The 54,143-nt window shown below is 34.0% G+C and carries 55 protein-coding genes, 2 rRNA genes, 1 pseudogene and 1 other annotated feature (2 of these 59 only partly in view); of the genes and pseudogenes, 43 read left to right on the top strand and 15 right to left on the bottom strand.

Translation table 11 applies throughout. The features are described from left to right. From Q2T46_RS08185 to Q2T46_RS08135, 11 genes are all read left to right on the top strand, one after another. Nucleotides 1–954: ribosomal RNA gene (locus Q2T46_RS08185) — 23S ribosomal RNA — on the top strand; it begins 1,921 nt to the left of the window's first position. Between the two features lie 292 nt (nucleotides 955–1,246). Beyond that, nucleotides 1,247–1,355: ribosomal RNA gene (gene rrf, locus Q2T46_RS08180) — 5S ribosomal RNA — on the top strand. 173 nt (nucleotides 1,356–1,528) lie between these two features. Continuing rightward, nucleotides 1,529–2,476, top strand: a complete 948-nt coding sequence (locus tag Q2T46_RS08175) for an ROK family protein (RefSeq protein WP_303263407.1) — start codon at nucleotides 1,529–1,531, stop codon at nucleotides 2,474–2,476. Between the two features lie 10 nt (nucleotides 2,477–2,486). Then, entirely contained in the window at nucleotides 2,487–3,047 is a 561-nt protein-coding gene (locus tag Q2T46_RS08170; RefSeq protein WP_303263408.1) for a DNA-3-methyladenine glycosylase I, read from the top strand. Nucleotides 3,048–3,215: 168 nt separating this feature from the next. After that, nucleotides 3,216–3,422, top strand: coding sequence for a sigma factor G inhibitor Gin (locus Q2T46_RS08165; RefSeq protein WP_303263409.1), 207 nt, complete (start codon nucleotides 3,216–3,218; stop codon nucleotides 3,420–3,422). Nucleotides 3,423–3,503: 81 nt separating this feature from the next. Further along, nucleotides 3,504–4,925 (top strand): aminotransferase class I/II-fold pyridoxal phosphate-dependent enzyme, encoded by a 1,422-nt coding sequence (locus Q2T46_RS08160; RefSeq protein ID WP_303263410.1) that lies wholly within the window; start codon nucleotides 3,504–3,506, stop codon nucleotides 4,923–4,925. Next, entirely contained in the window at nucleotides 4,925–5,542 is a 618-nt protein-coding gene (tmk, locus tag Q2T46_RS08155) for a dTMP kinase (protein WP_303263411.1), read from the top strand. The genes Q2T46_RS08160 and tmk overlap by 1 nt, the downstream gene beginning before the upstream one ends. A gap of 12 nt (nucleotides 5,543–5,554) precedes the next feature. Then, complete coding sequence (locus Q2T46_RS08150) at nucleotides 5,555–5,884, top strand: cyclic-di-AMP receptor (RefSeq protein WP_209453954.1); 330 nt, start codon at nucleotides 5,555–5,557, stop codon at nucleotides 5,882–5,884. 9 nt (nucleotides 5,885–5,893) lie between these two features. Beyond that, the gene (locus Q2T46_RS08145) at nucleotides 5,894–6,337 is read left to right on the top strand and encodes a YaaR family protein (RefSeq protein ID WP_303263413.1); all 444 of its coding nucleotides are present in this window, start codon (nucleotides 5,894–5,896) and stop codon (nucleotides 6,335–6,337) included. Nucleotides 6,338–6,347: 10 nt separating this feature from the next. Beyond that, nucleotides 6,348–7,310, top strand: coding sequence for a DNA polymerase III subunit delta' (gene holB, locus Q2T46_RS08140; RefSeq protein WP_303263414.1), 963 nt, complete (start codon nucleotides 6,348–6,350; stop codon nucleotides 7,308–7,310). 12 nt (nucleotides 7,311–7,322) lie between these two features. Continuing rightward, on the top strand, nucleotides 7,323–8,207 hold the full coding sequence (locus tag Q2T46_RS08135) for a stage 0 sporulation family protein (RefSeq protein WP_303263415.1): 885 nt from the start codon (nucleotides 7,323–7,325) through the stop codon (nucleotides 8,205–8,207). 23 nt (nucleotides 8,208–8,230) lie between these two features. Here the strand turns inward: Q2T46_RS08135 and Q2T46_RS08130 are convergent, their stop codons facing one another. The 4 genes from Q2T46_RS08130 to Q2T46_RS08115 form a co-directional block, all read right to left on the bottom strand. Beyond that, nucleotides 8,231–8,566, bottom strand: a complete 336-nt coding sequence (locus Q2T46_RS08130; protein WP_399388578.1) for a DUF1634 domain-containing protein — start codon at nucleotides 8,564–8,566, stop codon at nucleotides 8,231–8,233. A gap of 41 nt (nucleotides 8,567–8,607) precedes the next feature. Beyond that, entirely contained in the window at nucleotides 8,608–9,441 is an 834-nt protein-coding gene (locus Q2T46_RS08125; RefSeq protein WP_303263417.1) for a sulfite exporter TauE/SafE family protein, read from the bottom strand. Nucleotides 9,442–9,452: 11 nt separating this feature from the next. Beyond that, entirely contained in the window at nucleotides 9,453–11,597 is a 2,145-nt protein-coding gene (locus Q2T46_RS08120; RefSeq protein WP_399388576.1) for a hypothetical protein, read from the bottom strand. 119 nt (nucleotides 11,598–11,716) lie between these two features. Then, nucleotides 11,717–12,937, bottom strand: coding sequence for an arginine deiminase (locus Q2T46_RS08115; RefSeq protein ID WP_303263419.1), 1,221 nt, complete (start codon nucleotides 12,935–12,937; stop codon nucleotides 11,717–11,719). Nucleotides 12,938–13,056: 119 nt separating this feature from the next. On the opposite strand from Q2T46_RS08115, the gene Q2T46_RS08110 reads away from it, so the two are divergent. The 3 genes from Q2T46_RS08110 (at nucleotide 13,057) to Q2T46_RS08100 (ending at nucleotide 15,644) form a co-directional block, all read left to right on the top strand. Next, entirely contained in the window at nucleotides 13,057–13,803 is a 747-nt protein-coding gene (locus Q2T46_RS08110; protein WP_303263420.1) for a tRNA1(Val) (adenine(37)-N6)-methyltransferase, read from the top strand. Nucleotide 13,804: 1 nt separating this feature from the next. After that, on the top strand, nucleotides 13,805–14,620 hold the full coding sequence (gene rsmI, locus Q2T46_RS08105; RefSeq protein ID WP_303263421.1) for a 16S rRNA (cytidine(1402)-2'-O)-methyltransferase: 816 nt from the start codon (nucleotides 13,805–13,807) through the stop codon (nucleotides 14,618–14,620). Nucleotides 14,621–14,768: 148 nt separating this feature from the next. Continuing rightward, the gene (locus Q2T46_RS08100; RefSeq protein ID WP_311062219.1) at nucleotides 14,769–15,644 is read left to right on the top strand and encodes a cation diffusion facilitator family transporter; all 876 of its coding nucleotides are present in this window, start codon (nucleotides 14,769–14,771) and stop codon (nucleotides 15,642–15,644) included. 39 nt (nucleotides 15,645–15,683) lie between these two features. On the opposite strand, the gene Q2T46_RS08095 is transcribed toward Q2T46_RS08100, so the two are convergent. Further along, complete coding sequence (locus Q2T46_RS08095) at nucleotides 15,684–15,932, bottom strand: AbrB/MazE/SpoVT family DNA-binding domain-containing protein (RefSeq protein WP_013296657.1); 249 nt, start codon at nucleotides 15,930–15,932, stop codon at nucleotides 15,684–15,686. A 140-nt stretch (nucleotides 15,933–16,072) separates the two neighbouring features. Between Q2T46_RS08095 and Q2T46_RS08090 the strand changes: the two genes are divergently transcribed. The 4 genes from Q2T46_RS08090 (at nucleotide 16,073) to metG (ending at nucleotide 20,918) form a co-directional block, all read left to right on the top strand. Next, entirely contained in the window at nucleotides 16,073–16,657 is a 585-nt protein-coding gene (locus Q2T46_RS08090) for a nucleoside recognition domain-containing protein (RefSeq protein WP_303263424.1), read from the top strand. A 7-nt stretch (nucleotides 16,658–16,664) separates the two neighbouring features. Next, the gene (locus tag Q2T46_RS08085; protein WP_303263425.1) at nucleotides 16,665–17,186 is read left to right on the top strand and encodes a spore maturation protein; all 522 of its coding nucleotides are present in this window, start codon (nucleotides 16,665–16,667) and stop codon (nucleotides 17,184–17,186) included. A gap of 70 nt (nucleotides 17,187–17,256) precedes the next feature. Beyond that, the gene (locus tag Q2T46_RS08080; RefSeq protein ID WP_303263426.1) at nucleotides 17,257–18,660 is read left to right on the top strand and encodes a CCA tRNA nucleotidyltransferase; all 1,404 of its coding nucleotides are present in this window, start codon (nucleotides 17,257–17,259) and stop codon (nucleotides 18,658–18,660) included. Between the two features lie 56 nt (nucleotides 18,661–18,716). Beyond that, nucleotides 18,717–18,950, top strand: a binding site (T-box leader). A gap of 57 nt (nucleotides 18,951–19,007) precedes the next feature. Then, the gene (gene metG, locus Q2T46_RS08075) at nucleotides 19,008–20,918 is read left to right on the top strand and encodes a methionine--tRNA ligase (RefSeq protein ID WP_303263427.1); all 1,911 of its coding nucleotides are present in this window, start codon (nucleotides 19,008–19,010) and stop codon (nucleotides 20,916–20,918) included. A 131-nt stretch (nucleotides 20,919–21,049) separates the two neighbouring features. On the opposite strand, the gene Q2T46_RS08070 is transcribed toward metG, so the two are convergent. The 5 genes from Q2T46_RS08070 to Q2T46_RS08050 all read right to left on the bottom strand — a co-directional run bounded on the left by Q2T46_RS08070 (nucleotide 21,050) and on the right by Q2T46_RS08050 (nucleotide 24,370). Next, complete coding sequence (locus Q2T46_RS08070) at nucleotides 21,050–21,787, bottom strand: hypothetical protein (RefSeq protein WP_303263428.1); 738 nt, start codon at nucleotides 21,785–21,787, stop codon at nucleotides 21,050–21,052. 104 nt (nucleotides 21,788–21,891) lie between these two features. Next, on the bottom strand, nucleotides 21,892–22,617 hold the full coding sequence (locus Q2T46_RS08065) for a hypothetical protein (protein WP_303263429.1): 726 nt from the start codon (nucleotides 22,615–22,617) through the stop codon (nucleotides 21,892–21,894). 808 nt (nucleotides 22,618–23,425) lie between these two features. Beyond that, nucleotides 23,426–23,563: a hypothetical protein gene (locus tag Q2T46_RS08060; RefSeq protein ID WP_311062217.1), complete on the bottom strand. Its 138-nt coding sequence runs from the start codon at nucleotides 23,561–23,563 to the stop codon at nucleotides 23,426–23,428. Nucleotides 23,564–23,718: 155 nt separating this feature from the next. Next, a complete protein-coding gene (locus Q2T46_RS08055) occupies nucleotides 23,719–23,910 on the bottom strand; it encodes a hypothetical protein (RefSeq protein ID WP_303263432.1) in 192 nt (63 codons plus the stop codon). Between the two features lie 61 nt (nucleotides 23,911–23,971). Beyond that, on the bottom strand, nucleotides 23,972–24,370 hold the full coding sequence (locus Q2T46_RS08050; protein WP_303263433.1) for a helix-turn-helix transcriptional regulator: 399 nt from the start codon (nucleotides 24,368–24,370) through the stop codon (nucleotides 23,972–23,974). A 283-nt stretch (nucleotides 24,371–24,653) separates the two neighbouring features. Between Q2T46_RS08050 and Q2T46_RS08045 the strand changes: the two genes are divergently transcribed. The 7 genes from Q2T46_RS08045 (at nucleotide 24,654) to Q2T46_RS08015 (ending at nucleotide 30,903) form a co-directional block, all read left to right on the top strand. Further along, nucleotides 24,654–25,076 (top strand): EamA family transporter, encoded by a 423-nt coding sequence (locus Q2T46_RS08045; RefSeq protein ID WP_311062216.1) that lies wholly within the window; start codon nucleotides 24,654–24,656, stop codon nucleotides 25,074–25,076. A gap of 18 nt (nucleotides 25,077–25,094) precedes the next feature. Next, a complete protein-coding gene (locus tag Q2T46_RS08040) occupies nucleotides 25,095–26,378 on the top strand; it encodes an MFS transporter (RefSeq protein WP_303263436.1) in 1,284 nt (427 codons plus the stop codon). 163 nt (nucleotides 26,379–26,541) lie between these two features. Beyond that, a complete protein-coding gene (locus tag Q2T46_RS08035; RefSeq protein ID WP_303263438.1) occupies nucleotides 26,542–27,309 on the top strand; it encodes a TatD family hydrolase in 768 nt (255 codons plus the stop codon). Between the two features lie 77 nt (nucleotides 27,310–27,386). Further along, complete coding sequence (locus tag Q2T46_RS08030) at nucleotides 27,387–27,656, top strand: hypothetical protein (protein WP_303263439.1); 270 nt, start codon at nucleotides 27,387–27,389, stop codon at nucleotides 27,654–27,656. Nucleotides 27,657–27,841: 185 nt separating this feature from the next. Next, nucleotides 27,842–28,849, top strand: coding sequence for a G5 domain-containing protein (locus tag Q2T46_RS08025; RefSeq protein ID WP_303263440.1), 1,008 nt, complete (start codon nucleotides 27,842–27,844; stop codon nucleotides 28,847–28,849). 53 nt (nucleotides 28,850–28,902) lie between these two features. Next, nucleotides 28,903–29,721 (top strand): 16S rRNA (adenine(1518)-N(6)/adenine(1519)-N(6))-dimethyltransferase RsmA, encoded by an 819-nt coding sequence (gene rsmA, locus Q2T46_RS08020; protein ID WP_303263441.1) that lies wholly within the window; start codon nucleotides 28,903–28,905, stop codon nucleotides 29,719–29,721. Between the two features lie 66 nt (nucleotides 29,722–29,787). Next, on the top strand, nucleotides 29,788–30,903 hold the full coding sequence (locus Q2T46_RS08015; protein WP_303263443.1) for a hypothetical protein: 1,116 nt from the start codon (nucleotides 29,788–29,790) through the stop codon (nucleotides 30,901–30,903). Nucleotides 30,904–30,954: 51 nt separating this feature from the next. Here Q2T46_RS08015 and Q2T46_RS08010 read toward each other — a convergent pair whose 3' ends face one another. Beyond that, nucleotides 30,955–31,191: an HPr family phosphocarrier protein gene (locus Q2T46_RS08010; RefSeq protein ID WP_013296679.1), complete on the bottom strand. Its 237-nt coding sequence runs from the start codon at nucleotides 31,189–31,191 to the stop codon at nucleotides 30,955–30,957. Between the two features lie 105 nt (nucleotides 31,192–31,296). After that, nucleotides 31,297–31,689, bottom strand: coding sequence for a protease complex subunit PrcB family protein (locus Q2T46_RS08005; RefSeq protein WP_311062215.1), 393 nt, complete (start codon nucleotides 31,687–31,689; stop codon nucleotides 31,297–31,299). Between the two features lie 177 nt (nucleotides 31,690–31,866). Here Q2T46_RS08005 and Q2T46_RS08000 point away from each other — a divergent pair, with 177 nt between their 5' ends. Beyond that, entirely contained in the window at nucleotides 31,867–32,922 is a 1,056-nt protein-coding gene (locus Q2T46_RS08000) for an Mrp/NBP35 family ATP-binding protein (RefSeq protein ID WP_303263445.1), read from the top strand. Nucleotides 32,923–32,980: 58 nt separating this feature from the next. Here the strand turns inward: Q2T46_RS08000 and Q2T46_RS07995 are convergent, their stop codons facing one another. Beyond that, nucleotides 32,981–33,343, bottom strand: coding sequence for a hypothetical protein (locus Q2T46_RS07995; RefSeq protein WP_303263446.1), 363 nt, complete (start codon nucleotides 33,341–33,343; stop codon nucleotides 32,981–32,983). 237 nt (nucleotides 33,344–33,580) lie between these two features. Here Q2T46_RS07995 and Q2T46_RS07990 point away from each other — a divergent pair, with 237 nt between their 5' ends. The 14 genes from Q2T46_RS07990 to hypE all read left to right on the top strand — a co-directional run bounded on the left by Q2T46_RS07990 (nucleotide 33,581) and on the right by hypE (nucleotide 46,397). Then, nucleotides 33,581–34,093 carry a hypothetical protein gene (locus Q2T46_RS07990; RefSeq protein ID WP_311062214.1) on the top strand — a complete coding sequence of 171 codons (513 nt, stop codon included), beginning with the start codon at nucleotides 33,581–33,583 and terminating at the stop codon, nucleotides 34,091–34,093. A 4-nt stretch (nucleotides 34,094–34,097) separates the two neighbouring features. Beyond that, entirely contained in the window at nucleotides 34,098–35,582 is a 1,485-nt protein-coding gene (locus Q2T46_RS07985; RefSeq protein ID WP_303263448.1) for an AAA family ATPase, read from the top strand. Between the two features lie 205 nt (nucleotides 35,583–35,787). After that, nucleotides 35,788–37,671 (top strand): NADH-quinone oxidoreductase subunit L, encoded by a 1,884-nt coding sequence (locus Q2T46_RS07980; RefSeq protein ID WP_303263449.1) that lies wholly within the window; start codon nucleotides 35,788–35,790, stop codon nucleotides 37,669–37,671. Beyond that, nucleotides 37,668–38,525, top strand: coding sequence for a respiratory chain complex I subunit 1 family protein (locus tag Q2T46_RS07975; RefSeq protein ID WP_303263451.1), 858 nt, complete (start codon nucleotides 37,668–37,670; stop codon nucleotides 38,523–38,525). Before Q2T46_RS07980 ends, Q2T46_RS07975 begins: the two co-directional genes overlap by 4 nt. 6 nt (nucleotides 38,526–38,531) lie before the next feature. Beyond that, nucleotides 38,532–39,005, top strand: coding sequence for an NADH-quinone oxidoreductase subunit B family protein (locus Q2T46_RS07970; protein ID WP_013296687.1), 474 nt, complete (start codon nucleotides 38,532–38,534; stop codon nucleotides 39,003–39,005). Nucleotides 39,006–39,016: 11 nt separating this feature from the next. Further along, nucleotides 39,017–39,394 (top strand): NADH-quinone oxidoreductase subunit C, encoded by a 378-nt coding sequence (locus tag Q2T46_RS07965; RefSeq protein ID WP_150201120.1) that lies wholly within the window; start codon nucleotides 39,017–39,019, stop codon nucleotides 39,392–39,394. After that, nucleotides 39,387–40,469, top strand: a complete 1,083-nt coding sequence (locus Q2T46_RS07960; RefSeq protein WP_303263455.1) for a nickel-dependent hydrogenase large subunit — start codon at nucleotides 39,387–39,389, stop codon at nucleotides 40,467–40,469. Before Q2T46_RS07965 ends, Q2T46_RS07960 begins: the two co-directional genes overlap by 8 nt. A gap of 28 nt (nucleotides 40,470–40,497) precedes the next feature. Beyond that, nucleotides 40,498–40,854 carry a 4Fe-4S binding protein gene (locus Q2T46_RS07955; RefSeq protein WP_303263456.1) on the top strand — a complete coding sequence of 119 codons (357 nt, stop codon included), beginning with the start codon at nucleotides 40,498–40,500 and terminating at the stop codon, nucleotides 40,852–40,854. Then, complete coding sequence (hypA, locus tag Q2T46_RS07950; protein ID WP_303263457.1) at nucleotides 40,855–41,196, top strand: hydrogenase maturation nickel metallochaperone HypA; 342 nt, start codon at nucleotides 40,855–40,857, stop codon at nucleotides 41,194–41,196. A 14-nt stretch (nucleotides 41,197–41,210) separates the two neighbouring features. After that, nucleotides 41,211–41,864 carry a hydrogenase nickel incorporation protein HypB gene (gene hypB, locus Q2T46_RS07945; protein WP_303263458.1) on the top strand — a complete coding sequence of 218 codons (654 nt, stop codon included), beginning with the start codon at nucleotides 41,211–41,213 and terminating at the stop codon, nucleotides 41,862–41,864. Further along, entirely contained in the window at nucleotides 41,822–44,068 is a 2,247-nt protein-coding gene (gene hypF / locus Q2T46_RS07940; protein WP_303263459.1) for a carbamoyltransferase HypF, read from the top strand. The genes hypB and hypF overlap by 43 nt, the downstream gene beginning before the upstream one ends. Nucleotides 44,069–44,070: 2 nt before the next feature. Next, nucleotides 44,071–44,304 carry a HypC/HybG/HupF family hydrogenase formation chaperone gene (locus Q2T46_RS07935; protein WP_303263460.1) on the top strand — a complete coding sequence of 78 codons (234 nt, stop codon included), beginning with the start codon at nucleotides 44,071–44,073 and terminating at the stop codon, nucleotides 44,302–44,304. Between the two features lie 31 nt (nucleotides 44,305–44,335). Beyond that, entirely contained in the window at nucleotides 44,336–45,388 is a 1,053-nt protein-coding gene (gene hypD, locus Q2T46_RS07930) for a hydrogenase formation protein HypD (RefSeq protein WP_303263461.1), read from the top strand. A gap of 19 nt (nucleotides 45,389–45,407) precedes the next feature. Then, on the top strand, nucleotides 45,408–46,397 hold the full coding sequence (hypE, locus tag Q2T46_RS07925) for a hydrogenase expression/formation protein HypE (protein WP_303263462.1): 990 nt from the start codon (nucleotides 45,408–45,410) through the stop codon (nucleotides 46,395–46,397). 32 nt (nucleotides 46,398–46,429) lie between these two features. Here the strand turns inward: hypE and Q2T46_RS15570 are convergent. Further along, nucleotides 46,430–46,729: pseudogene (locus Q2T46_RS15570) on the bottom strand (cell wall hydrolase). A 235-nt stretch (nucleotides 46,730–46,964) separates the two neighbouring features. Here Q2T46_RS15570 and Q2T46_RS07915 point away from each other — a divergent pair. Together Q2T46_RS07915 and Q2T46_RS07910 are read left to right on the top strand one after the other, a co-directional pair. Further along, the gene (locus Q2T46_RS07915; RefSeq protein ID WP_303263463.1) at nucleotides 46,965–47,450 is read left to right on the top strand and encodes a GNAT family N-acetyltransferase; all 486 of its coding nucleotides are present in this window, start codon (nucleotides 46,965–46,967) and stop codon (nucleotides 47,448–47,450) included. A gap of 45 nt (nucleotides 47,451–47,495) precedes the next feature. Next, complete coding sequence (locus tag Q2T46_RS07910; protein WP_303263464.1) at nucleotides 47,496–49,040, top strand: DEAD/DEAH box helicase; 1,545 nt, start codon at nucleotides 47,496–47,498, stop codon at nucleotides 49,038–49,040. Between the two features lie 65 nt (nucleotides 49,041–49,105). Here Q2T46_RS07910 and Q2T46_RS07905 read toward each other — a convergent pair whose 3' ends face one another. Then, nucleotides 49,106–50,191: an NAD(P)H-dependent flavin oxidoreductase gene (locus Q2T46_RS07905; RefSeq protein ID WP_399388573.1), complete on the bottom strand. Its 1,086-nt coding sequence runs from the start codon at nucleotides 50,189–50,191 to the stop codon at nucleotides 49,106–49,108. A 597-nt stretch (nucleotides 50,192–50,788) separates the two neighbouring features. Between Q2T46_RS07905 and Q2T46_RS07900 the strand changes: the two genes are divergently transcribed. Continuing rightward, nucleotides 50,789–54,143 carry the 5' portion of a glycosyl hydrolase gene (locus tag Q2T46_RS07900; protein WP_303263466.1) on the top strand. 875 nt of this gene lie beyond the right edge of the window, so 3,355 of the gene's 4,230 nt are visible here — the first part of the coding sequence; its start codon is at nucleotides 50,789–50,791; its stop codon lies off the right edge, out of view.

Raw genomic sequence — 54,143 nt, 5'->3', positions numbered from 1 at the left:
TCGGGTAAGTTCCGACCTGCACGAAAGGCGTAACGACTTGGGCGCTGTCTAGATGAGGGACCCGGTGAAATTGTAGTACTCGTGAAGATGCGAGTTACCCGCGACAGGACAGAAAGACCCCATGGAGCTTTACTGCAGCTTGTCACTGAATTTTAGTAATATCTGTACAGGATAGGTGGGAGGCAGAGAAATATGGGCGCCAGCCTATATGGAGCCGATGTTGGGATACCACCCTGATATTACCGAAATTCTAACATAGGAGCCGTAAGCCGGCATATGGACACTGACAGGCGGGCAGTTTGACTGGGGCGGTCGCCTCCCAAAAAGTAACGGAGGCGTCCAAAGGTTACCTCAGCGCGGAAGGAAATCGCGCGTAAGAGTGCAAAGGCAGAAGGTAGCCTAACTGCGAGAAAGACAATTCGAGCAGGGACGAAAGTCGGGCTTAGTGATCCGGCGGTAGAGAATGGGATTGCCGTCGCTCAACGGATAAAAGCTACCCTGGGGATAACAGGCTGATCTCCCCCAAGAGTCCACATCGACGGGGAGGTTTGGCACCTCGATGTCGGCTCATCGCATCCTGGGGCTGAAGTAGGTCCCAAGGGTTGGGCTGTTCGCCCATTAAAGCGGTACGCGAGCTGGGTTCAGAACGTCGTGAGACAGTTCGGTCCCTATCCGTCGCGGGCGTAGGAAATTTGAGAGGAACTGCCCTTAGTACGAGAGGACCGGGGTGGACAAACCGATGGTGTACCAGTTGCGTAGCCGTACGCACAGCTGGGTAGCCAAGTTTGGAAGGGATAAACGCTGAAAGCATCTAAGCGTGAAACCCACCTCAAGAAAAGATTTCCCATCCGAAAGGAGTAAGACACCTTGGAGAAGACGAGGTAGATAGGCCGGAGGTGTAAGAGTAGAAATACTTTAAGCTGACCGGTACTAATAAGTCGAGGACTTGACCTTAAGCATTGTGCAGTATTCAAAGTTCATTAAAGCATATATATGAAAAATATTATCACCGTTCGCAAATTGTGTTTTCTATATACTAACGGCTCACTACGTTAGTTCGGCTAAAGCCGTCTATGCGTTGTGACGGCTTTTAACGCCTCACTGCACTGCGTTCGCCGAGTATATAACGAAAACGCAATTAATAGTTCACTTGTGATAATATTTTTCAGGGAAATACTTATATAGAAAAGAATTAACAGAAAAGATTTTTTCCAAAATATGCAAAAGAATAAATGAACAAAAGATTTCCGGTGGCAATAGCGGAGGTTAAAAACCCGTTCCCATACCGAACACGGAAGTGAAGCCCTCCAGCGCCGATGGTACTGATTACTCGGAAGAGTAGGTCGCTGCCGGTAAAAATTTCATATATTAGCCCCCTAAGTAAAACTCCTTATCCAGGAGTTTTTTAATTTATGCGGAATTATATTTATTTACTATTGACAAATCAAACCTGCTATAAGAACATATAAATAGAAGAGCATAAGCAGCTAAATAAAAATTTGAGAATTTTGCTTTGGAGGCGATATTGATGAAAAAACTGGCCTGTGGTGTTGATCTTGGCGGTACAAAGATTAATACCGGTATAATGGATAGTGATGGTAACATATTGTACAATGTAAAGGTTCCAACGGAGGCTGATAGAGGTCCCCAACATGTAATAAACAACATAAAGAAGAGCATAATAGATTCATTAAAAAATACAAGACTGGAGATAGACCAGATTGCAGGTATTGGCATAGGCGCGCCTGGACCGTTAAATGCGGATAGCGGTGTTGTGGAATGTCCGCCTAATTTACCTGGATGGATTGATATTCATTTAGTCGACATCTTAAAACAAGAATTTAATACAGAAATCAAGCTTAATAATGATGCGAATGCTGCTGCACTTGCTGAGCATTTATTTGGAGCAGGGCAAGGTATAGATGATATGGTTTATGTAACTGTAAGCACAGGTATTGGCGGTGGTGCCATAATAGGGGGAAAATTGTATAATGGAGCAAACTCTAATGCAGCAGAGATTGGACACCATTCGATAAACTTTGATGGCCCTAGATGGTGCAACTGTGGCAATCCCGGATGCTTAGAGTCTTATGCTTCTGGTACATCGCTAGTTAAATTTGCTAAAAAATATATAGAATCAGGAAGAAATACCATTCTTAAAAACATACCAATGGATAAATTAAAGGCTGAGAATATTTTTGATGCAGCAAAATCAGGTGATGAATTAGCTTTGGAGCTTATAGAAAATGAAGCATTTTATTTAGGAGTAGGTATTGTAAATATAATGGCTTTTTATAATCCAAAGAGGATAATAATAGGTGGTGGCCTTTCAAGTCAATGGGATGTTTTATATGAAAAGATGATGAAGACAGTTAAAGATAGAGCATTGAAGCCAAACATAGAAATTTGCGATGTTGTCAAAGCAAAGCTTGGCGGAGATGTTGGACTTATTGGTGCAGCTGCACTTGTACTGTAAGGAGGATACAATGGAAAGATGTCCGTGGTGCCTCAAAGATGAACTATACATAAAGTACCATGATACGGAATGGGGCGTGCCTGTCCATGACGATAAAATTCACTTTGAGTTTTTGGTGCTGGAATCTGCCCAGGCGGGATTAAATTGGCTTACGATACTTAAAAAGAGAGATAATTATAGAAAAGCGTACGCTGATTTTGATCCACAAAAAGTTTCTTTGTTCGATGAGAAAAAGATATTAGAGCTTTTAAATGATAAAGGAATCATTAGAAACAGAAAAAAAATCGAATCATCAATTATAAATGCCAAAGCTTTTTTAAAGATTCAAAAAGAATACGGGAGTTTTGATAGTTATATTTGGAGTTTCACAGAAGGGAAACCTATCATTAATCATTGGAAAAGCATCGAAGAAATACCTTCTAAGACTCCATTATCTGATAAGATAAGTAATGATCTTAAAAAAAGAGGTTTTAAATTTGTAGGCTCAACGATAATATATTCTCATATGCAGGCTACAGGAATAGTAAATGATCACATTATATCCTGTTTTAGGTATAGAGGTTTATCATGAGATATGACAAAATGATTTATTAAAAAATACATGCAGGGCTTGGTGCAAAATGCATTGAGACCTGCCTTTTTTTATTCTCAAAATAATATAATGTTAATAAGAGAGCGTATAGATACTGGTTGTAATGGAAATAATTATAATAGAATATTATGAAAGATGGTGTAGCATATGGAAAGCATGTTAAAAACTAAAAAGTGCTTTATATGCAATCATGAAAAGACGGATGGTATTGAGGTATTAGGAAAATTTTTATGCAATGACTGTCAGAAGATTATCGTTGACATGTCGCCCGATGATGTTGAATATGAATATTACAGAAAAAAAATGATAGATATCTGGCGAAACTATACAAAGGATGTTGAATATGAGGACTGATAGTGGCATGTCCTCATATTTTTTTATAGTAATAGTTAGGTTTGTATGGTATTATATATTTATGATACTTGAAAAAAGGTGATGAAATTGACAGCACCATTATATGAAGCGCTATTAAAGTATGTAGAAGATGGTACTATACCATATCATATGCCAGGTCATAAAGAAGGTAGAATTATTTCCCGGAAATATATAGAGAATTTTGCCAAAATAGATTTGACGGAAGTTCCCGGCACAGATAATCTGCATGACCCTCAAGGACCAATTTTGGAGGCTGAAAAACTTGCAGCTAAAGCATTTGGCGCAAAGATGTCTTTTTTTCTCGTGAACGGCACCACATGTGGAATATATGCTGCAATGTCTGCCGTATTAAACGATGGTGATGCAGTGCTTATTCAAAGAAATTCACACAAATCTGTATACAATGGTTTAATACTTACAGGCGCTACGCCGATATATTTAACCCCATTGATTGATTATGAAGATGGGATAGCAATGGGAGTATCTGTTGATGAACTTGAAGGTCTTTTTAAAGATAATAAAGACATAAAAGCGGTTTTGATTACATATCCAAATTATTATGGATTTTGTGTTGATATTAAAAAAATAGTAGACATAGTACATAAGTACAATAAGATTTTAATTGTCGATGAAGCACATGGTGCACACTTTGCATTTTCAGACAGGTTGCCATTACCAGCATCTAAAGCTGGTGCTGATATTGTTGTTGAAAGCATTCACAAGACTTTACCCGCCTTTACGCAAAGTTCAATATTGCATGTGAATACAGATAGAGTTGACGTTGATAGATTAAAATTTTATTTAAGTCTTTATCAATCTACATCACCATCATATATTTTAATGACATCAATTGACTTGGCTAGAGATTTTATGGAAAGAGAAGGCAAAGATAGACTAGATAAATGCGTAAATTTATCAATAGATGCTCGAAATAAATTAAATGCAATTGAAGGCGTAAAGTGTATAGGAGATGACGTTGTAGGCAAGTATGGAATTAATGATTATGATACAACAAAACTTACCATAAGTATAAAAGGCCTCGGGATATTAGGAAGTGAAGCAGAAAGGATATTGCGGGAAAATTTCAATATTCAAATGGAGATGTCTGATTTATACAATATACTGGCAATAATGACTGTTGCAGATGGTGAAAAGGAGTTTGACGAATTAGTAAAATCGGTTGAAGGACTTTTAAAATACAAAAAGAATCAAGAAATTAGACTTATTGACTATTATCCTGATGTACCAGAGATGAAAATGAAACCTTCAGAAGCAGTTAAAAAACCTTATACACTTCTAAAAATAGATGATGCAGTAGATTCAGTTTCTTTGGACCATGTTATTCCATATCCGCCAGGTGTGCCTCTTATATGTCCGGGTGAAATCATAAAAAAAGATATGGTACAATATATAAAATTACTATATAATATAGGTATAAAGATTGTAGGTATTGATAATTTAAATATACGGGTGTTTAAATAATGTACAAAGGAAAACTTATTGCATTTGAAGGTATCGACGGTAGCGGAAAGACGACACAAATCAATCTACTGAAAAAATATCTTTTAAGCATTGGACGGGATATTGTAGTATTGAGAGAACCTGGCGGCACTAATGTAGGTGAGAAAATCAGAAATATACTCCTTGATAAAAAAAATAAGATAGTTCCTACTGCAGAAGCTCTTTTATATGCAGCATCAAGGGCAGAATTAGTAAATGAAGTGATAATACCATCTTTAAATAATGGAAAGATTGTTATATTAGATAGGTTTGTTGACAGTTCTATAGTATATCAAGGATATGCAAGGGGCATTGGTGTAAAAGCCGTTGAGGAGATAAATAATATCGCTATAGCTGGTCTTGTACCAGATTTGACTATATACTTGGATATAAAGCCCAAAGACACTATAAAGCGAATTGATAGAAGGAAAGACAAAGACCGCCTTGAGATGGAAGATTTGGAATTTCATGAGAAGGTTTATGAAGGGTATAAACAATTGATAAAATCAAGGCCGGATAGATATTTAGTTATAGATGCCACACATGACATTGATTATATACAGAAAAGCATCGTTAAAGAAATAAGTAAAATCATATAAGGAGGGGAAAAAATGAAACTGATTTTTGCTATAGTACAGGACGAGGACGTAAGGCGGCTAATGGATGGACTGACAGAGAAAGGTTTTAGCTTTACGAGGGTTGCTTCTACAGGTGGTTTTTTAAGGTCTGGCAATACAACACTGATGATAGGTGTTGAAGACGAAAAACTCGATGATGCCATTGAAGTAATAGAGAAAAAATGTAAGACGAGAGATAGAATTATTACTTCTCCGACTCCAATGGGTGGTGCAACAGATATTTTTATTCCACAGCCTGTTGAGGTTTCAATTGGAGGAGCTACGGTTTTTGTCATCGATGTTGAAAAATTTTTTAGGATATAGGTGTTTTGTATGAAAATACAAGAGATAAATTCCAACAAAATAACGGCGGGATATACCAAAGATGACATAAGTAGCAGAACTTCTGCTTTAAAGTTTGAAGATGTTTTTGACAGTGAAATAAGTAAAGTAAATGACAGTATTATAAATAAAATGTTAAATGAGATTGATGATGCTGCCGAAAAATTAAAAGAAAATTTAAACTTGGATAATTTGTTAATTTACAAGAAAAAAGTTAAAGAATTTTTGCAAAGCTCCATAAATGGCATGTTCCAAAGAAATAAGAGAGAATCCATCAGTTTAAATGGACGAAAGAAGATTTATACTATTGTAGACAAAGTGAATGAGAAGCTTGAAATGATGACGAAAGAGTTTATAGAGGGAAACAAAAAGAACATTGATCTTTTAAGTGCTATTGAGGAAATTAGAGGATTGTTGGTAGATATATATTCGTAGGTGAATTTTGATGTTTGAAATATATGGGCATAAAAATATTCTGGCGTTATTTAACAAAATTGTAAGTTCTCAAAAGATAGGAAACGCCTATCTCTTTATTGGAGAAAGTGGTTTTGGAAAAGAATTTATGGCAAAATATTTTGCTATGATGATAAACTGTAAAAATGGTTCTAAACCTTGTTTAAGTTGTCCTTCATGTATTCAAATGATATCAGGTAATCATCCTGATATTTTCTTTATAGAGCCTGATGGAATTTCAATAAAAGTTGAGACATTAAGAAATGTCGTAATAAACAATGCTTATGTGAAACCATACAACTCTTATAAGAAGATTTTTATAATAAAAGAAGCTGAAAAAATGACAGAGCAAGCTCAAAACAGTATACTTAAAACACTAGAGGAACCTCCTGAATATGGACTTTTCATTTTAACATCGTCCAAGATGGAAGGCCTTTTACCTACAATTGTGTCAAGGTGTGAAATAATAAGGTTTACTAGAGAGACAGACGATGTGATAGAAGATTATCTTATAAATGAAAAAAAAATTGACATAAGTAAAGCTAAAAAAATAGCTTCAATTGCCAATGGCAATTACGGAAAGGCAAATCTGTTGATTGATGAAGGTTATTCTAAAGTAAGGTCGGAATTGGGAGATATTTTATACAATGTGATTAACCAAGACAAGGCATTGAGACTTGAAAGTTTTAAATTTTTTGATGAGAACAGAGAAATGATAGGTGATATAATCGATATAATGTTTTCCTATTTGAGGGATTTGATGATATTAAAATTATTGGGCAGCGAAGAATGCATTATAAACAAAGATATGTCTGATAAATTAAGAATGTTGTCAACCAATTTGACAGGATTTAAGCTAAATAATATAATTAATGAGATAGAACAGCTTGCTTTTAATCTTAAGTCAAATGTAAATTATCAATTAGCTATTGAAAAATTTCTCTTAAATATTTAGGAGGTTTTAATTTTGTATACAGTTGTAGGAATTCGGTTTAAAAAAGCCGGTAAAATATATTATTTTGATCCAGGTGATTTGCCTGTAAATGTGGGGGATAATGTTATTGTTGAGACAGCCAGAGGAATAGAATTTGGAGAAGTTGTCGTTGGAAAACGACAGGTTGATGATGACGAAATAATAGCTCCGCTGAAAATGGTACTGAGAATTGCAACAGATGAGGATTTAAAACACTATAAAGAGAACAAGGCTTGCGAAGCAGAGGCTTTTGGTGTCTGCATGGACATGATAAATGAGCACAATCTGGATATGAAATTGATCGATGTTGAATACACATTTGACAACAACAAAATAATATTTTATTTTACTGCTGATGGCAGAATAGATTTTAGAGACCTTGTAAAAGATCTTGCTGCGGTATTTAAGACGAGAATTGAGCTTAGGCAAATAGGTGTAAGAGATGAATCTAAGATTGTGGGTGGCCTTGGACCGTGCGGTAGACCTTTATGCTGTGTAACTTTTTTAGGCGATTTTGAGCCTGTTTCGATTAAAATGGCAAAAGACCAAAACTTGTCATTGAATCCTACGAAAATATCAGGTTTGTGTGGCAGGTTAATGTGCTGTTTAAAATATGAACAGGATACTTATGAGGAAGTGAGATCTGAACTGCCTTCTGTAGGAAGCCTTATAAAAGTCGATGACAAAGAAATGAGGATAACGGAAGTCGATGTTGTAAGAAAAAAGCTTAAAGTCAAGATGAAAAATGCAGAAGGTATAGAGATAACAAAAGAATACGATCCTGAAGATGTGATTGTGATAGAAGACAGTAAAGAAAATAAAAAAGATGAAATTTCTGAGATTTACAATGAAATATTAGGCGATGATTTCATCGGATAAAAAAGAGAGTCAACCTCTCTTTTTTATTCAACTTTACCCAACAGAAAGCTGAATATTAAGATGATGAAGACTGCTGATGTTATATATACATACATGTAGTCTTTTTCTTGAAAAAATGTGATGATGGACACACCGACTCGAAATACGGGAGTCAGTATAAGAACTAAAAGCCCTGTCATAATTATTGCATATGGTTTTAAGGATATTAACCCTTTAATTATTGCCCCTACAGATGTAGGATATGTATTTGCTGGATAGCCACTACTTTTTGTTGCAAAAAATAGAATTAAACCTATGAGAATGATTAGCGCACTTAATAAAACTCCTGTTCTTAAAGTTTTGCTTATTATAATCTCCATATTTTCTATTTTTTCATTTTGATTTTTTTTGTCCTCCACAGCTATACCCCCAATCCTTTTAAAAGCATTTCAATGGAAACATAGGCTAAAACAGGTATAAATATCTTTCTTATAGTTGTGCTTTTCATATTTGTCATGATTTTCGTGCCAAATGTTGCACCTATTAACACACCTAGTGCAACAGGACCTGCAATTTTTGGATCTATGTTGCCTCTTACAAGGTATACTCCAGCACTGGCAGCGGCAGTAACGCCAATCATAAAATTGCTGGTGGCAGTTGATACCTTCATGGGAAGTCTCATAAATAGATCCATTGCCATTACTTTAAAGATGCCGCTTCCTATGCCTAATAATCCAGATATTACACCTGCTATGTACATCATGCCAAACCCTTTGTTTACACCAGTGACGTTGTACTTTATTTCCTTTTTAAGAACTTTGTCGTAGTAAGAACCTTCAAGCTTTAACTTTTTTGCGATGGGCTGGGAGACTACTCCTTCAGGGAGCTCTTCATTTCGCTTTTTTAACATTGTAAATGCAGAATATAAAAGAAGAAGGCCGAAAATGATGTATAAATATTTTGAGCTTATTAAGCCGGCAATATATGCTCCTGTGAGAGCACCTGTAGTCGTTGCAATTTCTAGAAACATGCCTATTCTCATATTTGTTATTTTGTCTTTGACATATGTTACGGCAGCACCGCTGGAAGTCGCTATTACAGAAACGATGCTAGCGCCTATTGCGTATTTTATATTTACTCCTAAAAGCAGCGTAAGCATTGGTATTACTATTATGCCGCCGCCTAATCCAAGAAGGGATCCAAAGACTCCAGCCACAATTGATATGAGAAGTATAATTAAAGATGTCAATATCACTTTATCATCTCCTAAATTTCATTTTGTTTTATTTCTCTTTCTAACATTATCAATATAGGAGGAAATGCATATATGCACATTGTAGATGCGGCTACTATACCAGCATCATTAAATGCTAAAGCGAAAAGCATTCCTACAATACTGCCGAAAAAACCGTAGTAGATGTATTTATTTTTCTTAAATATGCTCTTAAGTATTCCTGTAGGCTTATATGACAGGATAAACAAGCTTATTATTGTTATGATTAAAACCCAAGACCATATGGTATATCTTATTAATGTCAGTTCCATATTTAATTTGCGGGCGAATATCTTGTACAGTGCTGTTATTCCTTCATTTTTTACAATCAATGCTGTTTGTGCCATGTGGGTGATGGTGCACATAAACATGGATGCTATGAACATGAGGGTCAAAAGTACAATCATAATAAGAGACAATAATAATAGATTTTTAAAATTGATTTTAATCTCTGACATAAGCAAAAGCGTTACGCCAAATGCCATAAAACCTGTTATAAAACCGCCTATCTTTGCTCCGTACTGTGGAAGTATCATCAACATAAATACTAAGGCGAAAAACAAAACACCTAATAATTTATTAGCTCTGTTGTCGTATTTTTGAATAAATGTCATAACACCCATTATGGTGGATCCTATTAATACGCCCATGTATTCATTCCCTATACCGTAAAATCTTGCACCTGCAATAACGTCATATCCTAATATAGAGCCCTTCATAAGGTGTGCACCTGTAAAAATATCTGCTGCAATAATTATGGCAGTCAAAAGGCTTATGACTATCAGCATATTGAATTCATCTTTTACAACCAATTTAATGAGAAGCAATAAAAGTGTTGTTATTACAATTAAAACAATAATGCTGGAATAAATGGACAAGGGGCTAAAAAGCGATAAAATCAAGAGAGACAAAGGAACAATCATTACACCTAGTACTATTGGTTTTAAGTATTTTAAATATCCAATCTTTAAAAATAATGTAATCAGATAAAGTATTAAAATTATAATGAGAAAAATTACATAACTTTTAAGGACGATAGGCCGTGCTGTGTAAATAGACACGACTTTACTGTTTAAATTTTCCAGATAGTTTACTTTGTCGTGAGCTTTTATATTTGTTATTGGATGACCTAGCATTTCAACAGGTGGTTTAATATTAAAATAGCTGAGAATCGTTGGTGCCAAATCTATATTTGTTATTATGCCATCCCTTTTTGTGGTCAAAGACGTTGTAAGGCCATTATATCCATGACCATAGATAATTATAGGTGCCAATAGATTGCTGGAGGATATGGCGCTTTTGGAAGGACATGGTGTTGCAACTATAAGCAAATCTTTTGAAGTATCTATGTTTTCTAATAATTTACCTATAAAATTGTCTGCATTGATGATGGCGTATTTTTTATATTTTGATGCAATTTCACTTGAAACATTAGTTGAATAACTGTCGACTCTTGAAGTATCGCCTGTGTCTATTACAAAAAATCCTCCATTTTTTTCATACTCTTTAAAATAATCGAGAATTTTGTTGTAATCAGTCCTCATAAAATATGGACTGTTTTTGTCGTACATTAATATATTTTCACTGACGTCACCAAAAGCTGTACCTTTTTCATCCATTGCGATGAGAGCACCATACCTTCTATACGTAATGGAATTGTCTGATGCAATGTCAGAATTCCCAAATACATACGTAGGTATGTTGTTGTCCTTTAATAATTGCCCTAAAAGGCCGGGTGTTATCTTATAATCGGCACTTTCGCTGCTGCTGATAAGATTTGATATGCCTATATTTACAATATTATTATTGCCATAGTCATTTCTTGTGTTAAGCTTGTAAATTTCGCCTGCATTTCCAAAAGTATAATTTTCATTTACATTAAGATTTATTGCGCTAATACCATGAGCACTGGCTCTGGTTCCTGTTCCGAATGTTAAATATCCAGATGCGTCAACATAACCGTCAGCATTTCTTACATTCATAAGTCCAACTGTGCCGTTATTGATTAGCTTCTCTATGTTTTTTGCATCATACTTTATATAATCGTTAAGGCTTACTCTATCGATTATGACAAGAACAACTTTTTTATTACTGTTTGTAGCTGCATAATCTCTTTGAGGCATTAAAGTAAAAGACATTAATAAGAGCAATAAAGCAATAATAACCCTTTTCAAATAAAACACACCCTCTATAGTATTTTTACTTATAATTATATAATACAAATATTAAGAAATTATTAAAAAGAGGGTTAAGCCCCCTAATCTCTTATTAGCGGCATACTCATACATCTTGGACCGCCTCTACCTCTTGACAGTTCAGAGCCTTCTATCCCGATGACTTCAATGCCTTCTTTCTCCATTATTTTATTAGATGATTCATTTCGAGAATATGTTATGACTTTGCCAGGTGCTATAGCAAGCGTATTTGTGCTGTCGCTCCATTGTTCCCTTGCTGATGTTATTGTATTTAGACCGCCTGTTGGTATTATCTCTATATTGCTTAGATTAAGTGCTGATTTTAATGCATCCTGAAGATCTTTTTCCTTTTTTATTGAAAAACCTTTATCCTCTTTTATTATGCTGAACACTCTTAAATCCCTTTTTATCCCGGGATAAAATACGAATCTTTCTTTGTCTACCATTGTAAATACTGTATCAAGGTGCATATAAGACCTGTTGATAGGTATTTGTACCACAAGGATATGTTCAACAGTTGATCCACCTTCAAAAAGATTGCGTGCTAGCTGCTCTATAGCCTGTGGTGTTGTCCTCTCACCGCAACCTATTGCAATTACTTTATCACTTAATATCAGCACATCTCCACCTTCTAGAGAATGAAAATACGTGTTGTCGTACCAACATGGAATATTGTTTCTCTTAAATATATCGTGATTTTTGTATATATATTTTAATATAAGAGTCTCCGGTCTTCTTGCAGCTGTTTTCATAGAGCTTATCATGAGGCCTCCATCTATCATTGCACCCGGATCCCTTGTAAAATACATGTTTGGGAGAGGTTTAATATAAAAATAGTGATCTTCATAGATGAATTCTGCCAGTCCCATTGGCACGACACTATCAATATCTCCCTTTTCAAGGCCGCTAATGGCTATTTCTGCAATATCGTCATAGCTTATATCCATAAGGTAATCTTTTAAATAATTTTTTGACTCAAGATATGTGATGCCATTTATCTTGAGAAGATCAACAATAAATTGTTCTTTTATATTCTCATCTTTTAATACATCTTTTAAGAGATCTTTAATATAAAACACAGTTATACCATTATCTCTTAATACTTTTGCAAACTCATCATGTTCTTCTTGTATCTTTCTAACCCATGGAATATCATCAAAAAGCAGTTCTGATAGATTTTGAGGAGTAAGCCTTTCTAATTCTTTTCCGGGCTTGTGCAAAATAACTGCTTTTAAATTTCCTATTTCTGATGATACGTGAGGTACTAACAATGGGTGCGTCACCAGCACATTCCTCCCTATGTATAAACTCTTTATATAGTATACTTTGCTTATATCCATTTTTCAATACAATTTATATTAATTTATCAATATGGTAAAATTATTTGTAATGAGGTGGGAATATGCTAAAGAATGGTGAAAGAATTGATGATTTAAATTTAAATGGACTTAAAATTATTCAGCATGAATATAAATTCAAATTTGGAATGGATGCAGTATTGCTTTCAAATTTTGTATACACTAAAAGAGGAGATAAAATTATCGATTTAGGTTGTGGTACTGGAATTATACCTATCTTAATTGCTGGAAAGTCTAGGGATACACATATTATAGGTGTGGAAATACAAGGTGATGTTGCAAACATTGCATTGAGAAACGTGGAACTTAATAATTTTACAGACAGAATAGAAATAATAAATGATGATATACGAAATATTGTGGATAAGTTAGGTGTTGAAAAATATGATATAGTGACAACAAATCCACCTTATATGCCACATAAGACGGGATTTGATAAAAGCAATGAAAGTGAGAACATCTCAAGATACGAGATAAATGGCGGATTGCAGGATTTTGTCAAAGTAGCATCTAAGCTTTTGAAATTCGGTGGAAAGTTTTTTATGGTACATAGGGTGGATAGACTTGTGGATATTGTTTATAATTTAAGGATTTGCAATCTCGAGCCTAAAAAAATTAGATTTGTACATCCATATGTTGAAGAAAAACCAAATTTAGTATTGGTTGAAGCTAAAAAAGGTGCAAAAAGTGGTGTTATCATAATGAAGCCTTTGTACATTTATAATAGGGAAGGAAAATACACTGACGAGCTTTTAAGCATATATGGCAAAACTACAATAGAGGAGGAATAAAATGTCTGGAAATCTATTTTTATGTCCGACTCCAATAGGCAATCTTGAAGATATAACATTAAGGGTTTTAAGGATACTTAAGGAAGTAGATATTATTGCTGCAGAGGATACAAGGCAAACTATGAAACTTTTAAATTACTATGATATAAAAAAAACAGTTGTAAGCTATCACGAACATAACAAGGTTTCAAGTGGATTAAAGCTTATTGACGAGTTAAAGTCCGGGAAAAACATAGCATTAGTTACAGATGCAGGTACACCCGGCATATCTGACCCTGGGGAAGACCTTGTGAAGCTTTGCATAAATGAAAAAATAAATGTAATATCGCTTCCAGGTGCAACGGCTATAACGACAGCACTTGTAGGTTCTGGACTTGACACTAAGAAATTTGTCTTTTTAGGCTTTTTACCTACTAAAAAAAGTGATAGAGAAAATGCTATGAAGGAAATATCAAGAGAAAAGAAAACAGTTATCATTTATGAAGCACCTCATAGAATAATTTCTACATTAAATGAAATTAAATCGTGCATAGGTGGTAGAAAGATAGTAATAGCGCGGGAGCTTACAAAAGTGCACGAGGAGTATTTGAGAGGAACTGTGGAGGAAGTTTTATGTAAAATAGGTGAAGGGGTAAAAGGAGAATTGGTAGTTTTAATTGAAGGTGCAAAAGATGAGATTTCGCTGGAACCTAATGAGCTTCTGCAAAAATACCTTCAGTGTGGTATGGACAAAAAAGAAGCGATTAAATTGACGGCAAAGCAATTAAAAATACCAAAAAGTGAAATTTATAAACTTACATTAAAGGAAGACAGATAATTCGATTCTGTTTCTCAATATCAATTGATAATGATAATCAATAATTTCAAAAATAAAAAATTCTAATTGTGTTGCATATTTTTAAGTTTAAGCATATAATATGTATTATATTAAATATTATCAATTGATATAAAAAGGCGGTTTTATGATGAATTCATTTAAAAAGGTTAAACAAGTTTTAATACTTATTTTGGCATTAAATATAATTGTGGCATTAGCTAAACTTTTATACGGTATGTACATTAAAAGTGCTAGTATGGTGGCTGACGGATATCATTCTCTATCAGATAGCTCAGGCAATATAGTAGGGCTTGTGGGTATTTACCTTGCATCAAAACCAGAAGATGAAGAGCATCCCTATGGGCATAAAAAGTTTGAGACATTTTCGTCCATTTTTATATCTGTAATGCTGTTTGTGGTCAGCTACAACATACTAAAAGAAGCCTACAGCCGATTTTTAAATCCTGTTATTCCAAAGATTACTTTAGATAGCTTCATAATAATGATTGCAACACTCTTGGTAAATATATTTGTTTTTACTTACGAGTACAGGCAAGGTGTTAAGCTAAAAAGTGATATACTTGTGTCAGATTCGCTTCACACTAAAAGTGATATTTATGTATCTGTGTCTGTGCTTATAACGCTTATAGCATTAAAGCTTGGAATCTCGCCTTACATCGATCCTATCATTTCTGTAATTATATCAATCTTCATTATAAAAGCCGGTATAGAAATAATAAAGCACAGTTCTGACATTTTGTGCGATAGAGTGGTGGTAGATTCGAAGAGAATTCATGACATTGCTGTAAGTGTAAAAGGTGTTTTGTCTTGTCATCAAATAAGAAGTAGAGGACGAGAAGATGATATAAATATAGATCTCCATATCATGGTAGATCCCAGTGAAAACATAATTGATGCTCACGATATAGCCAGTCAGTTGGAAGAAAGGCTTAAAAATGAGATACCTGGTGTTACAGAAGTTATTGTCCATATGGAGCCCTACAACAAGAATGAAATAGAATAAAAAAATAATAGAAGGTAAACTTCTATTATTTTTTTATTCTTATTCGCTTTTTTTAATGTCATCAAGACAGTTTTTGCAGATGTTTTTACCTTTGTAATTAACGACGTTTTCTGCATTGCCACAAAAAATGCATGCAGGCTCATATTTTTTAAGTACAATCTGCTCACCATCTACATAAATTTCGAGAGCGTCTCTTTCGGCTATATTCAGTGTCCTTCTAAGCTCGATAGGAATGACGACTCTTCCCAGTTCATCAACTTTTCGAACTATTCCTGTAGATTTCAACATTACTCTCCCCTCCTAAAGCTACAAAATTCGACAAATTCTTTGCATATCTAATAATACCAAGTTTTGCAAAATAAGTCAATACTTTAATGGCATTTTTTTTAAAAATTAACATAAATTTTTATAGAATGGAGGAGATACAATTGATAAATTATATTTGGTTTTTTATGATAGGAATTGGCGTAGTAGTAGGTATAATAAACGGCAGGATCGGTGATGTGTCGAAAGCCATTATCGATTCGTCTGAGGCAGCTGTTACTATATCTATCGGATTAATAGGTATAATGTCTTTATGGCTCGGCATCATGCAGATTGCTGAAAAATCAGGTCTTATGGAAGTGTTGTCAAAGCTGCTGAAACCTGCAATTATAAAACTCTTTCCGGAAGTGCCTGAAGATCATCCTGCGATTGGTGCCATGATTATGAATATATCGGCCAACATGCTGGGTTTAGGTAATGCAGCTACACCTTTTGGCATAAAGGCTATGGAGTATCTTCAAGAATTAAATAATCGAGATGTTGCATCAAATTCCATGTGTACATTTCTTGTTATAAATACTGCATCAGTTCAACTGCTTCCTGCTGTCATGATAGGTTTAAGGGCATCTTTAGGTGCTAAGAATCCGGCAGACTTTGTTGTTGTAGGTCTTCTTTCTAGTATTACCGCCTTGATTGCTGGAATCATAGTTGTAAAGGTATTGGAAAAATCACCACTTTTTAAGGAGTGATTATTTTATGTTGAAAGTAATATCAGAGTTTATTATACCGTCTATTTTGTTGATAATTCCATTGTATGGGCTAATAAAACATGTTAAAGTATATGAAGTGTTTGTTGATGGTGCAAAGGATGGAATCAATACGATGGTAAAAATATTTCCGGCCTTGCTGGCAATGCTGGTGGCTGTCGGTGTTTTAAGGTCGTCAGGCACATTAGACGCACTTGCAAAGCTTATTGAACCTTTTACATCAAAAATAGGGATGCCATCAGATGTTGTACCACTGGCTCTTATAAGGCCTCTTTCAGGAAGTGGTTCATTAGGCATAGCTACTGAATTAATCAAGTCAAAAGGTCCTGATTCTTTTATAGCGAAACTTGCTTCTGTTATGTATGGTTCAACGGAGACAACTTTTTACGTTTTGGCAGTTTATTTTGGTTCTGTAGGTGTAAAAAAAATGAGGCATTCAATAATAGCAGGAATTGCAGCAGATATAGTTGCTATACTTTCATCAGTTTTTTACAGTAGACTGTTTTTTTAGCTTGTTTACTTTTAAAAATTTGATATACTAGAGATGGTAATATCTTATAAAGCTAAGGGGATTTTTTAAGATGACAATATTAATAAATAGGATAAAACGTATACTTGATGATTTTGCTGAGAATGTCTATGTCGTAGGTGGAACTATAAGAGATAGGTTATTAAATAGAGAAATTAGTGATTATGATTTTGCTGTCATAGGCGATGTTGCATCAATATCAAAGATGGTGTCTGAAAAGCTAGGAGGTTCTTATGTCCCGTATGCAGAAGAAAGAGGAACGTATAAAGTTGTGTATGAAAAAATTATGATGGATTTTACACAATTAAGAGGCGAATACATAGAAGAAGATTTAAGACATAGAGATTTTACAATAAATGCAATGGCACTGAGATTAAATGATTTTTTTGATAGCAATTTGATAATAGATCCATTTGGAGGGTTACGAGACCTTCAAAATAAAAAGATTAGATGTGTAAGCAAAGATTCATTTGATGACGATCCTTTAAGGATGCTTAGAGCCGTGAGATTTGCTTCTAAGTATAAATTTTCAATAGAAGAAGATACAAAAAATCTTATAAAGGAAAAATCAAATCTGATTAGTAAAATCTCATCGGAAAGAATTATGAATGAAATATATGCAATATTGAAATCAAATGAATCATTTAAATATATAAAAATGATGGACGAGCTGGGCTTAATCGATTCAATATTTCCTGAAATAAAAAACATGAAGGAATTAGGGGGCTGCTATTATCAGGTTTTGGATTCGTGGTATCATTCGATTAAAACAGTTGAGGAATATGAAAGCATTGTGCAGGAGCTCAGATTTCCTGCAGATATGACAAAAACAATTTTAAATTACCTTAACAAAGAACTTTCTTCGGGAAATAAGTTAAAAGATGTATTAAAGATTGCAGCCATGTTCCACGAAATTGGCAAGAAAGATGCAATTTATATTGATGCTGATAATCATATTCAGTTTTTCAATCACGATGTAAAGGGAGAAAAAATTGTATCAGGTATAACCAAAAGGTTAAAAATGGCTAAAAAAGAATCGTCTTTGATAAAAAAGATGGTCCTCTACCATGCAAATCCATTTTCGATTTATGTAAATGGTATGTCGAATAAGACTATGTTTAAATTTTTTTCTGACCTTGAAGATGATTCCATTGGATGTTTACTGTTGTCGCAGGCTGATGTTGTGGCTGCAATGAAGGGACAAGGCCGGCTAAATGAAGCTTCTTGCTATAGAAGTTTTATATTGAATATGCTTAGAAGGTACATGGACTATGAGAAAACAAAAACTCCACTTCTTACACCTTTGGATATAATAGTCAATTTTGATCTTAAAGATTATAAGCTTTTAAATCAGATATTATACGAACTAAGAAAAAACCAGTTTTACGGCAATATTGAAAATAAAGATGATGCTGTAAAATTTGTAGAAGAGAGAATGAAGATGGAGAAAATATAGTTGACAATACATTTGCGATAAAGTATATTATTATGTAACGATGTAAATAATATATTAAAAAGGCAATGAAGGGAAGAGTAGAAAGGAATTTCTCTTAAAGAGAGCTGGGTCAGGTGAAAGCCAGTAGAGAATGAACTTTTGAACATGGACCTCGAGCTTCAAAGCTGAAACTAAGTAGGCTTTGGCGGGATTTCCCGTTACAGAGTAAGAGTGTGATGGCACTTTACGAGGCATACTGCCGTGAGGCGTATGTGAAAAAGGGTGGTAACGCGAACAAACTCGCCCCTGATTGGGAGGCGGGTTTTTTTACGTCTTAAAAATAAATTTATAAGATGAGGAGGATTTTTATGGCAAAGACGTTTTACATTACAACACCGATATATTATCCCAGTGATAAACTACACATAGGTCATTCTTATACAACTGTTGCTGCAGATGCGATGGCACGGTTTAAAAGGCTTACAGGGTACGATGTGATGTTTTTGACAGGGACAGACGAGCATGGTCAGAAGATACAGAGAAAGGCTAAGGAAAAAGGCGTTACGCCGAAACAGTATGTTGATGAGATTGTGGCGTGGATAAAAGATTTGTGGAAGACGATGGACATAAGCAATGATAAGTTTATAAGGACAACAGACAAGCAGCATGAAGAGATAGTGCAAAAGATATTTACAAAGCTTTATGAAAAAGGCGACATATACAAAAGCGAATATGAAGGATGGTACTGTACTCCTTGCGAGACATTTTGGACAGAGAAGCAGCTTGTTGATGGAAACTGTCCAGACTGTGGCAGACCTGTAGAGCTTGTAAAAGAGGAAAGCTATTTCTTTAAGCTTTCAAATTACGCAGACAAACTTCTTAAATATTACGAAGAACATCCAGATTTTATACAGCCTGAATCAAGGCTGAATGAGATGGTAAGTTTTATAAAATCTGGTCTTGAGGATTTGTGCGTATCCAGAACGTCCTTTGACTGGGGCGTAAAAGTTCCATTCGATCCAAAACACGTTATATATGTTTGGATTGACGCACTTTCCAACTATATAACTGCATTGGGGTATTCTACAGACCACGACGAAGATTTCAAAAAATACTGGCCGGCAGATGTGCACCTTGTTGGAAAGGAAATCGTAAGATTCCACACCATTATATGGCCTGCAATGCTTATGGCGCTGGATTTGCCTCTACCTAAGAAGGTGTTTGGCCATGGCTGGCTTATTTTAGAAGGCGGCAAGATGTCAAAGTCGAAGGGCAATGTGGTTGATCCGAAAGAGCTTGTGTCAAAATACGGTGTAGATGCTATAAGGTATTTTCTCTTAAGAGAAGTTCCGTTTGGGGCAGATGGCGTATTCTCAAATGAAGCCTTGATTTCCAGGATAAACTCTGACCTTGCCAATGATTTTGGAAATCTTCTAAGCAGGACTGTAACGATGGTAGAAAAATACTTCGACGGTGTAGTGCCTGAGGCTTTAGATAAAGACGATGTTGATAATGAGTTAATATCTATCGCAAATAATTTGCCAAAAGTTGTTGAAAGCTATATGGATAAGTTGCAGTTTTCAAATGCTCTTGCGGAAATTTGGAAGCTTGTAGGTCGTGCAAATAAATACATTGACGAGACGATGCCATGGGTATTGGCAAAAGATGAAAGTAAAAAAGAAAGGCTTAAAACTGTTCTTTACAACCTTGTTGAATCGTTGAGGTTTGTCGCAGTTTTAATAACGCCATTTATGCCAAATACGCCTATCAAGATATATGAACAGCTTGGAATTGGCAATGATTTAAGAACATGGGATAGCCTTAAATTCGGCTTACTGAAATCAGGCACAAAAGTCAAAAGAGGGGAGAATATTTTCCCAAGGATCGATGTAGAAAAGGAGCTTAAAGAAGCTGAAAAAGAATCTTCTAAAAAAGTAGATGTAAAAGAAGAGACAAATTACATCAAAATAGATGATTTTGCAAAAATTGATTTGAGGGTTGCAGAAGTATTGGAAGCGGAAAAAGTAGAAGGCGCTGATAAATTATTAAAGCTTAAGCTTAAAGTTGGTGATGAGGTAAGGCAAGTTGTGTCAGGGCTTGCACTGCATTACAAACCAGATGAACTTATAGGTAAAAAACTCGTCCTCGTTGCAAATCTGGAGCCTAAAAAATTAAGAGGCATAGAATCACATGGAATGATTTTGGCGGCATCAAACGAAGGCAAATTGACTGTTGTCACTGTCGATAAAGACATAGAAAGCGGTGCGAAGGTTAAATAAAAAAGTAAGGCGGGTAATGCCCGCCATTATTTTATCTTAAGTTTGTTTAACTTGTATTTTTAGTATATACAAGACAAGCTTCCAGTTATTTAATAAGAGCTTAGAATGCTGATCAAATTGTATAATAATTGTTATAATAAATGATTAAAATAAATAGATAAACGTTCGAAAATGCTTTTCTGCTTGAATTCTAACGGAGGAAGTCCATATAGAGCTTCATTGCTGCCTATTGTTTTATAATTTCCCTCTTTTGCTTTTTCTTGAATATTACGCACTTTGTTCATAAAAGATTTTTTAATAATATCGCTGTTCACAAGTGTTTTTTCTTTTAGACCAGCATTTTGATCAGAGTAATACGGTGAAAAGGCCATCTCTTCTCTATTTGTATTAACAATCACAAATATATCACCACCAAAATTCAGTAAAAAGCAATCGTCCGGATTAAAGTTATTTTCATTTGCTAATTTATAAATATTTTTGGTTAATGCTCCGCCAAAATCTACAACATGCCATTTTTCATCCTTTAATATGATTGAAAAATCGGTTATTACATTGTTTCCAGCTATTACCGGGTATGTGTAAAATGGTTCACGAGTGACTTGATCACTTATTTTTATTGAAGGATCATATTTATTAATATCAATAGTGGCCCATTGAATTGGATTTCCCAGCTTTGCCATTGATACTTCATCTTTTGTTGTAAAATAAAAATCGCGGTATTCTGTATTAATACTTTTAAGCAATGTTTTAAAGCTGTCTTGTGCGGCAATATTGGCTTGCACTTGAGGAGAGACAGCATAACTAATGGTACCAATAGAAAATATGATGAGCATGCACAATGTCGCAATCATAATTAATTTTCGTTTCATTTATTTTTCCTCCCTAAATCTTAATGAACCGCCGTATATAGAACGGTACGTACTATGGTGTAAGAGGATGCTGTATAAAATAATTATTTAGTTCTTACTTGATTTTAATTAACTGTAAAATCTTTAAACATATCTTTATATTTGTCGTTAATTGATATTTTAGCTTGTTTTACATATTGTTCTATAATATTATCAACATAATTTTTATATTCACTTTGTGGGCTAAAAGTTGTGCTGTTAGTTTTTTCTAACTTTCCACTTCTTATTCCATTATTTATAATTGCATTGTACAATTTATCAAATAACAACAATCTTTTAACATTATATTTTTCATAAGTATTCCAGTATTCTTCGGATGTCATGCCACTTGCAGAAATCATTTCTTGCAACATTTGGTTAGCTTCTGGGTAATCAGCAAATTCCTTTTTTTCTTTTTCTATATATGAATTTATTTCGTCTTGTGAAACTTTTAGATTATAACTTGATGCCAAGTATTCTTCTACTTTTTTTCTAACAAGTTTATTCAAGATATAATTGTCTATATTGCTTATTTCTGCATCTGAAGCCAACGTCAGTCCCTTCTGCAGCTCAAATTCACTTTTATATATTGGTATATTATTAACTTTAGCAATTATATCTCCCTTATCAACTTGCAGTTTATCTTTATTACCTCTTAAAAAGTTACCGACATTCTTAAAGACATTATTTAATTGCAATTGATTTGCTTCGTTGCTAGGATTTTTTGCTGATAGTGAAAAAGCAGCTGTAACAATGCTTAGTGACAAAATGATAATCAGACTGATTAATAAAAAAATTTTTTTTCTTTGCATACAGTTTCACCTCAATTTTTAGAAAGTAAATGATAAATTTGTGTAATCTGTCCAATTGCTAGGTATCCAACTCGGATCCAGATGGAAAATTGTTTCTACAGATGCATTTATAGTTTTTACGGATGTAGAATAATAGCTTATTATACTTGAACTATATAAATCGAAATAAACTAGTGTATTAGGGTTCCATATTGATCCATTTGGATTTTTTATGAATTTTGAACTATCTGACGTGTCTATTAAAGTACCAGAGCTACTACCTGTAAAATCAATACCAACTAGATAGCAATTACCATTACCTATTTCAGGGTTTAAAGGTTGTTGGTTGAAAGCTGAAACATAATGATTTTGTATATATTTCATCGGCTAATTAGTATAATTGCTTGCGCTATAATCAATATAAAATGCGAAAATTTTAGCTCCCCAATCTGATGACCATGCATAATGTTGAATATAATTTTGTGTATTAGCAGCAAAAACCATTGTAGCATTTTGAATTATTAGTAAGGCTACAATGATTACTAAAGTCAATGTTTTTTTAATCATAATTTGGATTACCATCCTTAAAAGTTTTTATTTTGTTTAAATAACTTTTATGTCATATCATGGAATTAATTTTTTTAAAATAACTTTATACGATCTTTTTAGTCATCCTCTTCATAATAAATTTAGATATTTACTTATGATAAGATTTTATTAGTCATTAGCACATTAGTAATGATTAACTTTTTTACTAATTTTGCTTATAGTATAATATAAAAAACTAAAAATGCAACTAATTTCCAAATAAAATTAGTTGCATTTTCTTTTACATTACATTTTTTGTTATTACTACATTAAGTCCGATTGATGGAGGATCTTCGTATGTCTTAATTTTGATAACTAATGTTGATAGTGTTATAAAAATCAATACAAATCCTATGGCTTTTAAAATATTTTTCTTCATCAAATTTGCACCTCCCATTATTAATATTTAATTTTTATATTGCAATAATTACATTTTATGGTATATATACAAATATATTGTACTATTATAAAGAAAAATATGCAATTAAAATGTATTTATTTTAATTGCATATTCGTTTTGGTTTATTTTTTTAATTATTTTATTTTATTAAGATAGTCTTTGCATTCTTTAGTATTTCCTTGTTCGAGATTCATAAGGGACAAACTTGCAAAGATTTTTATGATTTCACGTTCATTATTTACATTTTCTAATACATCTATTATTTTCATGTAAGTATTATTAAGATTTTTATTGTCGTCTAAATATTTATAAATGTCAGTTAGCATATAGTTTCCTTTCAATATATATTCAATATCGTTATTTTTATATGATAGATTTATGCCCTCTTCAAGTAATTTTAAAGCTTCGTTGTAGTTTTCGTTTTTTATATATATGTTTTTCAAATTCCAAATCTGCTCTTTTTATATAAGCTTTAATTTTTATTTCAGTCAATCCGTATTTTTCGGAAATTTCAATTATTTCGTCAATATCTTTTATGTGTTCAAGTTCTATATTATTATTTAATTTTTCAAGGCAATATTTTTCTGCTTCCTGCTTTGGAGTTAAAAAAAGATATTCTCCATTTATGTTTAAATTTATACCAAGTTCTTTTGCTCTTTCATTGAATTTTTTTGCAATTTTTTTCGCAGTGTCAATGCTCATTCTGCTTCTGTTGCTTTCAATCATGCTTATAAAACCTCTTGTTATGTTTTCATCCTGTAGTTCTTTTTGCTTTATCCTGAGCATTTTTCTTATTTTTTTAACTTTTTCACCAGGGGTTAAAAATTCTATACAATTACCATCCTTTTAATATGTCATTTTTATATTATAAGTTTATTTTATCATAAATGTAAGGTCAAGAATGATTATAGTTTATTTGTGTAAATAGATTTTTTACTTGCATCTCAAAAAATATACCAGACGATATTTATACGGTTATTGTTAAAATTCAACATTAGTGTTATTATAAGATTAATTTAAATTTTGGGGCAAATTACAAAGAATGTAATATGAGTAAGGGGTGGGATTTTTGTACTATATACCAATTATACTAACTGTTATTGCTAATGTGTTTTACCATATTTTTCAAAAAATGATACCAGAAAAGTCAGATCCAATTGCATCACTAATTTTGACATATTGTACTGCATTAATAGGTTCTTTGATAGTGTTTATTTACTATCATAAAAATATTGATTTAATTGATTCATTTAAAGGATTAAATTGGACAAGTTGCGCTCTAGGATTATCTATAATTTTATTAGAATTGGGATTTCTCCTTGCATATAGGGTAGGATGGGATATAAGTTTTGGTGCAATAGTTTCAAACGTATCTGTTACACTATTATTAATTCCCATAGGTATAATATTATTTAAAGAAAATATTTCAATGGCGAATTTGATTGGTATATTGCTTTGCATTATTGGATTAGTATTAATTAACAGCAAATGAAGAATACTTGCTATTTACATGGCTAAATTAAAGATTGTAGAAAGAAGTGATGACATGATGAATGATTTTGCAAAAAGAAATAGAGCATTGTTGTCAAATAGTAATTTTATGCTTTATATTATTGGCTATATAATATCGGGTATTGGCACAAGACTTACGACGATAGCTCTCTCAAGCAAAATATTGTATCTTACAAATAGTGGACTGTCTTTAAGCGCAACACTAATGCTTGAAGGAATACCGAGTTTTTTGTTAGGCTTGTTTGCTGGGAATGTAGTCGATAAGATGAGAAAAAAGAACATATTAGTGATTTTATATATATTATTTGCTTTTACGTCTTTTGGATTGATATTTGCAAATGACATGAGCCTAATATACATAATTAGTTTTATAAACGGTATTCTAACATCATTTGAATATCCCGCCAGAAGTTCGATTATCCCGCTTTTGGTTGATAAAGACCATCTCTTAGAGGCAAATAGCATAAGAAGCAGTTTATCAAGTATAAATATGATAGTAGGGTATTCTATAGGTGGTATAATTGTTTCTATATTTGGGAATGATATATCTTTTTTAATAGATAGTCTTACATTTATCATAATTGCGATTTTAATAGCCTTTATTAGAATAGATGAAAAAGCTAAAGAAGGTGAAAATGAGAATATATTTGATGATGTTTCAAAAACAGTTAGTAATATAGTAAGTGAAATAAAGCAAGGAATAGGATTTATCAAAGGCAGCATGGTAATAAGACAGGTGATAAATCTTAATCTATTGAGTACGCTTATAATAAGTATGCAAACGCCACTTGTGTATATTTTTGTTAAGAACTACCTAGATGGGGAGAAATTGCTTGCAGCAAGAAGTGGTATGCTTTTTTCTCTAGCAGGTGTTGGAGGACTTATTGGAGGTATATTGATAAATTCAATAGGAAAGAAATTTAATAATATTTCAATTATGACGACTGTACTGCTTTTTGATGGAATTACTCTTATTGCATTTTCCAACAGCAAAATATTTTTATTATCATCAATACTTTTTACCTTCTTAGGCGTAATATTTGTAGTATTTGAAACACTTACAGATACGATAATACAAGAAAATACTAATGATGATAATAGAGGCAAGGTTTATGGATTTTTAGGTTCATTAGTCGATCCTTTATCGATAATATCCTTAGGAATAGGTGGCGCTTTAACAAGTGTATTTAGTGCAAAGGCGATTTTTATTCTATGTGGAATCTCGGAAATTACTGTATCACTTATATATAAAGCATATAATAAGGTTAAATCAATCAATTGATCTTTCGTAAAATTGTAGACGATTATGTAAACAAAGTAATCTTGTTTTTTCTATAAGATCATTATTTTTGGGTTTATACTTTCCATTGATAAAATATGTTAAAATAAAAAAAGATGTTGCAAATTATATCATTGATGAATAATAAACTTTAGGAGATGATTTTATGATTATAGATTCACATGCACACCTGGAAGATGAAAAGTATGACGAAGATAGGGAAGATGTTATAAAAAGGTGCAAAGATGAACTTACATTTTTGATAAATGTAGGATCCAGCATTGAGACGTCAAAAAAATCGATTGAGCTTGCTAGAAGCAATGAATTTATATATGCTGCTATTGGCATTCACCCTGAGCATTCGCAAAAGGAGATAAATGACATTGCGGTAATTGAGGAATTGCTATCTCAAGAAAAAGTTGTTGCTATAGGAGAGATAGGACTTGACTATTATTACGGCGATCCACCAGTGGAATATCAGAAACAGTGCTTCATAGAACAGATAAGGCTTGCCAAAAAATATGATTTACCAATAGTAATCCACGGTAGGGATGCACATGGAGATGTGCTGGATATTATCAAAAAAGAGTGGACAAGCAATTTAAGAGGTGTTTTTCACAGCTATTCTGGCAGCAGCGAGATGGCATTCCAATTGATAGAGATGAACTTCTACATTTCATTAGGTGGACCAGTGACATTTAAAAATGCGAAAAAGGCCGTTGATGTAGCTATGAAGGTGCCGATAGAAAAGTTATTAATTGAGACAGACAGTCCTTACTTGACACCTGTGCCGTATAGAGGGAAAAGAAATGAGCCTACGAATGTAAAATATGTGGCAAAGAAAATAGCTGAGATAAAAAATATGGATTATGATGACGTATGCAATATTACTGCATCAAATGCCTTAAAATTATTTAATATTACTTTTAAATAATCTATAGCAATTGAATAAGTGGAACATATACTGTATTGAAATGGGATATTTCAATAATAAAGGGGGATATAAAAAAGATGTATAGAGATGATTTGAATGAAAATTCCATAAACGTTCCGCCTATTAATCCGGAACCATACACGGGTCCAATGCAACCATCTATGGGACCCATACCTACAATGCCGTGTCCTCACGAACCATCTATGGGACCTATGCCGGGGATGCCAGGTATGATGCCTCCTATGCAATGCCCACCGCAGCACATGAGCATGTTTATGGAAGCATACAATCATGTTTCTATGGCATATACGATAATGACACAAATGATGCAGATGATGCGCCCGTAAAGGGCGTGTTTCTTTTTAAAAGAAACATAATATTTTCATGTATATAATATAATAATATAGTAGATAATATAATTAATAGCTTAATATGGAAATGGAGATAATAATTATGAAATGAATTTGACAAAAATAACATGGTATATTAAAATTATAAAAAGTCTTCCCAATAGAAATGAGGAGGTTATGTAATGGATGCAAGCAACCGAAGAATTTGGCCGGCTGCACTTATTGAATTTGTCAAAAAACCGGCTGTAATTCTGATATTGGCTGCATTGGCTATTTCATTAGCAGGTATAAGTGTATACGTTAACTTGAAAAAACAAGTTACAATCACAGATAATGGAAAAACAATTGTTGCAACGACATTTAAAAGCACAGTTAAAGATTTATTAGCAGAGAAAAATATAAAGTTTAGAAAAGAAGATGTTATTACACCTTCATTGGATTCAAAATTAAAAGAAGGCATGAAGGTAAACATCAAAAGAGCATACCCCGTGGTAATTCACGTTGATGGAAAAGATATAACAATATACACAGTAAAGCCAACATTAAAAGATGTATTAGCACAAGGGAAAATCACACTAAGCCCTATCGATAAAATAAGCACCCCTATAACTAGCAAAACATACAGCGGTATGAATGTTACAATAACCAGAGTAGATGAAAAGATTATTACACAAGATGAAGATATAGCTTACGAAGTACAGACAGTAAAAAATGATGATATGGCAAGAGGACAGACGAAGGTTGTACAGGAAGGACAAAACGGAAAGCGTGAAAAAACAATAAAGATTACATATGAAGATGGAAAGGAAATATCACGCCAAGTTTTAAAAGATGTTGTAGTGCAAAACCCTATAAACGAGATAGTGCAGGTAGGTACATTGGGGCTTTTGACTACATCAAGGGGAGAGACCTATAGATATAGAGAGATGAAGATAATGGATGCCACAGGATATGATGCACCGCCTGGTTCTTTAACTTATACAGGCGCTACAGTAAGGCGTGGCATAATTGCTGTTGATCCTCGTGTGATACCATTAGGTACCAGGTTATATGTTGAGGGGTATGGGCCTGGGGTTGCAGCAGATATTGGGGAAGCGATAAAAGGCAATATCATCGATTTGTTCTTTACATCGTATAAAGAAGCATGTAATTGGGGAAGACGAACTGTAAGAGTTTATATACTTAAGTAGACAGGTTTTACCTGTCTTGTTTTTTGAAAAAAATACTGCGAGGTATGATAGATATGAAAGTGAAAGGATTTAATATCAAAAAGAAACTTGGTCAAAACTTTATATTTGATGAAAACATATTGTCAAAGATAGCCGATTTAGCTGATATAAAAAAAGATGACAATGTAATAGAAATCGGCGCAGGTCTAGGAACACTGACTAGAAAGATTGCGGAGAGAGCAAAAAGTGTGGTGGCTTATGAAATAGACGATGAAGCTGTGGATATTTTAAGAGATAATTTAAGAGAATATAAAAATTTAATCATATTAAATAATGACATTATGAAAGCTGACTTAAAAGGCGTTGTTGATAAGTATTTTGATGGTAATGAATGCAAGGTTGTTGCAAATTTGCCGTATTACATAACATCACCAATTATAATGAAGCTTTTAGAGTCACATTTAATGAAAGACATAACGATTTTGATACAAAAAGAAGTGGCCCAGAGAATATGTGCAGAACCAGGAAGCAAAGAATACGGTGTATTAACTATTGCTGTAAATTATTACTCAAAACCGGAGATGTTGTTTAATCTTCCTCCAGAAGTCTTTTCTCCAAAGCCAAAGGTAAGTTCAACGCTTATTAAACTGCATGTTCTTGATGAGCCACCTGTATTTGTGAAAAATGAAAAGTTCTTTTTCAAGGTTGTAAAGGCGTCATTTGGACAAAGGAGAAAAGTCATAACAAATTCATTAAAGTCGTTGAATATAGATCAATCTATAATCATAGAAGCCTTATCAAAATGCGGAATAGATTTTAAACAGAGGGGAGAGACGCTTTCTATAGAAAAATTTGCTGAGCTGGCAAATGCTATTTATGATATGAAAATGTAATATTAAATGCCCTTGTTTCATAATATATATTGCGAAAAGTATATTTGAAATAAGGGGGATATTAAAATGCCTTTAAGAAAGGACATTTATAAGCGAATGTATATAATGCTGGAACCTGATGAGAGAGGTGCATCACTTTTAAAAGATAAAGAAATAACAGGTTATCTTAAAATAGAATCCATAAGCGGCAGAGGCAGAATTACTGCATCGCTTCAAAACCTTGATCCAAGCTATTCGTATACGGTGAAATTTTTAAAAATTGGCGAAAATCCAAAATTAATTGAATTTGGTGCTGTAAGAGTTGACGATAAAGGAAGAGGTGGTGCAGAATGGTCTTTTGATACAAATGATGTACTTGGCTCAGGTGTGAAGTTTGATGATTTAGCTGTAGCATTTGTTGAGGCAGATAATGGCAATAAATTGATACCTCTTTCAGGCGTCATAGACAAGACTAGATTTAACTGGAAAGCAACTTATAAAAAATTGGTAAAAAGCAATGAAAGTGATGAAAAAAATAAGGAGCAAATTTATTATGATGAAGAAAAAGGCAATGATAAAACCGAAAAAGATGAAAATAATATTGATGTCTTGCCGGAGTCTTACACTGAGAAAACCCAAGAAGATGAAGTTGAAATTCAAGTTGAGCCAGAAGAAAATGACGTTGGCAACCAACCTGTTAATAGTTTTGAAGCGGAAGATGCATCCAATACAAACAGCGAAAGCGAAGAGAAGTTTATTGATGAACATACACAAGATGTCAAAAAAAGCAATTGTTATGAGGTTAATGGAAACGAAGAAAATAGTGGATACGTAAAATATTTAAAGGAATACGTCAATAATATTGTCAACTACCTTGATGAAGTGCATCCATTTGAGAACAATCTAGACGGATACAGATGGTGGAAGATTAATACAGGCTATAGGAATGGCTTTTATGACCACTATTTGGTTGGTTTTGTAAATGACGATAATGGAAAGCTTAAATATATCGTCTATGGTATGCCGGGATTATTTACTCTTTCAGATCAGCCTTTTGGAGGGATGACAGGATTTGTATACTGGTGCCCTATAAAAGAAAATATGAGAAACGCTGGTGACATGGGTTATTGGCTTATGCACATAGATGCGGTAACAGGGCAGATAGCTATACCAAAAGGACCCACACCACCACCAATAATATAAAAGCAAAAGCGTAGATAGTCTACGCTTTTATAAATTATAACTGCCTTTGTGCTATGCTATGTATTCTTTTATGTCATCAGAGAATTTTGACAAGGCTTCTTCATCTTCGGTGTGTGGTATTACTGTAAGTTGATTTTCAAGGTTTAAACTGAAGATTCCCATGATTGATTTTGCATCGATAACATAACGTCCGGATACAATATCAATATCAAAAGGGTATTTTGACATCTTTTCTACGAAATTCTTGACTTTATCAATTGAATTTAAATAGACGTTAAATTCTTTCATTTATAATTCCCCCTTGCAGTATTATACTTTAATCATATATTAATACAATAATTTATTCAATTATCTAATTTAACAAAAATTTCAATATTAATTTGGTAATTGTTTTCACATTTTAATATAGTTTACTTTTGTAATATTACGACCTACTTTTGTATTTATTATTACTTTCGTGATTTTGCCGTCATATGTAAAACTTTTTACATCATGTGGATACGTCAAAACTTGAGAAACGTAAGAATCTCTAGCTGGATTCACATATGATACATTTACCTCTAATGTTGTATCATCAGAATCTTTGATTATTTTAGCATCATCAATATTTATTGAGTAACCTGATGTACGCATTTCACCTCTTGTAGCTATTATATAGTATAATCCGTTACTGCTAACCAAAGAATAATCCTGATGATCCAACATTTTATTTAAAACATCTTGTACATTTTGAGGTAAAGTGGTTGCTTTTTTCAACATCATGTGTATCACTTCCTCGTTATTCATATCTTTTATTTCTATAAATATGATATTATTATTGTCAAGAATTACTCTTACTTTATCTATTTTATAGTTATTTATAAAATAATCATTGTAAAAAATGATTTTAAGGGTATTCTATTTATTGTGATTATATATTATAATATAAGTATTGAAAACAAAATACCATTAGGGGGTATATGCTTGATTACAAAAGAACAAATTTTAAATGTGCTAAAAGATGTTTACGATCCTGAAATAGGAAGAAGCATCGTAGACCTTAACATGGTCGACAATATTAATATAGATGGCAATATAGTTACAATTGACATAAAGTTAACTATTAAAGGATGTCCACTTCAAAACAGCATAAAAGAGGATGTAATAAATAAGGTTAAAAATCTTGAAGGTGTTGATGATGTGGTAGTCAACATGGGTGCCATGACAGAAGAGGAAAGGCAGAAACTTGCAAACAGCATGAATCAGGGTAAAGTACCTTTATTTGAGAAAACTCGTGTGATAGCGGTAGGAAGTGGTAAAGGCGGTGTTGGGAAATCAACTGTTTCTGCAAATCTTGCTGTTGCACTGGGAAGATTGGGTTATAAAGTGGGTTTAATTGATGCCGATGTTTTAGGCTTTAGCATACCGCGTCTTTTAGGCATAGTAGGCGAAAGGCCATACGCTTTAGATGAGAATACGATATTGCCGATTGAAAAATACGGCATCAAAGTGATATCTATGGGGAATTTTGCAGATGAAGATACGCCCCTTATTTGGAGAGGCCCACTTTTAGGAGGAGTACTTGAGCAGTTTATGAATGACGTTTATTGGGGAAACCTTGACTACATGATAATTGACTTGCCACCTGGTACTGGGGACATACCTCTTACAATAATGCAAAAAATACCAGAGCAAAAGTTTTTGCTTGTGACGACGCCACAAGCATCTGCATCCCATGTAGCAGGAAGAATTGCTTATATGGCTCAAAAGGTGAACATAGATTTGATAGGTATAGCGGAGAACATGTCGTATTTTGAGTGCCCTGATTGTCATAAAAGGTACAGTATCTTTGGAGAAGGCGAAACAGAAAAACTGGCAAAAGAGTTAAATACAGATGTGCTTGTGAAGATTCCTATAGAGATAAAGATAAGGGAGAAAAGTGATATTGGATTGCCTGTAGCGTTTATAAATGATCCTGAGGCAAAATATTATATGGAACTTGCGAAAAAAGCATCAGAAAAAGTAAAACCGATACGCTAATGTGAATGTTTTGTAGTAGAGAATGGAGGCAATGTAAATTTAATGCCTCCATAAATTTTTATCTTCTTTTAAATAGTTCATCTTCAGGTATGTCTGATGTTGTATTCTTTAGATATGCCTGTAAATTTTCTATCACTTCTTCATATGGTAAACTTTCATTAAGCCTTATGAATCTAATGCCATTACTTTTTGCTTTTCCGTAAGATATGTCACAAAGGGATTCAGGAATTGTTATGACTGTGTCTACTTTTTTATCTATAAATAGATCTACTACAGCGCTTCTTCTTCCTTCTTTTAGAGTAAAACCTGGATTGTCGTATTTTTCTGCATCTTTTTTTTCTGTGTCAAAAATGACAATATATGGTCCATCAGGCAATTTAGAAATCAATCCTTCTTTTGTCAATGTCGCAGCTATCCTCACGATGTTCACTCTCCTCAATATGATTTGTAAATTTTATACATTAAGTTTTAGAAAAGAATTGTACTATAATTATATATTATTAACTTATTATAGTATTATGAATGATATTAATCAAATTAAATATGAATGTTAAGGTCTTTTTCTATCTGATTATTGATTTATTTTATTGTGGTATTGTCCGAGTATATATTTTATGATATAATATGATATATCATGCCGCTATAGAGGGGGGATATGATGTTTTCAAAATTAAAATGGCAGATAGTCATAGTAACAGTGACTTTAGCGCTGGGTATTCTATTAGGAGGATTTAATCTATATCAGAATCGCATTTTGCCAGAAAAGATATCTAATGATATTAAATCTTCTGAATATGTTAAATCTGCTGATGTAATTATTGGAAATAGCGGTTATATTGCGAATATTAAGCTTTCAAAAATAGATAACCTTATGACTGCTTATACAAGCATTGAAAAGATAATCAATAAATATCCGGTTAAAATTGAGATGAAGATAATTGACAATCCCAATGATAAATTGAATAATATCTACTATGAGGACCAGTTTGCAATATATCAGGCCATTCAAAATGGTGATTATATAGAAATGAGCAAGATTGTAGACAAAAATGGCAGTGATAAAGGTGCAAAAACGAATATTTACATCGATGAAAATAATATATATTTAAGTATCTATGATGGCCAAAATTATTTGTACAAGATAATACCGCGCAATACAAAGGGGGAATAACCAAATGGTTAAAGAAATACTTATAGGTATTTCAATTGCTTTAGTCATTTTTGCCGCTATTTTGGGCATTGATATTACGCCGATTGTTATAATAGGCATAATGATTTTTGCCTTAAGTTTTATACTGGAAAACAAAGGACTTTTAAGTACTTCCGGAAAAATCGTAAATCCTGATACAAGCGTATCGTTTGATGATATAGGGGGACAGAGTACAGCTATATCAGAATTAAAAGAAGCACTGGATTTTGTGATTAATAGGGATAAAATCAAAAAGATGGGCATAAGGCCACTTAAAGGCATACTTTTAAGCGGACCTCCTGGAACAGGCAAAACTCTGCTTGCTAAAGCGGCTGCTAAATACACTAACTCTAGCTATGTAGCTACATCTGGAAGTGAATTCATTGAGATGTATGCAGGTGTTGGTGCACAGAGGGTCAGAAAACTTTTCGAATCCGCAAAAGCATTGGCAAAAAAAGAACAAAAAGACAGTGCAATAATATTTATAGATGAAATAGATATTCTTGGGGCGAAAAGGGGTACAAATGAGAGCCATCATGAGTACGACCAGACGCTAAATCAGCTTCTTGTTGAAATGGATGGAATAAAAAGTGATAATGATATAAATATTCTTGTTGTTGCAGCCACAAACAGACCTGACATGCTGGACCCTGCTTTACTTAGACCAGGGAGATTTGACAGGCAGGTAAGTGTTGACCTGCCAGATAAAAGCGGCAGACTTCAGATATTGAAGATTCATACAAGAAACAAACCATTAGATGAAAATGTAAATCTGGAGGCAATTGCAGAAGATACATTTGGCTTTTCGGGTGCTCACCTTGAAAGTCTTTGCAATGAAGCTGCAATTTTGGCAATGAGGGATGGGTCAGAAAAAATAATGCAGAAACATATGCAGGAAGCAGTCGACAAAGTTATACTTGGTGAGAAAACTGATAAAAAACCTACTGAAGAAGAGATATTGAGAGTGTCAATACATGAAGCAGGACATGCTATAGTTGGTGAGATTGTCAATCCTAATTCTGTGGCTACTGTTACAATAGTGCCTAGAGGAAAAGCCCTAGGTTTTGTAAGACAGACTGAAAAAGACGATACATTAATATATACAAAAGAACAGTTGGAAAATGAAATAATGGTAGCACTAGGAGGAACTACTGCAGAGCTTCTAATCTTAAATAGCAGAAGCACTGGTTCGGCAAATGATTTTGAGCAAGCGGTAGATATCGCAAAGAAGATAGTATTTACGGGACTTTCAAATCTGGGCATTATCAGCAAAGATGATATATCAGGTGATAAAGTAAATGAAGAAGTAAATAGGATAATAAAAGAACAAGAAAAAAAAGTTAAAGATTTATTAAAAGATAAAATAGATGAGCTAAATGAAATATCAAGCATATTGGTTAAAGAAGAAACGATATCTGGCGAATATTTAAGAGGAATATTAAATGGCAAAAATGTTGAAAAAGCGTGCTAAATAGTGGCAGGGAATTGTTATTCTCTGCCGTTTTATTGTGCTTTAAATTACAAAAAACATTGAAATATTGTTAAATAATAAACAAAATTAATTAATATTAAATACAATTGACTTATTATTTATTTGGATTTATAATCAAAGTGGATACATGAATTTGTATACAATATATAATATGCATTGTATGTAATTGTAAAGGAGTGAAAGCATGTCAAGTGATCTAATTTTAATAAGCATAATAGTTCCTATTGTAATGAGCTTGATAACCATTACAACTGGCAAGTCACTGGCTAGAAAGACAATTGTTTCAGCTACACTGGTAATTGTTTTATTAAGTGCATTGGCAGTGTTAAAAGTTGTAAATGTGCCAACGGCAATAAACACTTCATTTTATGGAATCATTGATAAACTGATAAAAGTTGGCGATTATTTACTGCTGCTTTATACATTATATATATCCTTTAAAGTAAAAGAACCTAAAATTGCAATTTTTGCAATACTGCAAATATTGCCACTTGCATTTTTTGAACTATTTATGCTAAAGGAACAAGAAGTAAATACATTTTACATTGACAACTTATCAATAATTATGAATTTGGTAGTTTCAGTAGTAGGACCTATAATTGCTGTATATGCATTTGGCTACATGGATCATCATGAAGAAGAAAAGAAACTGACTAAATCAAGACAATCTAGGTTTTTTGCCATTATTCTTTTATTTATCGGAGCTATGAATGGCATAATTTTTTCAAATAATTTAATGTGGATATATTTCTTCTGGGAAATAACGTCATTATCATCATTCCTGCTTATTTCTCATGATAAGACAGAAGAAGCGATTAGAAATGCGTCTAAAGCATTGTGGATTAATATGTTAGGCGGTTTTTCTTTGTTAGTAGGTATTATAATCCTTTATAAGTATACAGGAATAATAACACTGGATGCTCTATTAAAGACAAATAGTTCTTATATCCTCTTAATTCCAGTATTCTTTATGGTTCTGGCTGCATTTACTAAAGCAGCTCAAATGCCATTCCAAAGCTGGCTTTTAGGAGCGATGGTAGCACCGACACCAGTATCTGCGCTATTGCACTCAAGTACAATGGTGAAAGCTGCTATATACCTTATATTAAGGCTTGCACCTGCATTTAGAGGAACTACTTTAAGTGGTTTCATAGCATTATATGGAGCATTTACATTTATTGCAACTTCAGTTTTGGCATTAAGCCAAAGCAATGCAAAAAAGATACTTGCGTACTCCACAATCGCAAATTTGGGCTTGATGATATCAAGTATTGGAATCAACACGTCCAGTGCTATAACAGCAGCGATTTTGCTTTTAATATTCCATGCTGTATCAAAGGCGCTTTTGTTCCTGTGTGTTGGAACAATTGAGCAAAATATCGGCAGCCGTGACATCGAGGACATGAAGGGGCTTATTACAAAAATGCCTGTTACGACGATTATCACTTTTATAGGCATTCTTTCATTAATGATTGCTCCATTTGGAATGCTTTTAAGCAAGTGGATGGCAATAGAAGCTGCATCAAAAAATTTGGTTGTTGCTTTGCTTTTAATAATTGGCAGTGCAGTAACAGTTATGTACTACACAAGATGGATTGGAAATATTTTGTCTGAAGGTCGTAACAGCAAATTCTTTGTAGAAAAACAACCGTTAACCATTAGATTTGCTTTGTACAGTTTAGTTACGATAGCGATTGTATTGAGTTTGGCTGTTACACAGCTTTTTAATGCCATTGTTAAACCTGAGATAAACATGCTGAAGATGTCGATTTCTGTAAAAGCTGCAGCAGGATACCTTGAAAGCAACCTTGGAGGGTTTTCCATATATCCAGTATTTTTTGCCATAGGTTTAGCCGTTATCTTAGCATTTTTAACCATAAAGAATTCCCATGATATAGTTCAGACAAAGCCATACGAGGCTGGGCTTAATTACGATGACTCAAATAATGGCTATGATGTGAAAAATTATTATCTTCCAAGTATCATAAATGAAGCCTTGATGACGAAATACATGAATTACATCTCGCTTATTTTGATACTGGCTATTTTCGGAGGGATATTGCTATGACGTGGTCAGATTATTTAGTTTTTGCGGCGGCAGTTGTTTTGACGCCGATAATAGGCGGACTTATAACAGGATTGGACAGAAAGGTGACTGCGCTTATTCAAGGCAGGTATGGTCCACCTGTATTACAACCTTTTTATGACGTTGTAAAATTGCTTTCTAAAGAGAAGATGATAGTAAATGACTTCCAGATATTTGCAGCATATATATATTTGCTGTCGGCTATTTTAAGCATAGGTTTTTTTGCAATCAAAGCTGATTTGCTAATGATAATTTTTATAATGTCTATAGGGCTTGTATTTTACATCGTAGGTGCTTTGGCAACAAGATCACCTTACAGTCAAGTAGGAGCACAGAGGGAATTGATGCAGATGTTGGCCTATGAACCTCTCCTGATTTTTGTGCTTATTGGAATGTACTACGTATCTGGAAGTTTTAGCCTTAAGAGCATTATGTCACACGGAAGGTTGTTGCTGGATTTGCCACTTATATTCTTGGTGTTGTGCCTTGTTCTGGATATAAAGATTAAAAAATCTCCATTTGATTTTTCAACATCTGAGCATGCACATCAAGAGCTTGTAAGAGGTATTTTGACGGATTATTCTGGACCTTATTTAGCACTTATTGAAATAGCTGATTGGTATGAACTTGTGCTATTACTTTCAATGATAGCAATTTTTTGGTCTCAAAATCTTATAATTGGAGCTTTGATTTCTCTTTTAATATTGTTTTTAGATATAATTGTAGATAATATATCTGCAAGGATGACACTGAAATGGATGCTTAGTTTTAGCTGGATTGTAGGCATTGTCTTTACAGTGGTAAATATCGGATATTTGTATTTTGTATCGAGGTGATAAAATATGGGATTAAAGGAATTTGTAAAAAAGTCATTTTCTAAATCACCATGGGTTGTACATTATGACTGTGGAAGCTGCAACGGTTGTGATATAGAAGTGCTTGCCTGCATGACCCCGATCTACGATATGGAGAGATTTGGAATGGTAAATGTAGGTAATCCAAAGCACGCTGATATCTTAATTGTAACTGGCACAGTAAATGAAAAAAATAAAGATGTGCTTAAAAATGTTTACGATATGATGCCTGAGCCGAAGGTAGTTGTTGCGGCAGGAATATGTGCATGCAGCGGAGGAATATTTAGAGATTGCTACAATGTTTTAGGAGGCATTGACAAAGTAATTCCAGTAGATGTTTATATTCCGGGATGTCCGGCAAAACCTGAGGCAATGATAGATGGGCTTTACAAAGCTGCGCAGATTTTGAAGGATAAATATTCTCGTAGAGAAGTAATAGTTTCGGCAAAAAGCTTAGGTTAGGAGTGAATTTCATGATTGTTAATAGCAGAGAAGTGACTGTTGATAACCTTAAAAAAGAAGTGAAAAAATACCATGATGATGGGTACAGATTTGTCACAGAAACTTGTTTGAATTTAGAAGGACAATTTAAAATAATATATACCTTTGCTAAAGGGTATGATTTGGATAATATCCATATTGTAACAGATGGTAAAAATGTGCCCAGTGTATCCGATGTTTATTCATGTGCACTGTTGGTAGAAAATGAGATAAAAGAACTTTTTGGTGTAGAATTCGATGGACTTGTTGTTGATTTTGGCGGCAATTTGATGCTGGGAGAGAGCTCACCAATAAGTCCGCAGGCTGATATAGAGATAATAAGAAGAGAAAAGGGTGGTAAGAATGAGTGAAAAAGGAACTATACCGTTTGGACCGCAGCACCCTGTCTTGCCTGAGCCGATTCACCTAAAGCTTGTGGTGGAGGATGAAAAGGTTATTGAAGCATATCCGGCTTTTGGCTTTGTCCACAGGGGATTAGAGACTTTAGCGCAAAAAAAGGACTTTAACCAGATGGTGTACGTAGTAGAACGGGTATGCGGTATATGCAGTTGTATGCATGGACAGGATTATTGCCAGGCAATAGAAGAACTGATGGGTATAGAGGTTCCTATAAGAGCAGAATATCTGAGGACAATTTGGGCAGAACTTCACAGGATACACAGCCATCTTTTGTGGCTTGGTCTTTTTGCGGATGCGTTTGGTTTTGAAAATCTCTTTATGCAGACGTGGAAGATTCGCGAGAAGATAATGGACATACTAGAAGCCACATCCGGGAACAGAGTAATTATTTCAGTAAATATAGTAGGAGGTGTAAGAAAAGATATAAGCAGTGATCAGGCTAAATGGATACTTAGAGAATTAGACGATGTTGAAGAGCAGCTTAAAGACATCAATGATGTTGTCATGAATAACTACACGGTAAAAGAGAGGACAGTAGGCATAGGTGTTTTGACGAAAGAAGAAGCATATGAGCTTGGTGCTACTGGACCTATGGCTAAGGGAAGTGGTGTGGATCTGGACCTTAGGACTACCGGCTATGCAGCTTATAAATACCTTGATTTTGAACCGATTGTAGAAAAGAGCGGTGACAGTTATGCAAGAAATCTTGTCAGAATGAAAGAAATATTTCAGTCAATCGATCTTATAAGACAGGCCTTGAGTAAAATGCCTGAAGGAGATATTAATGTTCCTGTAAAAGGCAATCCGCCAGCAGGGGAAGTTATATCTAGGCTTGAGCAGTCAAGAGGAGAAGTTGTGTATTACATTAAATCAAATGGCACAAAATTTTTGGATAGGCTTCGCATAAGAACACCTACCTTTGCAAATATTCCTGCTCTTTTAAAAATACTTCCTGGATCTCAATTGCAAGATGTGCCTGTATTGATATTGACAATTGATCCTTGTATCAGTTGCACAGAGAGATAAACACAACCAGGAAAGAGGTGTAATTGAAATGTTGGATATGCTTAAAAGCGTTTTTTCTAATTTGTCTAGAAAGCCAGTAACTCGCATGTACCCATTTGAAGAGAGAAAGCCTTTTGATATTAACAGGGGTCATTTGGAAAACAATATTGATGAGTGTATTTTTTGCGGCATGTGCCAGAGAGTGTGCCCATCAAACTGCATAAAGGTTGACAGAAAAACCAGTGTTTGGGAGTACAATCCGTTTGAGTGTGTTCTGTGCGGCGTATGTGTAGAGAAGTGTCCTAAAAAGTGTTTAAAGCTTGATGTGCATTACAGAAGCTGTACAGACAAAAAGTACAACATTCATCTGGAAAAACACGATGATTCTGAGAAAGCCGGTGCTTAAATGCATGAATTATCAATAACTGAAAGCATCGTAAACATGGTTTCAGATGAAGCAAAGAAGAGAAATGTCAATAAGGTCACAAAGATAAACATCGTGCTTGGTGAATTAACAGGATTTGAAGAAGAAAGCATTAGATTTTACTTTGATGTTTTAAGTGAAGGAACTCCTTTATACGGTGCTAAACTTAATTTTAAAAAAGTAAAAGCAGAGTTTAAATGCCGCAGTTGCGGCATGATTTATAATAGGGGAAATTTTACATTTAAGTGTCCCTATTGCGGAAGCAGTGGTGTTTTGATTGAGAAAGGCAAAGAACTTTATATAGATAGTATTGATGTTGAATAAGGAGTGTAATTTCAATGGAAATCAAGATTATTAAAGATGTACTTGAGGCAAACAACAATATCGCTGAAGAAAACAAAAGAATAAAAGACGAAAGAAAAATTATGATGGTAAATATAATTGGTTCACCAGGGACAGGGAAAACCAGTTTCATACTGAAGCTTATAGAAAACATGGATATACCGTGTGGTGTCATAGAAGGTGATGTGGCATCAGATATAGATGCCCGTAAAATGGTTGAAAGAAATATACCAGTCGTACAGATAAATACAGGAGGGGCATGCCATTTAAACGCTAATTCCATAAACAAAGCCTTGTCAAGCATTGATTTTAAAGGCGGAATATTATTCATAGAGAATATAGGAAATCTAATATGCCCTTCAGATTTTGAACTTGGTGAAGATTTTAAACTGGCTATGGCAAATGTTGCAGAAGGCGATGATAAACCTTACAAATATCCTCTCCTATTCTCAAAGGCGAAAGCTGTCGTTATAAACAAGATAGATTTGCTGCCGTATTTTGACTTCAATAAGCAGTATTTTTACGATGGCGTAAAGACGCTGAATGATACAGCGGAGATTTTTGAAGTATCAGCAAGGACTGGAGAAGGCTTTGAGGTGCTAGCAAAATGGCTGAAAGAGAAATACAGCGAATACGTGCAAAGCAAATAAACATTAAAGGGATCGTTCAAGGTGTAGGATTTCGACCGTTTGTGTACAATTTGGCATTAAAACACAATCTGTCCGGCATCGTTTTTAACACATCGTCTGGCCTTTACATTAACGTAGAGGGATATGAGGATGACATAGATGCGTTTGTACTGGAATTAAAAGAAAATCCTCCGAAGCTTTCAAAAATAGACGAGATAGCCATAGAAGATTGTGATGTCATGGGATATAAAGGTTTTAGCATAAAGTCAAGCAAGGCGGATGAGGGATTTGTGCCGATTTCTCCTGACATGGGTGTGTGCGACGAATGCGTAAGTGAGATGATGGACGAAAAAAACAGGAGATATAATTATCCATTCATAAATTGTACAAATTGCGGCCCAAGATTTTCTATTATAGAGGATATACCTTACGACAGGCCAAAGACGTCCATGAAGAAATTCCCCATGTGCAAATTGTGTAGAGACGAGTATGAAAATCCGTTAGATAGGAGGTTTCATGCACAGCCTGTAGCATGTTACGATTGTGGACCGTCCCTTAAATATGTTGGCGAAAGCATGAATATTGATCCCATTATGGCGGTTGCTGAAGATTTAAGGAATGGAAAAATCGTGGCTATAAAGGGGATAGGCGGCTTTCATCTGGCTGTAAATGCATTATCACGTGAGGCTGTATTAAGGCTTAGAGATAGGAAAAACAGATATGGAAAGCCACTGGCACTTATGATGAAAGATGTAGAAGCTGTAAAAAGGTATTGTCATCTAAGCCATGATGAAATAGAGATATTGAAAAATCAAAGAAGACCTATCGTACTTTTAAAAAAGAAATACAAGTTTGAAGGTGTTAGTGACGGTCTTGACAGTGTAGGTGTGATGCTTCCTTATGCACCGATACATTATCTTTTGTTTAAATATATAGATTTCCCAATTGTAATGACAAGCGGAAATATCAGCGAAGAACCATTATGCAAAGATAATGATGAGGCTTTAGAGAGGCTTAAAAATATTGCTGATAGTTTCCTTTTAAATGACAGAGACATTGTAAACAGAATAGATGATACGGTTACATCATACAAGGCTAAAAGTGAAAGAGTTATAAGGCGTTCCAGAGGGTATGCTCCGCAGCCTATATTATTTAAGGACAATCTTAAGTCGATACTTGCTGTTGGTGGTTATTATAAAAATACGTTTTGCCTAACTAAAGGCAACTATGCATTTTTAAGCCACCACATAGGTGATCTGGACAACAGTAAAACATATATGTATTATACGAATGAAATTAAAAAGTATATCAAGCTCTTTAAGGCAGAACCAAAATATGTAGCATGTGATATGCATCCAGGGTATTTGTCAACACAGTTTGCAAAATCTCTAGATTTACCAGTAATATATACACAACATCACCATGCACACATAGTCAGCTGCATGGCGGAACATGGAATTTCTGATAAGGTTATTGGTTTTGCATATGATGGCACTGGGTATGGACCAGATGGCAATGTATGGGGAGCTGAATTTTTGATTGCTGATTTAAAAGATTTTGTGAGAGCTGGACATTTAAAATACAACTTTTTACCAGGTGGAGAACTTGCAATAAAAAAAATTTACAGGACTTCTATAGGATTTATAAAGGATGACATGTCCTTCTATGGTGACTATTTAAAAAGGTTCGATCCTAAAGAAATTGAAATTATAAATATGCAGATGGATAGAAAAATGAATGCACCATTGGTTTCCAGCATTGGAAGGTTATTTGATGCCGTTGCTTCATTTATTGGACTTGAAGATGTTGTAAAATATGAAGGGCAGGCAGCTATGGAGCTTGAAAGCATCATAGAAAGTGATTTATCACATTATGATTATTCAATATCAAATGTAGATGGCTACATTGTTGACACATCAAGTATTTTAAGACAAGTTTACTCTGATTATTTAAAAGGCATAAGCAAAGGAATAATATCGGCAAGATTTCATAATACAATAGTAGAGTTTACTGTAGATATAGCATTGAGGCTGAGAGAAAATTACAAAATAGACAAAGTAGTATTAAGCGGCGGTAGCTTTCAGAATAAATATCTACTGGAGAATATTACAGATAAATTATCGAAAGAAGGATTTTCCGTATATTCAAATAGTATGGTACCTTGCAACGATGGAGGTATAGCCCTAGGACAAGCAGTTATAGCAAATTATAAATTGGAGGTGTGATTATGTGTATTGCTGTAGCTCAAAAGGTTGTAAAAATTGATGGTGATGTGGCTGAAACGGAGTTAAATGGATTAAAGAGGAGAGTTTCCATATCTATGGTTCCAGGTGTGAAAATTGGAGATTATGTAATGGTTCATGCCGGTGTCGCTATAAGTATAGTCGATAAGGAAACGGCTGAGGAAGACTTAAAGCTTTGGGAAGAAATGGAGGAGGCTTTAAGAGAGAGCTTTAAATAAAAATACAAATCACGAAAAGGAAGGTATTTATATGCAGGACATCATAAATACAGCCAAAAAACTCATAGATAAATATAACATTGGTGAATCAATAAAGATAATGGAAGTTTGTGGTTCTCACACAATGGCTATATCAAAATATGGCTTGCGGCAGATATTACCGCCGAATATCAAACTTATATCAGGACCAGGATGTCCTGTCTGTGTGACAGCACAAAATGAGATTGATGCGGTTATATCATTAGCAGGTAAAGGTATGACTATAGCTACATTTGGAGATCTCATAAGAGTACCAGGTAACAATTCTTCACTTCAGGAAGAAAGGGCAAAAGGTAAAGATGTGAAAGTTTTCTATTCACCCATAGATGCATTGGAGTATGCTAAGGCAAATCCCAGTAAAGAGGTAGTTTTTATTGGGATAGGTTTTGAGACTACCATACCGTCTGTTGCACTTACTATAAAGGAAGCACATGCTAAAAAAATCAAGAATTACGGTGTGTATTGCCTCCATAAGACAATGCCAAAGGCATTAGAGGCGCTTGTTGTGAATGGGTCAGACATTCAGGGATTTCTACTTCCAGGTCATGTTAGTGCAATAACAGGAAGTAATATATATAATTTTTTAGTTGATAAATATAAGATTGGCGGAGTTGTATCAGGGTTTGAAGCACAGGATATTTTAATGAGTGTAGTAATGATACTAAAGAATATGAAAAATCCCAAAATAGAAATTCAATACAAAAGAGTTGTACGAGAAGAAGGAAATACAGATGCGCAGAAATTAATTGAAGAAGTTTTTGAGGTCAGCGATGCTACATGGAGAGGTTTGGGTGTGATAGAAGGTTCAGGACTAAAAATACGTGATTTGTACAGCGAATATGATGCAGAAAAGAAATTTCATATTCAGAAGTCCAGTGAGCAAATAGAGATAAAGGGTTGTAGATGCGGTGATGTACTAAAAGGAGTTATATCACCTAATCAATGTCCACTGTTTGGCAAAGCTTGTACGCCTGTAAATCCAATAGGGCCGTGTATGGTTTCGTCAGAAGGCTCTTGTGCAGCATATTATAAATACGGCGCTTAAAATCAAGGAGGAGCGATATATGGATAAGGTATTGATGTCCCACGGTGGCGGCGGCTCGATGATGCAAAGCTTCATAAGCGAAATATTCATAGAAAAATTTAATAACGAATATATAAAGCAAATGGAAGATGCAGCATTGCTTCCTGGCAAGATAGTATTTACGACAGACAGTTTTGTAGTAAAGCCTGTCTTTTTTCCGGGTGGTGATATAGGAAAGCTGGCAATATGTGGTACTGTAAATGACATTTCCATGCGCGGTGCAAAACCGCTTTTCTTAAGCGAATCATTTATAATTGAAGAAGGATTTCCTGTTGATGATATTAAGAAGATAGTTGACTCCATGGTAGATGCTGCTAACGAAGCTGGTGTACAAATTGTGACAGGTGATACAAAAGTTGTCGAGAAAAACAGTGCAGATGGCATTTTTATAAATACTGCAGGAATCGGCATTTTGCCTGATGGAGTTGATGTATCGATTAAGAACGGAAAACCTGGAGATGTGGTGATAGTTTCAGGCACTATAGGAGATCATGGCATGGCGGTAATGGGAGCGAGGGAAGGGATTAATTTTGATCCTCCTCTTCTTTCAGATGTATCGCCTTTAAATAAAATGGTGGAGAAGCTTATGACCCTTAAAGATGCTGTAAAAATCTTAAGAGATCCTACAAGAGGCGGTGTTGCAGAAGTGCTGTACGAGATTGCCAGCATGAGCAATGTGGGAATTAAAATATATGAAGATAAACTGCCTGTAAAGATGAATGTAAAATCAGCTTGCAGCATGTTAGGAATTGACTTTTTACATCTTGCAAATGAAGGAAAGCTTGTGTGTGTAGTTGATAAAGATTTTGCTTACAAGGCATTGGAAATAATGAAAGGTGATAAGTACGGTAAAGATGCGGCTATTATCGGTGAAATTGATAGTTCCGGTCTTGTGACGATAGAGACAATCTACGGCACAACTAGAATTGTGGATAGACCAATAGGCGAACTTCTTCCGAGGATATGCTGATATAATAAATGCAGGGCAATACCCTGCTTTCTTTACGCTATAAAATTATGTTTTCCTATAGCAATACTTACTTTTTTTGATTTAATCCAACTGCTTGTTGCCGTATACCTGTTGTAAAAGTACAGTGAGCCATCTGTTGGATCTTCTCATTCCAATGCTTTAAGAGCTGAAATTATACATTCATTGTCTATAGTATCTATATTGAATATGCGGTTATTTGTTACACTTTCAAATTGCCCAGGTTCAAAAATGACTTCAGATATTGTATTAGGAAAATTTGGATCCTGCACTCGATTGACTACGACGGCGCCTATTGCGACTTTGCCAATCATAGGTTCGCTTTCGCCTTCTGCTTGGATTAATTTTGACAAAAGCAAAACATCATCGTAATTCGCTTTTATTATAAATGAATGATTTTCAATATCAATCAATTTTTCCTTCATCAAAATCATCTCCAAGATATTTTTAAAAATTATTTTGATTATATATATGCAATTTCAATATTATATGTTAAAGTATTTATATCGAATTCTTTTAAAGCCAATTTGATTGAAAGGAACGGTCTTTATGATCATTCGAAAAGCTAATATAAATGATATTGAAAGAATAAATGAAATATACAATCAAGCTGTGTTAAATACAACTGCAACAATTGATACTGAGCCAAGGCCATTAGAGTATCATAAAAAATGGTTTGAAATGCACAATGACAGATATGCTGTTTTTGTGGCACTAGAAGATGACATTGTTGTCGGATGGGCATCTTTATCCCTTTGGTCTGACAAATACGGCTATAGGGCTGTGGCGGAAGACTCGATTTACGTTGATGAAGCATACAAGGGGCGTGGCATTGGGGATAGATTAATCAAAAAAATTATAGAGCATGCAAAGGAGAATGAATTTCACACTATAATAGCCAGAATATCGGAAGGCAATGATGTAAGCATTCATTTACACGAAAAGTACGGCTTCAAAATTGTTGGCACATTAAAGGAATTGGGTTACAAGTTTAATAGATACCTGGATATTCACATATTACAGTTGATTTTGTAAAAAATAAATACTAGGCAAATAAAAAATATAAGGAGACAAATATTAATGGGATTTAAGGAACTACGTTTAAATGAAAAGATTTTAAATGCCATCGACGATATGGGATTTGAGGAGCCGTCTAAAATACAGTCTGAAGTAATTCCTGTGTTGTTGCAGGGTTCAGATGTAATTGGACAGGCAGAGACAGGTACTGGCAAGACACTTGCATATGGTGCGCCTGTTATAAACAATTTTGATGGTGGCAATGGAAATGTATTTTGTATTATTTTGACGCCAACAAGGGAGCTTGCGATACAAGTTAATGATGAATTGGCCCGCATTGGGAAGTACTCTAAAGTGAGATTATTTCCAGTATATGGTGGTGTGCCAATAGATAGGCAGATTAAGGCATTAAAAAGAGGTGTAGACATAGTGATTGGTACACCAGGCAGAGTCCTCGACCTTATTAAGAGAGACATATTGAGATTGAATGATGTGAAGTATCTTGTTTTAGATGAAGCGGATGAAATGCTTGATATGGGGTTTATAGATGATATTGAAGAAATTATAAGGCATACTAATAGCAATAGGCAGACGATGATGTTTTCTGCTACGATGCCTGATGAGATAAAGAGGCTTGCAAAGAAATACATGAAAAGCGATGCGAAATTCATTTCTATTGTAAAAAAGACTATGACTGTTTCGACAGTCGAACATTTTTACTACGAGATAAAAAATCAAGATAGGTTTGAATCCCTTTGCAGGATATTAGACGTTGAAGAACCATCAAGTTCTATTATATTTTGCAAAACAAAAAAAGAAGTAGATGAGCTTACACAGAGCATGCAATCAAGAGGATACAACGTAGAAGGAATGCATGGAGATATGAGCCAAAATCAAAGAATTAATACTTTGAGGAAGTTTAAAGAAGGCAACCTTGATTTCTTGGTTGCTACAGATGTAGCAGCGAGAGGTATAGATGTTGAAAATGTGTCGCACGTCATAAATTATGATTTGCCACAGGATGTGGAATCATATGTCCATAGGATTGGAAGGACAGGTAGGGCAAATAGAAGTGGTGTAGCATATACACTTGTTACATCAAGGGAGTATCCTGCATTAAAGCGAATAGAAAGAGAGACGAAATGCAAAATAAGAAGAAAAGAATTGCCTACAGTTGATGACATTTTTCAAGTTAAATACAATAAAATGATTAAAGATATAAAAAAGGCTTTAGAAAATGACGGTTACAAGAGATTTGTGCCGCTTGCAATGGAACTTGACGAAGAGTACAACCTTGTAGATGTTGCAGCAGCTTTAATGGATATGTACTATGGGAAAGAATTATATTATAATGACGACGAACCTAAATATGTAAGGCTGTTTATTAATTTAGGGCGGAAAGATAAACTAAATCGGAGAACACTTCTGAAATTATTAATGGACATAGGTGATATTTCTAAAGAAGACATTGGCACTATAGATATATTTGATAAATTTACTTTTATAGATGCCCGTAGAAATGCTGCAAAAAATATAATAAATAATTCTTTTGATAAAATTATCGATGGGAAAAGAATAAAAATCGAACTTTCAAAGCCTAAAAATTAATCCTAAAAATTAATCCTAAAAATTAATTTAAAAAGACTGCCAATACGGCAGTCCTTTTTAAATAGTTACATGCTTAAATAAAGTGCTTTATTATACTCATCCATGAGAGTACTAATTAAATCTTTAACGGATATTATCTTATCCGCTTTATAAGCATTGGCTCCAGCAAATGCAAATCCATTTACCATGAGTCCCCTTTGAGCATTTATAAGTGCTTGCGATATACAGTAAGAGCTTTTTTTATAGTCACACGTTTTAATGCAATGATACAAACACTTATATGGTTTTCTTTCACCCGATTTTACATCATTAAGAAACTTATTAATGATTGCCCTACCTGGCATACCGACAGGACTCTCTATTATAGTTATATCTTCTTTTTTGCAGTTGAGATATGATTTTTTAAACTCATCTGATGCATCACATTCATCAGTTGTAACAAAACGTGTGGCCATTTGTACACCAGCGGCACCTATTTTTAGATATTTTAATATATCATCGCCTGTATATATTCCACCAGCAGCAATAACGGGTATTTGCTTCCCTGAAATCTCTTCATATTGTCTTGTTTCTTCCAACACGTCTTTAACTATTTTATCTAGAGAATAATCAGGATTTGATATCTGCTCACTTGAATATCCTAAGTGACCACCAGCCATTGGACCTTCAACAACAACAGCATCTGGCAAATATTCGTATTTTTGTATCCATCTTTTTGCTATAAGATTAAATGCCCTTCCAGATGAGACAATAGGTACTAACTTAGTCTTAGATGAGTTATTTAAAAACTTAGGAAGATTTAGCGGAAGTCCTGCGCCGGAAAAGATTATATCAATGCCCTCATCTATTGATGTTTTAACCATGTCAGCAAAATTTGACAGTGCCACCATTATATTAACGCCGATTATACCTTTAGTTTTCTCTCTTGCTTTTTTAATTTCCTTTCTAAGTGCCCTTATATTTGCTTCAACGTAATTTGTAGCAAAATCTTTTTCTAGCATGCCAATACCTGCTGCAGATATTACACCAATGCCACCTTCATTTGCGACGGCAGAAGCAAGATTGCTTAATGATACTCCTACACCCATGCCACCTTGGATTATTGGCAATTTTGCTACTAAATCGCCGATTTTTAAACTTTTAATATTGATATCTATCGTAAATTCCTCCTTAAATAGTTCTATAAAGCTACTCTAACATTATTTTGATTGGGAGTCAAGGAGAAAAATTTCCTTATAAAGCCTGCTAATATTTTGTTAACAGGAACTACACAAAATATGTGCAAATTATCATCATAGTCATTTTAATAATATTTTACAACAAAAATAACCTTATATAATCCGTAAATAACGGGAATTAAAACAATATATACATGCAATATACGTAAATTGATGTAAATAAATGAAAATCAGATAATATTATTGACAATTATACATAAATATCCTATACTAAAATGTAAGTTAATAAATAGATTTAATATAATTTATTGAGTTAAAAATAATCATAAATAACTTTTTGTAGCGTTATAAGTGTAAATTTACTAAAAATATTGATATATCAATTTCAAATTAAAAACTTCAAAACTCTGTTTAAATTATCTACTTGTTAATATATATAAATATAGAATAGGAAGGAGTGATAAATGAGGGTTATTTTAAGTTTAAAACATAGAAAGGAGGAAAGAAAAGCTTTTATTATTTATTTCTGTAAAAACTATAAAAAACATTTGTTGTTTGGAGGGATTTGTAATGAGTATTATTCGCAAGTTTATAGCTACAATTTTATCTGTTTTGTTAATAGTTTCTGCTATTCCCTATAATTTCTTCTCAACTACATATGCTGCTACTTCGGAGGCTGTTGCATCAAATTCAAAAAGTTTTGCATTCAGTGACATAAGAGATAATTGGGCAAAGAATAGTATAGAAAATTTAAAGAACTATGGAATAATAAATGGATATTCCGATGGGACATTTAAACCTCAAAAAGAAATTACTCGTGCAGAAGCTGTATCAATTTTAAATCGTATTTTTGGTTTTTCAGCTAAGTCACAGCAGCAATTTTCTGATGTTAAACCAGGTGCATGGTATTCAGACCAATTGCTTATAGCAAGATATGCTGGATACTACTCTGGATTTCCTAATAACATGTCAAAAGCTGACACAAATATAACACGTGAAGATGCAATTACGCTATTGGTAAATGTTTTTAATATCAATGACCAAGGAGATTCTTCGATTATTAATAAATTTAAAGATGCTTCGCAAATTAGCGACTATGCAAAAGGTGCTGTAAATGCTCTTAGTGGAATAATATCAGGATATGAGGATGGTACCTTTAAACCCAAGAAGACTATTACGCGTGCAGAGTTTTGTGCGCTACTTGACAGTTTAATATCTGGCTATTACAATACAACTGGCAATTATGAAGGTAAAACTTTTAATGGGAATGTTATAATCAACCATGATGGTGTAACACTGAAAAATACTGTAATAGAAGGGAATTTATATCTTGCATCAGGTATAGGAAATGGAGAAGCAACTATTGATAATGTAACTGTTGATGGAACAGTTTATATATCTGGCGGTGGAGAGAATTCAATCTATATTAATAATTGCAATATTAGTGATATTGTTGTTAATCGTTTAGATGGAAAAGTGCATGTGGTTTTGAATGGAGATAACAAGGTTGGAAATATTGCAGTTAATAGTGAATCATTAATTGATTTAAATGACAAATCTGATATTGGTACTATTGAAATAAACGCCTATATTGCACTTAACATTGGTAGAGAAGCAAGTGTTTCTGAAATAAATGTTAATAGTGGAGCAAATGGAACTATTATAAATGGCTATGGCACAATAAAAAAAGCAAATATTAAAGCAGAAAATGTCTCTTTGAATGGGAAAATTCTAGAGAAGGGATTGTTGAATCTCGGTTCTGAAAATAATAATAGCCAAAATAATAGTAATAATGGTTCTACAATAAAAGAGATTAATTTAGTAGATCCCAATGCAACTACAAAGACAAAGGAACTTTTTGTTTATTTAAATGATATGCGTGGCAAAGAAGTGTTATTTGGACATCAACATGATACTGATGAAGGCATTACAATAACTTCTGGTTCAAATGAATTGCAGTCTGATGTAAAGAATGATGTTGGCGATTTTCCAGCTGTTTTTGGATGGGATACTTTGAGCTTAGAGGGAAAAGAAAAGCCAGGTGTTCCAAATGATCCGATAAAAAGTCGTGAAAATTTAATAGCGGCTGTTAAAAAAATTCATGAGATGGGTGGAATTTTCACTCTAAGTGCTCATATGCCTAATTTTGTTACAGGTGGCAGTTTTAATGATGTTTCTGGCGATGTTGTAAATAAAATACTACCTGGTGGCGAATACAACAGCAAATTTAATGAATTTTTAGATAACATAGCTCTTTTTGCAAACAATCTAAAAGATGATAATGGAAATTTGATACCGATTTTGTTTAGGCCATTCCATGAGCAAAATGGTGGTTGGTTTTGGTGGGGTGCAAAGACGACGACGCCAAGCCAATATATTGAACTATATAGGTATACAGTTGAATATTTGAGAGATAAAAAAGGAGTTCATAACATATTGTATGTTTATTCTCCTAATGGTCCTTTTAACGGCAATGAAGAGAATTATTTAGCGACTTACCCTGGTGATAATTATGTAGATGTTCTTGGAATGGATCAGTACGATAACATAGATAATCCAGGAACGAAACAATTTTTAAGTAGTTTAGTCAATGACTTATCTATGATTTCAAAGTTGGCTGATAACAAAGGAAAGATTGCGACTTTGTCGGAATTTGGTTATAGCCCGCAAGGGATGAAAGTGGCAGGAAATGGTGATCTTAGCTGGTTTACTGACGTTTTAAATGCCATTAAATCTAACAGCAATGCAAGGCGTATTGCATATATGTTGACGTGGGCTAATTTTGGATTGAATGGTAATTTATTTGTTCCATATAAAAACGCACCAAATTTGGGAGATCATGAATTGTTGCCCGATTTTATAAAATTTTATCAAGATCCTTATACGGCATTTCTTAATGATATAAAAGGGACAAATTTAACTACAGATGTCGTTGTTAATTCGGGTAAGCCATTTATGCATATTGTTACGCCAACTGACAATTCAGAAATAACGACTAATACAACAAAGATTAGAGTGCGAATATTGAATGACACACCAACAAAAGTTGTATATAAAGTTAATGACTCAAATGAAGAAATACCAATGACATTAGATCAAGATGGATATTATTCTCAAGATTGGTCTCCTTCTTATCAAGACAATAATAAAACAGCAAAGATTACAGTTATCGCATATAATGGTGGTAGTATCGAATTTGAACAGTCTGTCAATGTTTTTGTAAAAGTTCCTGAGATATTGGTTAAAGATTATACTTTTGATACAAATATAGAAGGCATTCAAAATAATGGTACTTATCCTGTATCTATGAGTTTGAATATAGGACATGCAGCATTAGCTGGTGATGGAAAACTCGAAATGACTGTTACTGGGATGACTTATGCAGATTCATGGCAAGAATTGAAATTGCAATTGACTAATATAGATGATGTATTGCCATATGTGAATCGTGTTAAATTTGATGTCTTGATTCCAGTAGCAGCAGCAAGTGCTAATCCTGATGCAACTGTGCGTGGGATTGCAATGTTGCCAGACGATTGGGATACGAAATATGGAATGACTACTACGGAGAAGAAAATTACAGATTTGAGGACAGAAAGTATTGATGGCATACAATATGCTTATTTCCCGGTTACAATTGATTTAGACAGTTCAAAGGTATCATCGGCTAAAGGGCTTGCTATATCAGTAGTAGGAAATGGATTAAACTTTGATGGTGCAGGAGAAATATATGTTGACAATATTCAATTGATAAATGCATTTGTAGAAATGCCTATTGATCCATCTTTGGTCGATGATTTTGAATCATATCAGGGAAATGATGCTGCATTGCAGTCGAAATGGATTAAGGCATCGGGAGATGATATTTCAGTTTCGCTTACTACCGATAATGCAGCAGATGGTATGTATGCTATGAAAGTCGATT

This window comes from Thermoanaerobacterium sp. CMT5567-10 (assembly GCF_030534315.2).
GTDB lineage: Bacteria > Bacillota > Thermoanaerobacteria > Thermoanaerobacterales > Thermoanaerobacteraceae > Thermoanaerobacterium.
The sequence above is the reverse complement of the archived record's forward strand: the minus strand, read 5'-3'. Positions and strand labels throughout refer to the sequence as shown.

Coding starts and splice junctions, on each gene's coding strand:
- Q2T46_RS07980 (WP_303263449.1), top strand. CDS start 35,788: ATGTCAAGTGATCTAATTTTAATAAGCATAATAGTTCCTATTGTAATG.
- Q2T46_RS07915 (WP_303263463.1), top strand. CDS start 46,965: ATGATCATTCGAAAAGCTAATATAAATGATATTGAAAGAATAAATGAA.
- Q2T46_RS08080 (WP_303263426.1), top strand. CDS start 17,257: ATGACAATATTAATAAATAGGATAAAACGTATACTTGATGATTTTGCT.
- Q2T46_RS08065 (WP_303263429.1), bottom strand. CDS start 22,617: ATGCAAAGAAAAAAAATTTTTTTATTAATCAGTCTGATTATCATTTTG.
- Q2T46_RS08120 (WP_399388576.1), bottom strand. CDS start 11,597: ATGTCTTTTACTTTAATGCCTCAAAGAGATTATGCAGCTACAAACAGT.
- Q2T46_RS07910 (WP_303263464.1), top strand. CDS start 47,496: ATGGGATTTAAGGAACTACGTTTAAATGAAAAGATTTTAAATGCCATC.
- Q2T46_RS08150 (WP_209453954.1), top strand. CDS start 5,555: ATGAAACTGATTTTTGCTATAGTACAGGACGAGGACGTAAGGCGGCTA.
- Q2T46_RS08060 (WP_311062217.1), bottom strand. CDS start 23,563: ATGAAGAAAAATATTTTAAAAGCCATAGGATTTGTATTGATTTTTATA.
- holB (WP_303263414.1), top strand. CDS start 6,348: ATGTTTGAAATATATGGGCATAAAAATATTCTGGCGTTATTTAACAAA.
- Q2T46_RS08175 (WP_303263407.1), top strand. CDS start 1,529: ATGAAAAAACTGGCCTGTGGTGTTGATCTTGGCGGTACAAAGATTAAT.
- Q2T46_RS07985 (WP_303263448.1), top strand. CDS start 34,098: ATGGTTAAAGAAATACTTATAGGTATTTCAATTGCTTTAGTCATTTTT.
- Q2T46_RS08040 (WP_303263436.1), top strand. CDS start 25,095: ATGGCTAAATTAAAGATTGTAGAAAGAAGTGATGACATGATGAATGAT.
- Q2T46_RS08110 (WP_303263420.1), top strand. CDS start 13,057: ATGCTAAAGAATGGTGAAAGAATTGATGATTTAAATTTAAATGGACTT.
- Q2T46_RS08035 (WP_303263438.1), top strand. CDS start 26,542: ATGATTATAGATTCACATGCACACCTGGAAGATGAAAAGTATGACGAA.
- Q2T46_RS08095 (WP_013296657.1), bottom strand. CDS start 15,932: ATGTTGAAATCTACAGGAATAGTTCGAAAAGTTGATGAACTGGGAAGA.
- Q2T46_RS07955 (WP_303263456.1), top strand. CDS start 40,498: ATGTTGGATATGCTTAAAAGCGTTTTTTCTAATTTGTCTAGAAAGCCA.
- rsmA (WP_303263441.1), top strand. CDS start 28,903: ATGAAAGTGAAAGGATTTAATATCAAAAAGAAACTTGGTCAAAACTTT.
- Q2T46_RS08165 (WP_303263409.1), top strand. CDS start 3,216: ATGGAAAGCATGTTAAAAACTAAAAAGTGCTTTATATGCAATCATGAA.
- Q2T46_RS08025 (WP_303263440.1), top strand. CDS start 27,842: ATGGATGCAAGCAACCGAAGAATTTGGCCGGCTGCACTTATTGAATTT.
- Q2T46_RS08160 (WP_303263410.1), top strand. CDS start 3,504: ATGAAATTGACAGCACCATTATATGAAGCGCTATTAAAGTATGTAGAA.
- Q2T46_RS07935 (WP_303263460.1), top strand. CDS start 44,071: ATGTGTATTGCTGTAGCTCAAAAGGTTGTAAAAATTGATGGTGATGTG.
- Q2T46_RS07965 (WP_150201120.1), top strand. CDS start 39,017: ATGATTGTTAATAGCAGAGAAGTGACTGTTGATAACCTTAAAAAAGAA.
- Q2T46_RS08100 (WP_311062219.1), top strand. CDS start 14,769: ATGAATTCATTTAAAAAGGTTAAACAAGTTTTAATACTTATTTTGGCA.
- Q2T46_RS07990 (WP_311062214.1), top strand. CDS start 33,581: ATGTTTTCAAAATTAAAATGGCAGATAGTCATAGTAACAGTGACTTTA.
- hypE (WP_303263462.1), top strand. CDS start 45,408: ATGGATAAGGTATTGATGTCCCACGGTGGCGGCGGCTCGATGATGCAA.
- Q2T46_RS08145 (WP_303263413.1), top strand. CDS start 5,894: ATGAAAATACAAGAGATAAATTCCAACAAAATAACGGCGGGATATACC.
- Q2T46_RS08010 (WP_013296679.1), bottom strand. CDS start 31,191: ATGAAAGAATTTAACGTCTATTTAAATTCAATTGATAAAGTCAAGAAT.
- Q2T46_RS07960 (WP_303263455.1), top strand. CDS start 39,387: ATGAGTGAAAAAGGAACTATACCGTTTGGACCGCAGCACCCTGTCTTG.
- metG (WP_303263427.1), top strand. CDS start 19,008: ATGGCAAAGACGTTTTACATTACAACACCGATATATTATCCCAGTGAT.
- Q2T46_RS08170 (WP_303263408.1), top strand. CDS start 2,487: ATGGAAAGATGTCCGTGGTGCCTCAAAGATGAACTATACATAAAGTAC.
- hypA (WP_303263457.1), top strand. CDS start 40,855: ATGCATGAATTATCAATAACTGAAAGCATCGTAAACATGGTTTCAGAT.
- Q2T46_RS08005 (WP_311062215.1), bottom strand. CDS start 31,689: ATGAATAACGAGGAAGTGATACACATGATGTTGAAAAAAGCAACCACT.
- Q2T46_RS08070 (WP_303263428.1), bottom strand. CDS start 21,787: ATGAAACGAAAATTAATTATGATTGCGACATTGTGCATGCTCATCATA.
- hypF (WP_303263459.1), top strand. CDS start 41,822: ATGGCTGAAAGAGAAATACAGCGAATACGTGCAAAGCAAATAAACATT.
- Q2T46_RS08085 (WP_303263425.1), top strand. CDS start 16,665: ATGTTGAAAGTAATATCAGAGTTTATTATACCGTCTATTTTGTTGATA.
- Q2T46_RS08130 (WP_399388578.1), bottom strand. CDS start 8,566: ATGGAGATTATAATAAGCAAAACTTTAAGAACAGGAGTTTTATTAAGT.
- Q2T46_RS07975 (WP_303263451.1), top strand. CDS start 37,668: ATGACGTGGTCAGATTATTTAGTTTTTGCGGCGGCAGTTGTTTTGACG.
- Q2T46_RS08055 (WP_303263432.1), bottom strand. CDS start 23,910: ATGCTAACTGACATTTATAAATATTTAGACGACAATAAAAATCTTAAT.
- rsmI (WP_303263421.1), top strand. CDS start 13,805: ATGTCTGGAAATCTATTTTTATGTCCGACTCCAATAGGCAATCTTGAA.
- Q2T46_RS08015 (WP_303263443.1), top strand. CDS start 29,788: ATGCCTTTAAGAAAGGACATTTATAAGCGAATGTATATAATGCTGGAA.
- hypB (WP_303263458.1), top strand. CDS start 41,211: ATGGAAATCAAGATTATTAAAGATGTACTTGAGGCAAACAACAATATC.
- Q2T46_RS07970 (WP_013296687.1), top strand. CDS start 38,532: ATGGGATTAAAGGAATTTGTAAAAAAGTCATTTTCTAAATCACCATGG.
- tmk (WP_303263411.1), top strand. CDS start 4,925: ATGTACAAAGGAAAACTTATTGCATTTGAAGGTATCGACGGTAGCGGA.
- Q2T46_RS08030 (WP_303263439.1), top strand. CDS start 27,387: ATGTATAGAGATGATTTGAATGAAAATTCCATAAACGTTCCGCCTATT.
- Q2T46_RS08050 (WP_303263433.1), bottom strand. CDS start 24,370: ATGCTCAGGATAAAGCAAAAAGAACTACAGGATGAAAACATAACAAGA.
- hypD (WP_303263461.1), top strand. CDS start 44,336: ATGCAGGACATCATAAATACAGCCAAAAAACTCATAGATAAATATAAC.